The sequence below is a fragment of the Exiguobacterium alkaliphilum 12/1 genome, from assembly GCF_000714435.1.
GTDB classification, from domain to species: domain Bacteria; phylum Bacillota; class Bacilli; order Exiguobacteriales; family Exiguobacteriaceae; genus Exiguobacterium; species Exiguobacterium alkaliphilum.
In genome coordinates, this window is the sequence record NZ_JJMW01000058.1 from 56,424 (window position 1) to 112,978 (window position 56,555).

Sequence of the window (56,555 nt, forward strand, 5' to 3'; positions counted from 1 at the left end):
GCGTCACGGTCATCGACCAAGACGACTATTCGCTCGCGTGGCGTTCGCTCAAGGCGCTCGCGGAGGATTTGGACGGGGAAGGAAAGATTGTCACGATTTGGGTCGGCGGTTTCACGCCGATGGAACGTCGCCATACGATTTACGATGCGTTCTTGAAGCGTTATCCAGGGATCGAGGAAGTGGCCAAGTTCGGTTCGGCGACGAACAACACCGCGCTCGACACACAGAGCCAGATGGAAGCGATCTTGAAGAAGTACCCGGAAGGCGAGATTGACGCCGTGTTCGCGATGTGGGACGAATTCGCCAAAGGTGCGAGCCGTGCCATCAAACAAGCCGGGCGCGATGAGATTGCCGTCTACGGCATCGATTTGAGCGATGAGGACCTTCAGCTCATGCAAGAAGAGGGAAGCCCGTGGAAAGTGACGGCAGCGACCGACCCGGCCGAGATTGGTCGTGTCCAAGTCCGATATGCTTACCAAAAATTAGCTGGTGAAGAGACGCCGTCCATTCATTCGATTGACCCGTACTTAGTCGACCGTGACGTCTTACCGGACGAGAAAGTGACGATGGATGATCTCGGTCAATACGTACCGAATTGGGGCGCGTCGGACGCGGCTTGGTCGGACTGGATGAAATGATGATTCGGCTTGAACGCGTCACCAAACAATACGGGGACGTGACGGTGCTCGATGACGTCACGTTCGGGCTGCGTCGCGGCGAGATTCATGGCCTTCTCGGCTTGAATGGGGCCGGGAAGAGCACGTTAATCAAGCTATTGAACGGCACGACGGCACCGACGTCCGGGTCCATCTCGCTTGACGACGAGACCGTCGTGCTCACGCCGGCCGAAGCGATTCGACGTGGTGTCATCACCGTGTCGCAAGAAGTTGATGATGCGCTTTATCTCGACTTACCGGTCTATGAGAACGTCGTGCCGTGGCAGACGGTCGAACGGATTCAACCGCGTGAATTGAAGCGACGGGCGACGGCGTATTTGAAGCGTGTCGGTCTCGCGATCGATGTGACGAAACCGAGTGGGCATTATCCGCTCAGCGTCAAACAACGCATCTTAATCGCCCGGGCGCTTGCGAGCGAGGCGACGTACCTCTTGCTCGACGAACCGACGGCCGCTTTGTCGACGGACGATGCGGCGGCACTGCTTTCGCTACTGCAGACACTCGCCGAAGACGGCGTCGGCATCCTCCTCATCACACACCGCTCCGAAGAACTGACACGTGTCACGACGACGACGACGTTTCTCCGTGATGGGCGACTCGTCTATGAAGGCCCGTTCCAACCGTTGTCGACCGAAGACGTCCATACGCTATTGAGCGGGACGTCACTTGTAGATGAGTTGGAAAAAGCGACACCGACGAACGAGGTCCAACTGAAGGCGACGCTCACGTTACCCGCGTTTGGGACCGCGTTATCGCTCACCGCCTACAAAGGCGAGGTCGTCGGCATCGGCGGCGTGACGGGGAGCGGCAAGACGGAGCTCGTCGAGGCGTTGTTCGGTTTGTCAGACGCGACGCAACACATCGAGCTCAACGGGAACGTAGCGACGATCCAAACGCCGCGTCAAGCGGTTCAATCAGGATTCGCCTTCGTCCCGGAAGAACGGCGCAAGCAAGGACTCTTTCTCGACGACTCGATTGAACGAAACGCGTTAGTCGTGGAAGGCGAGACGAGCGTGTTACAACGCGTCTTGTCCTCGCTTCGTGTCAAATATGCCGATGTTCGACAGCCGGTGCGTGAGTTGAGCGGTGGCAATCAACAAAAAGTCGTCCTCAGCAAGTGGTTGTTTGAAGATCGGGACGTGTATTTACTCGACGAGCCGACGAAAGGCGTCGATGTGACGGCGAAACGGGACATTTATGAACTCGTGACCCGACTGGCCAAACAAGGCAAGACGGTCATCTTCACGTCGAGTGAAGCGCACGAACTCGAACTCGTCGCCAACCGGACGCTCTGGCTCGACCGCGGCCGTTGGCAACAGAAAGGAGGGGCATGACATGGCCCAACTCGTACTCAAACCGAAAGCGAAGCGATTCACGGGAATCGGTCAATACGGAACGCTGTTCGCGATTCTCGCATTGATTGCGGTCTTCGGCGTGACGAACGACCAGTTCCTCACGTACGCCAACTTCAGCGACATCATCAAATCCGTCTCAATCGTCTCGCTGCTCGCCCTCGGGGTGACGTTCTCGCTCATCGTCGGCGGGTTCGACTTATCGGTCGGTTCGACGGCGAGTCTCGCGACGATCGGGGCGGCGTCAAGCCTCGTGTTACATAGTCAAGAGCTACTCGTCGCCTTGCTCGTCCCAATTATTCTCGGCGTTCTCGTCGGGCTGTTGAACGCGCTCGTGACAATCAAATTCCGGTTGCCGGACTTGCTCGCGACGCTCGCCATCATGTACGTCATCAACGGGGTCCAATTGACGTACACGAAAGGGTTCTCGATTTATGACAACATGCCGATTGATGGAGGAACGGCGCCGGGGCGGTTCATCCCATCGTTCCTCTTCATCGGCCAAGGTTCAATCGGTCCGGTCCCGTTCGTCGCCATCTTGATGATCCTCTTCTTCGCCGGGGCCCATCTGTTCTTGACGTATTCGAAGACGGGGCGCGAGTTCTATTACGTCGGCTCGAACGTCGAGGCGGCCCGTCGTTCGGGTATCGCCGTCAATCGAATCAAGCTGTACGCTTACGTGTTGAGTGGGCTATTCGCAGCCATCGGCGGCATCATCTTGGCGTCACGGATCGGCACGGGCCAAGTGTCGGCCGGCGCACCGCTCCTCATGGACGCGGTCGCGGCCGCCTACATCGGCTACGCCGTCTTCGGTACGGGACGCCCGAACGTCGTCGGCACGTTAATCGGTGCCGTCTTGATTGGCATCTTGTTGAACGGGCTGACGATGTGGGATGTGCCGTACTATGCCCAAGACATCGTCAAAGGGGCCATCTTGATTGCGGCGCTCGGCTTATCGTATATCCAAAAGAAACAGATCACATAGGAAAAGTCCTCAGAATCAAACGTTCTGAGGACTTTCTTTGCGTTCCATGCGGACGAAGTCATACACGCTCCCGTTCGTCGGTTGTTGAAACGAACCGGTCTGTTTGAAACCGCACGTCTCATACAGCCGGATGGCCCGTTTGTTGAAGGCGGCGACGGCGAGCGTAATGCGACGCGGCGCGTACGTCGTCTCGATGAAGTCGAGAATCGACGAAAGGAACGCGCGTCCACTCCCGCGTCCGGTCAAGTCCGGACGCATACCGAGGCCGATATCAAGCGTTTCATCATCCGTTCTCGCGACGCTCACGAAACCGATTAGTTCGGTGTCGGACGTGATGGCGAACACCGACTGTCCACGCTGTTCGGCGTCTAAAAATTCGGTTAAATCGGCTTCGTCAGCCTCCATATTGTAAAAGGCATAATCGCCTTCGTAGTGCCACGTATAGGCAATCGTTTCAGCTTGTGGCTGGGTCAGGGTAGAAAATTGATACGTCATGTGAATTTCCTCGATTCAAGGTCAGAATGGAGTGCTACACTCATTATAGTACCACCAACTTAAAGAATGGGGTGACCACATGGGAATCAAATTAGACATGGTCGGCATCGTCGTCGAAGATATGAAACGGGCGCTCGACTTTTATCGGATGCTCGGTCTGTCAATCCCGAAAGCGATGGATGGGGAAGCGCACGTCGAGGTCGACGACGGCGGTGTCCGGCTCGCCTTCGACACGGTCGAAGTGGCCGAATCGGTGTATGGGGAATGGAAGCAGGCGACGGGACACCGGGTCGAACTCGCTTTCTTATGTGACAGTCGGGATGAGCTAGATGCGCGCTATGAGGCGATCGTCGAGCATGGTTATGCCTCGCATCGGGAACCGTGGGATGCGTTTTGGGGGCAACGCTATGCCATCGTCATCGACCCGGACGGAAACCTCATCAGTCTATTCGCAGCATGACAAGACCCTCGCCGGATTCGGCGAGGGTTTATTCGTCTCGTGTCTCGCCCCACGAGCAGAGCGCCTTCATCGCCGGTTGCAGGCTGAGCGCTTCCTCGGTGAGTGAGTATTCGACATGCAGCTGTTTCTCGGTCGAATAGTCGATGCGGCGGACCATGCCGAGCTGTTCGAGCTCGCGTAGTTGGTCGGTCAACACTTTACGGCTGACGTCAGGGATGGCACGTTGAATCTCGGAGAAACGGCGTGGGCCGTCCTCAAGCGTACAGTACACTTGGGGCCGCCATTTGCCGCCGATGATGTCGAGCGCCTTGTTGACGGGGAACGGGGTCGTCATGTTCACTTTGCCTCGCTTTCGGGTAGTTACTTCAATGTGCGTACTATTTTTCTTGCTTCGATGAAGGTATCGTATCGTTATCGATCAAATTGAGCAAACAAAAAGGAGCGGATGACAGTGACATATCCACGTACATTCTCACATATCGGACTATCGGTGCCGAGTGTGGCGGAGGCAGTGAAATTTTATGAGGACGTGATGGGCTGGTACACGATCATGCAACCTTCAGACGTCGTCGAGGACGACTCGCCGATTGGTGTCATGTGCACGGACGTATTCGGACCGGGCTGGGGTAGCTTCCGAATCGCCCATATGTCGACCGGTGACAAAATCGGGATTGAGTTGTTCGAGTTCCCGAACAATGAGTCGCCGGAGGACAATTTCGAGTTTTGGAAGACAGGCATTTTTCACTACTGCGTCCAAGACCCGGACATCGAGGGACTCGTTGAGAAAATCGTCGCCCACGGCGGAAAACAACGCATGCCGATTCGGGAGTATTACCCGGGCGATAAACCGTACCGGATGGTGTATTGTGAAGACCCGTTCGGCAACCTCGTCGAGATTTACTCGCACTCGTATGAATTGACGTATTCGGAAGGAGCGTATTGAAATGAAGGCATGGTTACTCGATCAACCAGGACTCAATCATCTACATCTCGGGGAGACGGAGCGACCGACACCGAAAGCGGGCGAACTGCTCATCAAAGTCGAGGCGGTCGCGTTAAACCCGGTCGACTATAAAGTTGGCACGAACGGCAACCCGAACTGGTCGTACCCGCACATTCTCGGGGTCGACCTCGTCGGGGAAGTCGTCGAAGTCGGCTCGAGTATCGCCAACATCATCACCGGGTCACGTGTCGCCGTCCATACGAGCCTCGGGAAGAACGGTGGCTTCGCAGAGTATGCGGTCGTCGATGCGCGTGCCTGTGCCGTCGTCCCGCCTGACGTGAGCGATGAGGCCGCTGCGGCCATCCTTTGTGCCGGTATGACGGCGTATGAGGCGGTAATGCAGAAATTGAACACGCGTGACAAAGAGACGATTCTCATCCACGCCGGAGCAGGCGGGGTCGGCGGTTACGCGATCCAACTTGCGAAGAAACTTGGGCTTAAGGTGTTCACGACGGCGTCGCCTGACAACTTTGACTGGGTGAAAGCGCTCGGTGCCGATGTCGCCATCGACTACAACACGGAAGACGTGACGGAACGGATCATGGAAGAGACGGACGGTCGCGGCGTCGACCTCATCTTGAATACGGTCGGTCGTGACGTGGCGACAGCCGACCTCGACCGGCTCGCCTTCAGTGGACAGCTCGCCTATATCGCCGGTCCGCCGGATACGTCGAACGTGAAAGGCTTTACGCTCTCGCCGTCCATCCATGAGGTCGCCCTCGGTGCGGCCCATGCGAGTGAGGATGAGCGCGCCATTCGCAACTTGGCATATATGGCGGAGGAATTGATGAAATTACTCGAGGCCGGCGAATTGAACGACCTCGTCACCGACGTCTTGCCGTTCGATCGGTTGAAAGATGGTTTGGAACAATTGCAAACACGAAAAGTACGCGGGAAATTGATCGTCCGGGTACGCGATTAATGATGGTGCCTCCTATCTATGGATAGGGGGCCATTTTTGGAGGGGATGACATGGATTTACGGACATCGTATCAACAGACGTCGCATCAACTGAGCGGTCATGGTAGACGGAACGTCGGCGTCTTGCAGCAAGTGTTCGCCGAGGTCGACCCGAATCAGGCGAGCGACCATTACGGGACGGGCGAAGTCATCGCGCGGTTCGAGCAGAAACTGGCGCAAGAACTCGGCATGGAAGACGCCATCTTCTTTCCGAGCGGCACGATGGCGCAACAGATCGCGTTACGCATTTGGGCAGACGAGACGAAGAACCGACGCGTCGCCTATCATCCGCTCTGTCACCTGGAGATTCACGAACAGGACGGCTTAAAGGAACTGCATCACCTCGAGCCGATCTTGATTGGGGACGACAAGCGGTTGATGACGCTCGAGGAAGTGCAGGCGTTGCCCGACATCGCCTGCCTGTTGATCGAGTTGCCGCAACGGGAGCTCGGGGGCTATTTGCCACCGTTCGATGAATTGGAGGCGATCAGTCACTTGTGCCGGGAGCGGGGGATTCGTCTGCATCTCGACGGGGCACGATTATTCGAGACGCTCCCGTATTACGAGAAGACGGCAGCAGAAGTATGTGCACTGTTCGACAGCGTCTACGTCTCATTCTACAAAGGCATCGGCGGGATTGCCGGAGCCATCTTGGCCGGACCGAAACCGTTCTGCGCCGAGGCGAGAGTGTGGAAACGGCGGTATGGTGGCGATTTGATTGGGCTGTACCCGTACATCATCCCGGCCGACTATTACTATGGGTTGCGGAAAGACCGGATGGCGAGCTATTATGAACAGGCGAAAGAACTCGCGCGCCGTTTCAATGCGCTCGATGGGGTGTGGACGACACCGGACGTCCCGGTGACGAACATGTTCCACCTTCATGTTGAAGGTGACGTGGAGGAAGTCTCGGCCCGGGTTCAAGCTGTTCAAGATACGACTGGGATTGGCATCGCAGGTTATCTTGTTCCGCATGACGGCTATTGTTCGACCGAGATCAGTGTCGGGGATTCGGTCGAGGCGATTGATGCACCTCAACTCAATCGACTATTCGAACAATTCGAGCGATGAGGAAGTAGAAAAAGCACCGCACCTCAGTCGAGGAGCGGTGCTTGCTGCTATCTGGATACGATGGCGTCGAGGCGTTCGAGCTGCGAGGCGAAGCCTTCGACGGCGCCCGTTTCGACGACCTTTTCAAGCGATTCGACGTCCGAGAACTCGGAGCGGCTGACGAGCAGTGTGCCGTGTGGGATGTCTAAAAACTCGTTCGTGATTGTCATGACAGGAAAGTCTGAATTGATGTTCCCGTCCGCATCCGAGAAGGCGTCCGTATAGACAATTTTTCGATGTGGTGTAATCTCGACGAACGTCGACTTCCCCCATGACTCCATCCCATAATAGTCGCCTTGATTTTTGTCGACACACGTCATTTTGTAATGCCACGTCCCGCCTGGTTCGAACGCGAACGTGCGAACCTCGGTCTTCCATCCGGCCGGTCCCCACCAAGATTCGAGATGGGTCGGGCTCGAGAAGGCTTCGAACACGAGCTCGCGCGATGCCCGAAAGCTACGTTCGACGACGAGTGTGTTGCCTTCTACGTGCGATTTGACAGCCCCCATTGAAACGTCCCCTTTCATGAGAAAGCGCCTTGACCTCAACGTAGTCCTTATTCCCGCTTTTTGGAGAAGTACAACTTGTTCAGTCAAACAACAAATCGAGCACCGTCTCACCGATAGGGCGTTCTTTCCCTTCGTATGGGAACGAGTGGATGTGGATGGCCGGATTGAAGTTCAGCTCGATGATACCGTAGTCACCTTCACGCTCGAGCGACGGAATCATCATGTCGACACCGCAAATCGTCGCACCGACCGCCTTCGCGGCCGCGACGGCGATCTGTTTATACGAATCGGCGATCCGGTCCGTGTAGTCGATGCTGTCGCCGCCGGTGCTGATGTTTGAGTTCTCACGAAGGAAGACGCGCTCACCATCCGCGATCACACTATCCGGCGTCTTGCCTTGAAGGCGCAGGAACGCGACGACGATGTCATCGATCTCGATTTTCTCGAGCGGGGTCTTATATCCTTTTCCGCGGAGTGGGTCTTCGTTTTTTTGGGCGACGAGCTCACGGATTGTCGAGGCCCCGTCTCCCGTCACATTCGCCGGGACGCGGTGCAAGATGCCCGCCACCTCGTCGCCGATGACGAGGAAACGATACTCTTTTCCGGGCAGGAACGTTTCGAGCAAGATGACGTCATCAAACGTACGAGCGTGACGGAACGCCGCGAGCGCCTCGTCGAGCGTCGTCCCGTCCTTGAAAATGTGGATGCCAATCCCGAAGTTCGTCGACTTCGGCTTCAAAACGACCGGCTCGTTTGAGAACGCATGCCAAGCGTCTCGTAAATCGGTTTCACTTCGGAGTTCGACTCCTTCAGGGACGCGGATGCCATGCTCGGCGAGGACGTGTTTCGTCACCGTCTTGTTTTCCATCATGAGCACCGACACGTAGTTGTCTTTTGACGTCTTCGTCGCCTGTTTCACATATTCGGTCCGGTTGCCGTGGCGAATCCGGATGAACTGGTCGTCTCGGTCGATGACATCAATGGTGTAGCCACGTTTCAAGGCCGCCTTCATCAAAATCTGCGTCGACAGCTCCATGTCCGAGTAGCCGTGCATTCGGAACCGGTTGGCGTATGCGTCTCGATAGAACAGTTCGGCTTGCCGGAGCGACCAGGCCGTGTAGCCTTCGGTTGTCATCACTTTCGTCAACCGGGCCGAATACGTCGCGTCCACATGGTCGATTCGTTCGCGGACGGAGCCGAAGACGTCCGCGAACCCGAGGGCGTAGCGAGTGTTGAACGCTTCGATGTCATCTAACAGTTCGTTCGCATACGTGTGTAAGGCGATCGAATCGCCATCCCGGTGCAACGTGAGCGTCGGGGATAGCCCTTCTTTGGCGACAAGCTGTTGGTTATGGAACGCCTCGGCCTGCCAGTTTGCGGAGTCTGTCTCGTCTTTTAACGCCAAGTAGAGTAGGAAGATGTGCAGGAACTTCAAGTCGTCGAGGGCGATGCCCGTCTTCTCGAACGGGTTCAAATCGATGTTTCGAATCTCGATATAGTCGATGCCGTTCGTTTCAAGTCGTTCCAAGTCATTGCCGCCCCGGGACGTCTTCAAACGAATCGGCGAGTATAGCTCGTTCGGACTCTCGATGTCGCCTTTCGCGATGAAGCGGCGGACGCTGTCGGTATATGCGGCGAGCGTCGAATAGTCCGAGTAGAGCGGTTCGACGTTCGTGTAGCCGCAGTCGCTATTTCGGTAAGACAGGGCCGTCGAATTCGAATACACGTCCTCGTTCAATGCCTGCATCTGGCTGACGCAACGTTCTTCATAGCTCGTATGGACGGCAGGTGTCGCACCGAACAGGTAGACGATGAGCCAACGCATCCGCAAATAGTTGCGGACGAGCTTCAAGTAGAGTTCATCTTTGAAGCGATCATATTGTTCGGGCGACCCTTCATATAAAGCCGCAACCAACTCGTCTGCGAACGAGAAGTTGAAATGGATACCCGAGATGAGCTGTTTTTTCGCCCCGTATTTTTGGAGCAGATGCTCCCGGTAGCGGCCGGCCTCAACGCCAGAACTGCCAAAATCGGCGAGCGGGATGATCCCGCCGTCCGGAAGCGCGCACGGCATCGACTGCGGCCAGAGGCGCTCGTCATCGATATGCAGCGCCGTGATATCGTACAGCGTCTGTAGGAAGTCGTGTGCCCCTTCGACGGTCGGGAACGTCGGCGTGATCAGCTCGATTTGACTTTCCGAGAAGTCGGTCGTGATATAGGGGTGCGTCGCCTTGTCACCGAGACTGTCTGGGTGTTTCGTGACGGCGAGCGTCCCTTCAGGTGTCACGCGGAGCATCTCACGCTCGATGGCGAACCGGCCGCTCGTGAGCAATTGTTTTGATAACTGACTAAATCGCTTCTGCAAGGGAAGTCACTTCCTTTTTTGTTAGTCGGACGTACAATGCGGAGACGAGTCCTTTGACGATGCTCGAGATGGCGATGCTCCACCAGATGGCATCGAGACCGAGAACCGGCTCGAGCAGGATGGCGAGCGGGATGCGGGCGACAGTAAAGACGATGGAAATGGTCGCCGGGATTTTCGGTAATCCGAGTCCGGAGAAGTAGCCGTTGCCGATCATCTCGAGCGAGGCGAAGATGAGTGATACACCGATGATGCGTAAATAGCTCGCACCGATGTCAATCGTTGTCGGATCATCGACGAATAATCTGATAAGGACGTCCGGGAAGACGAGGAAGACGAGTGTGATCAGCCCGGTGTAGAGCATACCGATTCGCGTCGTCACCCGGTATCCTTCGTGCACCCGGTCAATTTTCCGGGCGCCAAGGTTTTGGCCTGTGTAACTCGCGATGGCGCCGTTCAGTCCGCCGATCATCATATAGGCGATCGCCTCGATTTGGAGGCCGATGCGCTGGGCCGCGATGGCCTCGGTCCCATATGAACCGATCATACGGGCGAGAAAGATGCTGATGACAGTAAAGAGGACGCGTTGCGTCGCCATCGGAAACCCGAGACGAAAAATCTCGGTGTAGTCGGCGCGGACCGGTCGCACGGTCTCTTCCCAATCGAACAAGGCCCGGGCCCGATGCCAAAAGAAGCCGAACATGACGGCGTTCGCGGCGAGAGTCGCGAGACCGGCCCCGAGTACGCCAAGGCCGAGCGGATAGATGAAGAGCGGTGACAGCATCATGTTGAGGATGACGCCCGTCGCGTTGATCCGCATCGCCGTCGTCGTGTTTCCATAGGCGCTGAACAGACGGGCGAACAGCAAATTGAAGAACGAGAACAGGAGCATCGGTGCACTGACGAGCAAATACTGATAGGCAAGATGCTCGACGGTTGGCGCGTTCATGTTCAAAAAGCCGATCAGCGTCGGTCCGAGTGAGACGAGCAGGAGGGCGGACAAAAGCCCGAGCCCGAAGTTCAGCCGTCTGCCGCTCCGAACATAGCGTTGAATCAATTCATCGTCGCGTTTGCCGACGGCTTGTGACATTTTTATGCCGGCGCCGACGACAATCAAAGACTGGATTGCCTGGGCGAGCATAATATAAAAACTGGCCGCGCCGATACTGGCGACGGCGTCGCTTCCGAGCGCGCCGACCCAAAACATATCGACGAGACTGTACGTAAACTGTAAGAGCGAGCTGCCGACGAGCGGTAGGGCGAGCGCTACGATGACGCGCTGCACGTTGCCGGTCGTCAAATCGACGGTTTTCACATGACAAGACTCCTTTGATACTTTATATAACAATTTAGTTATATATAAGCACGACGAGACGATCTTGGCAATCGTGACGTCCGAGTCGACGAAAAATCGACACAAAAAAAGGAATTCGCTGTGAATTCCTTAACGGGTATACGCACGAATCCACGTCGTCATGTAGACGAGGTTCGCGATGATGAGCGTCGAGACGAGCGCAAAGACCGGATACGTCGGCCACGCTGTCTGAAACAGCGGATAAAAGAAGAACGTCAGCATGGAGAGCGGGACCGAGATGCTGAACGAGACGTACGCCGCTTTCGTCGCTTTCGCCGTGATCAGCGCCTCGCGTTCATCGACTTCACTGAATTCAGTCATACGGACCGACCATTGACCGAAGCTCATCTGTTGATTCGGACGTGTGCGGAACGAATAGATCGTCCAGACGATAAAAAAGATGATCAATAACAGGAACGGTAAAAAGTTGAACTCTAGCACGAACACGCCGGATTGTAGCGCAGCCAATGAATGGGTGACTGTTGACGCGAACGAGGCAATCGTGAACGCCATTAGGATATACAAGATAATGCTTGATACAGATTGGATGATGACACGTTTCATTCTGTTTCCTCCTCGATTGTAAAAATAGATTCAACCGGTTCCTCGAACACGCGGGCGATTTGCATCGCAAGCAGGAGGGACGGGGTATAACTCCCTTTCTCGAGCGAGATGATTGTTTGTCTCGTCACACCGACCTTGGCCGCAAGATCACCTTGGGTCAAGTGATGCCGGGCCCGCAACTCTTTGACGCGATTAATCAACGGCATGGCGCCACCTCATTTCCTGTTTCTAACAACAGTGTAAAACAAACTTTACTTTATGTAAAGTGAGCTTTACTTATTTGGTGGTGGTACAATAGAATCAAACGTGAAAGGGGAGAAGCGAATGAAGGCGATTTTAGGGCAACACCACGTGTCGGCGATGACGGGGGACGCAAAGAAAAACTTACGATTCTATACAGAAGTGCTCGGGATGCGACTCGTCAAAAAGACGGTCAACCAAGATGATCCGTCGATGTATCACTTATTCTATGCAGATGAGACGGGGACGCCGGGAAGCGATTTGACGTTCTTCGAACTGCCGTTTCTCGGACAGACGTATCGTGGGAGTAGTAGCATCTCACGGACGGCGCTTCGAGTGCCGCCAGGAGCATTGACCTATTGGCTGAAGCGGTTTGCCGAATTCGATGTGCTTCATGATCCCGTAGAGGAGGTACGCGGCCGGCCGACGCTTTATTTCGAGGACGGGGAAGGGCAACGGCTCTGCCTCGTCGAAGGTGGCTCGGGGACACCGTGGTCAAACGGTCCGGTCCCCGTCGACGTCGCCATCTTCGGTCTCGGTTTCAGTGAATGGACGGTGCGACGCATCGAGAAGACGGGACGCGTATTGACGGACGTGCTCGGCTATCGTTTCGCCTCTGAATTTGAGCGGAATGAGCAAACAGTTCGTGTGTTCGAGACAGGAGAGGGGGGCGTGGCGACGGAGATTCACCTCGTCGACCGTCCCGATGTCCCGTCGGAGCGGCCGGGCCGGGGAAGCGTCCATCACGTCGCCATTCGTGTCGAGGACGACTTGGAAATGGAGCAATGGGTCGAGCGGTTAAACGAGTTTGGTATCAGCCATTCCGGACTGATTGACCGCTATTATTTCAAGTCGATTTATTTCCGTGAGCCGAGCGGCATTTTAGTCGAACTCGCGACCGATGGACCGGGATTTGCGACCGATGAGTCCGTCGAGACGCTCGGGGAGCGCTTGGCGCTACCGCCATTCCTTGAGCCGCGCCGGGATGAAATCGAAGCGAAGTTAAAACCACTCTAATTCAAAAGCCGACAGACTCGTTTAGTCCGTCGGCTTTTGTGCGCCTAAAAGTAGGGCCAGTTCGTTCGTCCGATTCGCAACGAGATCGGCAATCGTATAGCGGTCGAGCACATGGAGGAACGCAAGCATCGCCTCGTTCAACACGCTCCGGAGGTCGCAGGCAGGGGCGATGACACAGCGGCCTTCCCCAAAACATTCGACGAGTTCGAACGGTTCCATCGTCCGAACGACGTCGCCGACGTTGATGTCTTTCATCGGACGGGCTAATCGGAAACCACCACCGCGCCCGCGCACCGACTCGAGATACCCATGCTTACCGAGTTCGTAGACGACTTTCATGACGTGGTTTTTTGAAATCTGGTACTGGTCCGCCACTTCTTGAATCGTCACGAGACGATGGGAGAACGTGGCACTATACATCAATGTTCGGAGTGCGTAATCGCACGATTGCGTGAGCCGCATGAAATCACCTCTTCGTTCGTTCATTGTACAAGACATCTCGCGAAAGCGCGATGATGAAAGGTGTGAAGAAAGAGTGGCGGATTCAAGTCAGAAATTTGAACTTGATTGAAACTAGTATTTAATATATTGCTTTTAAAGTGATTTCTCTCACATAATGAACGTGTACATTTGAAAAGGGGGAAACATAGATGTTAGACCAACAGACCATCGAAATCGTCAAAGCGACCGCACCTGTCTTGAAAGACCACGGGGTCGCCATCACGAGTCACTTTTATAAGCGGATGTTCGAAAATAACCCAGAAGTCCGTCACTTCTTCAACCATACGAACCAACAACGCGGCCGTCAGCCAGAGGCGCTCGCGAACGCGGTCTATGCGGCCGCCGTCCATATCGATCGGCTCGAAGCAATCCTTCCGGCCATCCAACCGGCGCTTCATAAACATAAGAGTTTGAACATTCGTCCAGAACATTATCCGATCGTCGGTGAGAACTTACTCGGCGCGATTCAAGACGTACTCGGGGAAGCCGCCACGCCGGACATCATCGAGGCATGGGGGAAAGCGTACGGCGTCATCGCCGACGTCTTCATCTCGCTCGAGAAACAGATGTACGACGATGCGCCTTGGCTCGGTTTCAAGCCGTTCACGATCGCCGAAGTGATTGAGGATACGCCGGAAGTGAAACGATTCCGCCTTGTCGCGAACGATGGGGTCATCGGGACGGCCATCCCGGGTCAATACCTCTCAGTCCAAGCCCGCATCCAAGGTGAGGCCATCTTGCATCACCGTCAATACAGCGTCGTCGAGACGACAGAAGACGGCTACTGGATCGCACCGAAAGCGGAAGGACTCGTCTCGAATTGGCTCCACGCACAGACGGTCGGCACCGAGATCCCGGTGAGCGCCCCAGCCGGTGATTTCGTGCTCGAAACATCGGACCGTCCGCTCACCCTCATCGCCGGCGGCATCGGCATCACGCCGCTCTTCAACATGGCGAAGACCGCGCTCGGTGAAGGCCGTTCGGTCACACTATTGCATGCGGTGCGCAGCACGAACCTTCGTCCGCTCGGTGAAGAACTCGACGAACTCGTGAACGACGGACTCCAGCTCATCACACACGTCGACGACGTATCAGGCTGTCTGGGCGCGACACAGCTCGAAGCACTCGATGTCGACGGGCACGACGTCTACACGTGTGGCCCGACGGCGATGATGGAGACGGTCGTCCAGACGATTCCACAAGCCCGTTACGAGTTCTTCGGGCCATCAGTCGTCCTAGCCAACGCATAAGAAAAGACGACCGCGAGAGCAGTCGCCACAACACCGCAGACCGGTCATCGGTTTGCGGTGTTATAATTCTTCAACGTGCATCACATTTCTGTCGCCGTCAAGCGTCTCGAGTGTCTTGAATCTCCCTCGTTGTGATTCATCGAGCGTGATCAAGTAAGACATGACGTACCCTTCGTCTCTAGGGTCGTTCACGGTGTATGTCTCGCTCCAATCCGAACCGCTCAGTCGCACGTAAACCACATCTTTCGGTTTTTCGTTGAAGCGAATCCCGATGTATTCATCAGTCGTATTGCCAAAGTGAATCGAGTCGAACGGTTTTTCTTCAATCGTGTCCCGTGTCGATGTGCTGAATCCTCCATCTGAATTCATGATACCGAGACCGAGAATCGTCTCGGTATCATTCGTAAATAAGACGACGGTGCTGCCTTGTATGTATGTGTACCAGCCTTGAGCGGTCATGTGCTCATGCAGTTTTTGTTGCGCCTGTGCCAAAGGTTGTTTTCGTTGCTCGTCCTGATAATACCCGACGCCGGCCGTGACCGAAATCGCGATGACGATGAGCAGACCCGTCAGCAATAGTAAGAGTCCTCGTTTTGACATCTTGCTCCTCCTCTACAAAAACAGCCCATGCCTCGATTGAGTGCATGGGCTGTTTGTTAGTACGTCAAGCTCGCGGCGACGATGATGCCGACGACGAGCGAGGCCGAGAAGAGGCTGATGCCGACGGCGAGGTTGCCGTTCTCGACTTCTTTTTCTAAGTTCACACCAGGCGTGAGTACGTACTCGAACGTCCAAAACGCAAGCACTTGTGCGAGGATCCCGACGATGCCCCAAATGAAGGCATCGAGCAAGTTGACGCTATTCGCCCATACCGTATAGATGACGATAGCGAGACCGAGTGCCTTGCCCCAAAGTTTCAAGGCGACGGCGACGTTGCCGGCTTTGATGAGTTTTCGTTCCGAATACTTTGTCGTCAACGCGAAGACGACGAGACCAATCAAGATGAGGCCAAACCCTGTACCGAGGTGGGCCAAAAAGCTCAAAATCGAATCGAGCGTGATGAACGTCATGAGTTATTCTCCTTTTGTGTGCCGATGGCTAAGTAGTAGGACTGGTTGTTCGTGATCATGCTGCCGGCCCGCGCACCGAGCGCGGACGGGCGACCGTTCAAACAGAAACAACCAATCATATAGTGTGTGTCGATCGTGCCGTTCACCGTGTTCGTTTTCCGAACCGGTAATTCATCGAATTGTTGATAGACAGCCGTCTCGTCTGCGTACGTTTGCAGCACTTCTTTATGGAACGGCGTGCCATCCTTTTCGTACAAGATGACCGAATCCCCTTCTCGTCCAAACGCGGGCTTTTGCACGTAAGCGCGCTGACCTAAAAACGGGTCGGGCTCGAGATAGGTCGGTAAAAAGTATGTGCGGATGACGGTCCGCTCTGTCTCATTGAAGAATAGCTCGTTTTCATAAAGCTCCCAAATGAACGCTTGTACCGCCTTGGACTGCATCAGGAACGCCGATAACGGATTGAGGAGCGAGACGTGTTTTGCCTCGTTCTGTTCAAGCAGGCGAACACCAATCTGTGTCCCGTCCGGTGCTAGGTCGTCGACCAAATGCTCAATCGGATACGTCTGCCGATACAAGACGTCGATCCGTTCACCCGAAGGCGTATACACCCCATCCTCTTCGACGAGAAGTTCGTGCAGGGCAACGAACTCGGACGGTAGGTCGAGCGTCTCTTGCAGGAAACGCGTCGTCCATTTATCTTCAATGTTGTCGTCGTGAGCCGTGAAAACGATTTTCGGTGTCCCGTCTTTTTGTAGTCGCTGCCACGCAGCGATGACTGCTTTTCGCAATTCACTTCGAAGCAATTCAGTCTCCCCGGCGTTCGGGTCATCCAGCTCAAACTCTGTCGTCACGTATCGGTTCACGTCGAACAGTTCTTTGATGAACGTTGGCGTGTCGGCGTTGAACTCCATCAGCTTGAGCATGCCGTTCTTCACGATCCAGTCATAGCGACCGATAATCGTCTCTTGCGGGATCGCCTTGTCTCGAAGGAACGGCAGGCTCGCCTCCGGGTAGCCGAGCAGACGGAGCGTCTCGTCTGGGAGCGTCCGGAGCAGGCGGTTCGCCTTGCGGAAAATGGTGTCGACGTCACGTGTCGCCGCGCGAATCCGCTCGACCTCGTCTCTTGAGTAGACGAGGCAGTCATAGAGCGCATACTCTTCCTCGTTCAAGTCCGGCCAAAAATAAGGGACTTGCGCGAACAAGGCGTCTCGGTTCATCCGCCGAAACCGCCTTTTGAGCCGCTACCGAGACCGGAGTTTGAGCCCGGATTTGACCGGTTCGGCGTGATGCTACTCGCTCCGCCGTTCGAGCGATAGTTTTGATACGTCGCCGAGTTTTTCAATGCGCTCTTGGAATTGAACAGGCTGCCGAGTAAGAAGAAGCTACCGAAGTGCGGGGAACGACGGTCGTCACAATAGTAGGACTCGGTTTCTGCATCCCATTCCCAATCGTCGCACTCGTAACCGGTCGGCTCGTCCGGAAGCGTCGCTTGTTCCGTCTCGTCCATCCCGCAAGCGGCGAGGGAGGCGGTCAATACAGCGGCGGAGAGGCCGCTCAAGATTTTTTTGCTTGTCTTCATGTTGTTTCCTCCAATGTATAACCGGTCGGGGTGACATAGATCACATACGTGCCACGGTCCTCATCCGTTTCGGCTGAGTCACGTTCGTATTCGTTGCCGCCGACATACACGTACTGGCTACCGAGCATGGCGAGGGCGTCTAAATGACGGTCGACGTAGTACGCCTCAAGGAGCGGGTTGTCGAACCGGTCGTCGAGCGTGCGAATCTCGACTTTGATGTCGTCGGTCTCTTTCTTGTCGACCGGGCCTTCCGTATAGCGATCGACGTAAATCAAAAAGTACTGCTCGCCTTCGAGTGCGGACGAGCGTTGCTTGTACGTCATGCCGTCCTTGACGAAAAACTCACATTCGCGGCGGGCGAGTACTTCATCGAGCCCGAGCGATGTATAATGGTAGAGCGGCTCGAACGACAGCTCATTTTTATAGAGTCGGTATTCTAAAACGATGGAATCCATAAGTCAGTCCTTTCTTTTTTCTTTCTATACGGAACCGAGTCGAGACGGGTTTCGTAAACCAATTGAGTTGTTACTAGTATATCCGAGAAAGCGAGTGATTTCAGTGCATATCTTTTTTCGCGTCTGGCGCGGGTTGTCCAAGCTATCTTTTTTAAACATCGTACTCGCCTCGCTCGTCATCATTTTGACGGGCACGCTCGTCGGACATTGGGTGGAGCCGGAGACGTTCCCGTCCCTGTTCGACTCGTTTTGGTGGACGATGACGACGCTGACCACGGTCGGATATGGGGACTTTTTCCCGTCCTCGGTCGCGGGGCGTTGGCTCGGGATTTTCTTGTTCCTGTTTGGGATCGGGATTATCGGGGCGTTGATTGGTAAACTCGTTGAAGTCGGTGCGACGTTTCAACGGTTAAAACGGGAGGGGAAACTCATGTATCGAGGAGAAGACCATTACGTCTATATCGGGTGGTCACCGAAGACGAAGAAGGCGATTGACGAAGTGCTCGGCTACGAGCCGAACGCGGACATCGTCTTGATTGACCAATTAAAAGAAGAACCGTATGATCATGACCGCGTCCATTACGTGCATGGAGATGCCTCGGACGAGACGGTGCTCCTGCAGGCGAACATTCTCCGTGCGCGCCGCGTCGCCATCTTCGCGGACGCCCGGATCGCCGAGTCGTTGCTCGCCGACGGGAAGTCGCTCCTCATCGCTTCGGCCGTCGAGGCGCTGTCGCAAGCACAAGGCGTCGATTTGCATACGGTCGTCGAGGTGTGTGAAGAGCGGAACATCTCAAAGTTTAAACACGTCCGCATCGACGACTTCATCTTGGCGAACGACTCGGTGTCGCTCCTCATGGCGAAGGCGACGCTCCAACCGGGGACGACGTCGATTTTTCGGCAACTTTTGAGCAAGCAGTCGGGTGGCAACATCCAGGCACTCGCACCGCGCCCGGAATGGACGACGATTCGGGCGGCGGCCGAGGCGTTGCTCGGCCAGGGCGTCACGCTCATGGCCGTCAACGACCGGCTCGATTATGCGACCGTGCTCGACACAAAGCTCGAGGCGAGCGATACACTCTACGTCGTCTGTCACGACGACACGTGGGAACGATTGAATAAACAAGGAGGGGTTTGATGCATAACGGAACGTTCATCCGCAAGATGACACGCATGCAAAACGTCCAACGGTGGGACGAATATGCGCCGCACTATCACGACAATGCGGCGAGCCATAGTTTTCGCGTCGCGGTCTTCAGTTTGATCGCGGCTTATTATGAAGAACAAAAAGGACGTCCCGTCAACTTGCTCGATGTGTTAGGTAAGGCGCTCTTTCACGATATGAATGAGGTCCAGACGGGTCCGATCATGCACCGGACGAAAAAAGAGCCGACGCTAAAAGAACATATCGAGCGGATGGAGCGGACGGCGAGCCTCGGTCTCGTCGACTTATTATCGCAGTCGCTCCGACCTGACTTCTACCGCTTCCTCGTCGAGGCGGAGGACGACTCGTTCGAGGGACGGATCGTCGACGGCATCGACTCGTTCGATGCGATGTTGTTCGTCCGTCGCGAGGTCGCGCACGGGTCGCCGCACTTCGTCGCGAAGCTCGAGGAGATGAAAGCGGCGCTCCGGGAGCACCCGCTCGCTTCCGTCCGCTGGCTATACGATCAAGTCGAACAAGAGACGGAAGTGGCGACGTTCATCGAGAACGTCATGCGCATGGACAGCGTGAGGCGTTGGAAGGGTCGCTTCAACACGATTGACGACAACGACGCGATTCACGGCTTCCGGGCGGCGGCGCTAGGCATGTTCAGCGGGCTGTTGGAGCAGAAGAAGTACGGCGTCGACGTCGATGTGGCGGAACTCGTCGCGCGCTTGCTTTGTCATGACCTCGTTGAAGGGGTGACCGGGGACGTGCTCGGTCCGGTGAAGCACGCGACGACGGAGACCGGACAGGCGTTCGAGGCGTATGAACGAGCCGAGAGCGAGGCGCTCTTATCGCTCCTCCCGGACTATATGCAGCCGGCGTTCCGACGCTACATGGCCGACTCGAAAGATGACACGTATGAAGGGAAGCTCGTCGACATGATGGACAAGCTCGACGCCCTCATCAAGATGAACATGGAGCGGAAGATGAACGGGGCCGAGTATGAGGTCATCTATCGGGAACAACTGCGGAAAGTGCAGATGCGCTATGAGAACCCGAGTATGATTTTCTTCTTGGCGTACATTTTGCACGACCTGGATTATGTAACGAGTTGACAACGTCACGGACGAATTCGTCCGTGGCTTTTTTTTATATCATTCATTGACATATATCATTTAACGATATATAGTAAACGTAAGAAGTATATCGTTGAATGATATAGGAGGTGGTCATATGCCACGGAATGACACGATCGAGCTCGGCGAGTTGACCGACAGCACGTTTTACATCTTGCTCGCCTTGACCGAGCCGCGACATGGCTACTTGATTATGCAGTTCGTCGAGGAGTTGACGGCGGGCCGGATGCAAATCGGACCGGCTTCGATGTATACGATCATCAAGAAGCTCGTCGCTGCAGGACTCATCCACCCGCTTGACGGAGACGGGAAGAAAAAGAGTTACTTGATCACAGATGCGGGGCGCGATTTGCTCTGCGATGATGTGAGACGACGCCAAGCGATTGTCGAGGACGCACGATTCATCTTAGAAGGGGAGGGGCACGTATGAAACGGAAGTACATGTCGAGCTGGGGGCTCGCGTTTGCCGAAGAACGTGAGATGCGAAAGCTCGAACAGATGGCAGCTCAGGGATGGCACTTAGAAAAGTTCGCACCACTCGGTTATTCATTGGTCGAAGGCGAACCGGCAGACGTCCAGTACAGCCTCGATTACCGGAAACGTCCGGACGAAGAGTATTTCGAGATGTTCGCATCGAGCGGGTGGGAGCACGTGACATCGACCGGGGACGAGATTCACATCTTCAAAGGCCGTCCCGGAGCGCGGCCGATCTATTCAGACCGGGAGACGATGATCGCGAAGTACGCGACGGAAGAGCGCCAGATGGGGCGGGCGGCGCTTACGTTTCTCGTCGTGTGGCTCGGCTTGCTCCTGTTGATGCAAGTCGATTGGTCGAGCGTGATGGCGACGGCGCTCTTCGTGGTCCATCTGCTCATCACGATCGGGCTCATCTTCACCGGACTCCCGTACCTCGGTTTCCTAGTGAAGCGAAAACGGATGGAACATGACAGCTGACTAGGCGGATGGCACAAGCCATCCGTTTTTGTTTTGGTCGACTGAACTATTCACGAAAAAAATAGTTAGGCGCGAAGCACCGTTTTAGCGAAACCCTCTATTCAACGAAAGTGAAATCGGGCATGATGATTAATGAAAGCGCTTGCATTAATCTTTTGAGGAGGAAAAGGGATGGGTAAACGACGGAAAGGGGTTGCTTTGACGGCAGGAGTCACAGCGATTGCACTGCTGGCTGGGCAACCGGTCGCGCAAGCGGCGACCCCGCAGAACGGCACGATGATGCAGTACTTCGAATGGTACGTCCCGAACGATGGGCTACATTGGAACCGGTTATCGAACGATTCACAGCATTTGAAAGACATCGGGGTGACGACGGTTTGGATCCCACCGGCGTATAAAGGGACGTCGCAGAACGATGTCGGCTACGGCGCGTACGACTTATATGACCTCGGTGAGTTCAATCAAAAAGGGACGACCCGGACGAAGTACGGGACGAGAGCCCAGCTCCAGTCGGCCATTACGAGCTTGCGCGGCAAAGGCATCGGTGTCTACGGTGACGTCGTCATGAACCATAAAGGTGGTGCCGACTATACGGAGACCGTCCAAGCGATCGAGGTCAACCCGTCGAACCGCAATCAAGAGACGTCGGGCGAGTACGCCATCTCGGCGTGGACCGGCTTCAACTTCGCCGGGCGCAACAATACATACTCGCCGTTCAAATGGCGCTGGTATCACTTTGACGGCACCGATTGGGACCAGTCGCGAAACTTGAGCCGAATCTACAAGTTCAAGAGCACGGGCAAGGCGTGGGACACGGACGTCTCGAACGAGAACGGCAACTACGACTACCTCATGTACGCCGACGTCGACTTCGACCATCCGGAAGTGAGGCAAGAGATGAAGAACTGGGGCAAGTGGTACGCCGACTCGCTCGGACTCGACGGCTTCCGCTTGGATGCGGTCAAGCACATTAGCCATTCGTATTTACGGGAGTGGGTGACGAGCGTAAGGCAGACGACCGGCAAAGAGATGTTCACGGTCGCCGAGTATTGGAAGAACGACCTCGGCGCCATCAACGACTACTTGGCGAAAACCGGGTACACGCATTCCGTCTTCGATGTGCCGCTCCATTATAACTTCCAAGCGGCCGGGAACGGCGGCGGGTTCTATGACATGCGCAACATCTTGAAAGGGACGGTCGTCGAGCAACATCCGACGCTCGCCGTGACAATCGTCGACAACCATGACTCGCAGCCGGGGCAATCGCTCGAATCGACGGTCGCCAACTGGTTCAAACCGCTCGCCTACGCGACGATCATGACGCGCGGCCAAGGCTACCCGACACTCTTCTATGGCGATTACTACGGGACAAAAGGGACGACGAACCGGGAAATCCCGAACATGTCGGCGTCGCTGCAGCCGATCATGAAGGCGCGGAAAGACTTCGCCTACGGCACGCAACACGACTATATCGACCATCACGACGTCATCGGCTGGACGCGCGAAGGCGTGGCGGACCGTGCCAAGTCGGGTCTCGCGACGATTCTATCGGACGGACCGGGCGGCTCGAAATGGATGTACGTCGGTCGTCAAAACGCCGGCGAAGTGTGGAAAGACATGACAGGCAACAACAGCCGCCTCGTCACAATCAACGCCGATGGCTGGGGCCAGTTCTTCGTCAACGGGGGATCGGTGTCCATCTATACACAACAATAAGAAAAACGAGTCGCGAGACTCGTTTTTTAGCGTTTCCATATCCATTCGTCACTCTCGTACTTCAAGACGAGCTGACGGATTTCTTCTTGTTGCGACTCGGTGAAGACGAGCGGTTCGAACGTCAAGTCGAACGCGTCACGGAACCCGTCCGTGAACGCGGCAGCGACCTCATCGAACGACACGTCGCGCCCGAGCGTCTCGTTGAGCGAGACGGCCTTATCTCCGAATCGTGCTTTCGCTTCTACTTTCTCGTCTGCCTCGAGGTTGAAGCAGTCGAACAAGACGTCATCATCCATCGACAAGGGAATCGACCCGTGCTGCAAGACGGCGCCTTGATGGCGCACTTGGGCGCTGCCGGCGATCTTCTTCCCGTCGACGGCAAGCTCATAATACGAGGCGGCGTCGAAGCAGACGGCCGACTTCGGTTTCCGAAGTGCTTCGCGGTCGGCTTCTGTCAGCGGGACAGAAAATTCGGCCGGGACATCGAGTGCACGGTATCCGCGACGTACCCCTTCGGTCAACAAGCGATAACTCTCGATGACGTTCGTCGGGAGGGACGGCATCGTCTCCGGCAAGATGACGCTATACGTCAGCTCATCCGCATGGAGCACGGCGCGCCCGCCGGTCAGGCGCCGGACGACCGGGATTTGGTTCTTCCGTAACGCGTCCCGGTCAAGGTCGCGCGTGGCCCGTTGGAAGCGACCGACGCTGATGGCGTGCGGGGCCCATGAGTAGAAGCGGAGCGTCGGTTTTAATTCGCCTCGCGCGACGAACGTCGCGACGGCTTCATCGATGGCCATGTTCTCGGCCGGCGAGCGACCTTCTGTCGTGATTAAGTGCCACGTCGTTCCATTCATACACTTCTCTTCTTTCTGTTAATCGATTGGGAGCATCGTGTGGCGACGCGCCTTGTGGACTTGTTCGTCGGCATGATACGACGAGCGGACGAGCGGGCCGGCCTCACAGTGTGAGAAGCCTTTCATCAACGCGATCTCTTTCAACTCGGCGAACTCGTCCGGATGGTAGTAACGCTCGACGTCTAAGTGTTTCTTCGTCGGTTGCAAGTATTGGCCGAGCGTTAAAATATCGACGTGGTGAGCCCGGAGGTCATCCATCGCTTGAATCAACTCATCTTTCGTTTCACCGAGCCCGACCATGATCGACGACTTCGTCGGGATGTCCGGATTCAGCTCTTTTGAACGCTTCAAAAACTCGAGCGTGCGGTCGTACGTCGCTTTCGCCCGGACTCTCGGCGTCAGACGGCGCACCGTCTCCAAGTTGTGGTTCATGATATCGGGACCGGCATCGATCAACGTCTGGAGCGCCGAGAAGTCGCCCATCATATCGGACGGCAGTACTTCAATCGACGTCTCCGGATTCATCGCACGGACGGCCCGGACCGTCTCGGCGAACACCGTCGCCCCGTAATCGCTCAAATCGTCGCGCGCGACAGCGGTGATGACAACGTGCTTCAAGTTCATAAGGCGGACCGATTCGGCGACGCGTTTCGGTTCTTCCCAGTCGAGCTCGTTCGGTTTGCCGGTCGTGACCGCACAGAAGCGGCAGGCGCGCGTACAGATGCTACCGAGAATCATGAACGTCGCCGTGCGGCGGACGGCCCAACACTCATGGATGTTCGGACATTTCGCTTCCTCACAAACCGTATGTAAGTTTTTCTCGCGCATCATGTTTTTCAGGCCGGTGTATGTCTCGTTCGTGTTCAGTTTGATTTTCAACCATTCCGGCTTTCGTTTCAGTTCCCCTCGTGCCAAGATGATTTCCCCCTTTTTTAAGTTAACCCCTAACGGAATGAGTTTACCAAAAAATACGGAAGATTCGAACCACCGAAATTATTGGTTTTGCCAATACAGAGGAAGGTTGTTACAAAACAGGTTGTTTATTTCAAATTGGTTACGCTTTCATGTGAAGTGTTGTTTCCCTTTTTTGAAGTTGCTATACTGACGGTGACCACCTGAATAAGGACCATATGTAACTGATACGATCAGGCATGGGGTGAACGAGCGTTGATGAGGCAACGCTTCTTCCTCCATGCCTTTTCGTTTGGGGGTCGGGGATAAACTTTCAAAAAGGAGTGAGGAACATGAACAAAGCATTGAACTGGACGGCGACACTCGGGCTGACGACGGCACTCTTCGTCTCATCGGTCCCGATGGCGAACGCGGTCGTGGCGGAGGAGGCACCACCGCTCTCGGTCGAGCAGCGGGTGACGAGCAAACTTGACGCCATGACGCTCGAACAGAAACTCGGTCAAATGATCATGCCAGACTTCCGATTATGGAACGGAGCGAACCATACGGCACTCGCACCGGACGTGGCCCGGGTCATCGACCGGTTCGACCTTGGGGGCGTCATCTTGTTCGCGGAGAACGTGACCGAGACCGAACAGACGACGAAACTCGTCCACGACCTGCAAGAAGTCGTCAAACAAGATGAGAGCAACGACATCCCGCTCTTCATCACGATCGATCAAGAAGGCGGCATCGTGACGCGGCTCGGGACCGGCACGAACCTGCCGGGCAACATGGCGCTCGGCGCGACGCGAAACAGCCAGTACGCGTATGATGCGGGGAACATCATCGGTTCAGAGTTGAACGCGCTCGGGGTGAACGTCAACTTCGGACCGGTCCTAGACGTCAACAATAACCCGGCCAACCCGGTCATCGGCGTCCGTTCGTTCTCGAGCGACCCGGAACTCGTCGGTGAGCTCGGTTCGGCGATGACGCAAGGCATCCAAGACCAAGGGGTCGCCGCGACGGCGAAACACTTCCCGGGACATGGGGATACGGCCGTCGATTCACACTATGGCCTCCCGATTGTCGACAAGTCGCTCGAGGACTTGCGCGGTCTCGAGTTGCTCCCGTTCAAGCGGGCGATCACCGAAGGCATCGACATGATCATGACGGCACACATCGGGATGCCGCAGATCGAGGATGAGGTCGTCGAATCGGCGCGCGGCACGTTCCCGCTCCCGGCGACGCTCTCGGACGATGTCATCACAGGCGTCTTACGTGAAGAGATGGGCTATGACGGCATCGTCATCACGGACGCCTTGAACATGCAGGCCATTTCGGACAACTTCACAGAGGCCGAAGCCGTCATCAAGACGTTCGAGGCGGGCGTCGATATCGCGCTCATGCCGACAATCTTACGGACGAACGCGGACGTCGTGAAATTGGAACGTATCTTTGATGAAGTGAAAGCCGCGGTCGAGAGCGGACGGCTCGATGAAGCGAAAATCGATGCGGCCGTCGAGCGGATTTTGACGCTCAAGGCTGAACGCGGTATTTGGGAAGAGTCGGTCGATACGACGACGCTCGAGGCGAAGCTCGCCGAGGCGAACGCGGTCGTCGGAAGTGCCGAACATAAAGCGAAAGAACGTGAGATCGCCGAAGCGGCTGTCACGCTCGTGAAAAATGATGACAAGACGCTCCCGTTCAAGCCGAAAAAAGGGGACACGGTCCTCGTGATCTCACCGGCGAAAGACCAGACGGACAGCATGGTGAAGGCGATCAAGTCGCTTGAGAAAAATGGGGGCAACATGAAAGACGTGGTCGTCACGACGGCGAACTATACGGCATCGACACCGCGCCTAGCGAACAATCCGAGCCTGAAACAAAAAGTCGAGGCGGCGGACTATATCATCGTCGGCTCGAACGTGAACAACAGCGCGAAGCTCGGACCGAATGCGGCGGACAACTACGTGCCGGCGGAAGTGTTCCGTTACGCGAACGAGACCGGGAAGAAGTCGGTGCTCCTCAGCCTCCGGAACCCGTATGACGTCGCCGTTCAACCGGACGCACCGGCCCAGCTCCTCATTTACGGTTTCAAAGGGGACCCGAACGGACCGGACTCAGAGGCAGGGAACTTGAAGTCGGCTGGGCCGAACCTCCCGGCTGGCATCCGTGCCATCTTCGGTGAAGTGAAACCAGGCGGTAAGCTTCCGGTCGACGTACCGAAGTTCGAGAACGGGACGTTCCAAAACGAGCTCCACCTCGAATTCGGTGATGGTTTTACGAACTGGAATAAATAAAAAGACAGCGAGCGCCCAGATGGGTGCTCGCTGTTTTCGGTCGTCCATCGATTACGCCTCGAAATACGCGACGACGAGGAGGCCGGGACCGGTGTGCGCTCCGATGGCCGAGCCGACAATCGTCTTCGTCACGTGACGCGGCGTGACGTGTTCACGAAGCATCGATTCGAACTGGTCCGCCTTTTCAGGGTCGTCCCCGTGGCCGATAAAGACGTCCCCGCCTTCGATAATCAGTTTCGATTCGGTCATCCATTCCGTGATGCGACGCAACACTTTCTTATGGCCGCGAATCTTCTCGATCGGGACGAGTTTCCCGTCCTCGACCGTGAGGAGCGGGAGGATGGTGAGCAAGTCACCGATGAATGCGCTCGCTTTCGAGACGCGCCCGCCGCGCATCAAATATTCGAGCGATTCGACCGTGAACAAATGGCGAATCTTGCCGACGAGCGTCGACGCGTAGGCGACGGTCTCTTCGTATGTATGCTCTTGGCCGTACTCGGCGACCGTCTTGACGAACAGACCTTGCCCGACCGAGGCGGTACGCGTATCGAGAATATGGAACGGGCTGTCCGGGTATTCTTCTTTTAACGCGTTGCCGACCATGACGGCCGTCTGGTACGTGCCTGACAGTTCGCCGGAGAAGGCGAGATACAGGAACGGGATTTCCGACTCGAGATGTTGCCGGAAGCAATGCTCGAGGCGCGCGGCCTCGATTTGAAACGTCTTCGGCGTCTTGCCGGCACGCATCGCGGCGTACACGTCTTTCGGCTGAATCGTCTCGCCGTCTAAAAATTCTTCATTGTCGATGATGACACCGAGCGGTAGTAGTTCCAAGCCGTATTCGACGATTTGGTCTTGAGTCAAATCGGCGCCGGTGTCCGTGATGATTTTAAACATGCGTTCACTCCTCTGTTAATTGGTGTTCGATGTCGCGAATCGGTTCATTTCGTTTCCACATCCGGTCGAGTTGCGCGGCGAGCATCTCTTGTTCGGCTGCGTCGAGCGTCCCTGACTTTAGCTCGCTGACGCTTCCGAGCACGTCGTACGCCCGTTTTAACACGTCTTGGACGGTGAGTGGAATCCCGAGCAACTCCTCGAGCGAGGCCATCGTCTCAGGAATGATGGCCGGATACGTGTGTCGCGTCGGTTCACCTTGAATCGCGGCGTCATAAAAGTCGCGGATGAGGGCGGCGCGTTCGCTCCCGCTTTTACGGACGCTCAAATAAATTTGAACGGCGACGCCACCGCGGACGCGGCGCTGCGAGATGCCGGCGAACTTCTTGCCTTCAATCGACAAATCGAAGCTACCGGGACAGTACGACCCGACGATCTCGCCGGCGACGATGGCGTCGGTCACGTCACGGAACATCTGTTGGATGAGTGACGTCATCGCCTCGTAGCCGCTGTCGATTTGAATTCCGTCATTCTCGGGTAAAATAAGAGATAAGTTCAATACATCTTCGTCAAGCACGACGGCAAGTCCTCCTGAATTTCGGACGACGGGGCGATACCCGCGCTCATGGAGCAGACGGATTCCGTCTTTCAAGTGGGGAAGGCGCGCGTCTTGAATCCCGAGCACGACCGTGTTCAAATGGACCCAGGCGCGGAGCACCGCACCTTGGACTTTCGTCGAGGCACATAGCGTGTCGTCGGTCGCGAACGACTGCTCGGCTTGGAACATCGGACCGAGCGACGATTGGTCGATGAGGCGATAGGCCGGTTGGCGTAAAAGTGGATGGATCATATACATTAATTCCTTTTCAAAAGATAGTTTCCTGTTCATTATAGCATGGAGGGAACGACGCGCTGAAAGGCGAAATACATATTATTGAAACGTAGGGGGCAACGTCATGTACACGTCACGAGGTCAATTGTCCGGGTCGAAAGTGTTCAAAGACCCGGTTCATCGCTATATTTACGTCTACGATCATCTCATCTGGGAGTTGATTAACACGAAAGAGTTTCAACGGTTGCGTCGCATCAAACAGCTTGGGACGTCATTTTTGACGTTCCACGGGGCCGAACATACGCGCTTCCACCATTCGCTCGGCGTCTATGAGATCGCACGCCAACTCATCGACCAGTTCCATGAGTATCCAGAGTGGGACGACCGCAATCGGGAGCTGTTGCTCGCGGCTGCGCTCCTGCACGACGTCGGTCACGGGCCGTTCTCGCATGCGTTCGAACACGTCTTCTCGGTGCGCCACGAAGTGTGGACCGAGCGCATCATCTTAGGCGATACGGAAGTGAACAAAGTGCTTTCGGAGATGGGAATCGGCTTCCCGGAAGAAGTCGCGGCCATCATCAACAAGACGCATCCGAACCGGCTGCTCGTCAACATGCTCAGTTCACAGCTCGACGTCGACCGGATGGACTATCTTCTCCGCGACGCCCATTTCGCCGGCGTCAGTTACGGCAAGTTCGACTTGGAACGGATGCTTCGCGTCCTTCGTCCGGATGAAGATCAAGTCGTCGTCAAACAGTCGGGCATGCATACGATTGAAGACTATATCATGCGCCGCTATCAGATGTATTGGCAGGTCTATTTGCACCCGGCGACGCGCTCGAGCGACTTGCTCTTGAAAGCTGTCCTCGAGCGGGCGCAAGAACTGTACGAGTCAGGCTACACGTTCAACATGGAGCCGCGCCACTTCCTTCCCATCTTCAACCGCGAAGACATGACGCTCGCCCATTACTTGAAGCTCGACGAGACGGTCGTCTACTTCTATTTCCAAGAGTGGATGGAAGAGGCGGACCCGATTTTGGCGGATCTCGCGAGCCGATTCGTCAACCGTCGCCTATTGAAGTATAAGAACTTCCCGGAAGCGAGCCGGGTCCGCTATATGGACCGTCTTAGACAGACGATGGAGACGATTGGCCTGCCGACGCGTTATTACTTGCTCGAAGACCAATTGAGCCAATTGCCCTACGATTTATATAAAGGCCACGGCAACTACGAAGGGATTCTTCTACAGATGAACGATGGGGAGCGCCGCGAAATCTCGGAAGTGTCGATGCTCGTCCAATCGATTTTGAATTCACGCCAGTCGGACGAGAAGATTTACTACCCGGAGGACGTGCTCCTCAATTTGAAAGACCATGCTTCAGAAAAATCGTGGATGCTGTCAACGTTACGGGGGGACTGACACCTGAAAAGGAAGTGACACGATGGGGATCGCGACATTAATCGGAGGGATTGGGATTTTCCTGCTCGGCATGATGCTCTTGACGGATACGCTGAAAAGCCTCGCTGGGGAGCGGCTCCGGCGCCGGCTCAATCAGTTCGCGGAAGGGCCGGTCGCGGGTGCCGTGCTCGGGGCGACGCTGACGACGTTGTTTCAATCCTCGACCGTGACGACGCTCATGACGATCGGTTTTGTCAGCGCCGGCTTGTTGACGTTCGTGCAGGCACTGACACTCGTCATTGGGGCGAACGCGGGCAGTGCGACGACCGGGTGGATCGTGGCGCTCCTCGGTTACAACCTGGATATCCGCCAACTGTTCTTACCGCTCATCGGGGTCGGCATGGCGTTACGTTTTATCAATCGCCGGTTACGGCGAATCGGGATGTTGTTTGTCGGCATCGGGCTCATCTTTGTCGGGATCGGCACGCTCCAAGAGTCGATGCGCGACGTCGTCACGTTCTCGCTAAACGAGTGGAACGCGGACACGCCTCTGCACCAGTTGGCCTTACTCGGAACCGGGCTCTTGATGACAGCAGTTTTGCAATCGTCGACGATTGGCCTCGTCTTGACGATGACGGCGCTCGCGACCGATACGGTATCACTGACGCAAGCTTGTCTGCTCGTCCTCGGGCAAAGCGCCGGGACGAGCCTTGTCGTCGCCATCGGCTCGATCGGGGGTTGGAAGTCGGCGAGACGGATCGTGCTCGCCCACGTCCTCATTCATGGGTCGATTTTAGTCATCGGTTGGCTGACGTTTCCGCTCTTGTTCGGAGTCGTCAACGAGGTGGCCGACCGGCTGAATTGGAATGAACTATTGCGGCTCGCCTTGTTCCATACGTCGTTTCACTTGCTCGGGGTGTTGACGTTTTTGCCGTTCCACGAGCCGTTCAGCCGGCGCTTGTTGACGTGGATTCCAAGTCGGGCTGAAAAGCTGACCCGGTTCCTCGACCCGAACATGTCGCGTATCCCGGCCGTCGCCCTCGAGGCGGCGAGACGGTCCTTGATTGAGATTGAACGGTATCTTGGCAACGAGACGCGCTTGTTGCTCGAGGAAGGACGAAAACGCGAAGATGAACTGCAACTCGTCGAAAAGACGCTCGGAGACGTCCGCGTATTCTTGAGCACGATTCAACTTGATGAATCGAAAGGACGAAACGATTACGGGCAGCATCTGTCGCTCCTTCATACGATTGACCACCTCGAACGTTGGCTTTTCGTCATGCGGGAAGTCGAGCCGAATGATGTGTTACGGGACACCGATTTCTTGGTCGCCCGTCAGCTCGTCTTGCATGAACTCGAACTCGTCGACGGGCTGAATCATCACACGCCGCCTGAGGAGTCGAGCCGATGGAAGCGCGCTTCGAAACAACTCGCCGAGTACCGGAAAGCGCATCGAGCGGAGTTGCTCGAAGAAGCTGCGACAAATCAACTCGAGATGGAGTCGTCGATTCGAAAAGTGCAGGCGCTTCTTTGGCTCGACCGGATCGGCTATCACGTCTGGCGGGCGACACGGCATTTGATTAAACCGACCGTGTCGAGTGAGCGGTTCGAAGTGAACTTGGAAGACTGAAAAACATCAAGTCGTCGCGCGTGTACAATGCCGGACAGGGCAGGGCGGCTGAAGCAAGGAAAACAGAGGAGCGTCGTCCCGGTAGGGATGACGCTCCTCGATTCAAAAGCATTTGAAGTTTTTCAGTGCCAATCGGGTGCGCGTATTACTTCTTGTCCGCGTGCATGACACCGGCTTGGCCGTAATGCGTCGCATCCATCTCTTCGATGAAGACAGTGATGTTCTCTTTCGGTGCGTTCGTCGTCTCGGAGACGGCGTCCGTCACTTTCTCGATCAAGGCGCGTTTTTGCTCGAGCGAGCGTCCCGGTAACATTTTCACGGTCACGTATGGCATATCGATTCCTCCTTTTTCTCGTACGCTTTTATTTTAGAGAATCGAGGCGCGCGAGGAAAGTAAAAATCAATGGAATGCCGCTTCGACGATGTGCGATTCACTCGACTTCGACAAATTCTTATGCACGACACGTTCGGGTTTCGTCCGGAGCTCGTCTCGGAACGAGTTGGCCAGTTCGGCCTCGCCGATGACGACGAGCCCTTCCCAGTCGTGCGCGCCTTTCATCTGTTCGACCGTTTGGGCAAGGTCCCGGTAAAAGCGGTTCAAGTTCTCGGCGAGACGACGATCGAACTTATCGACTTGCGAGCTACTCGAAGCCATCCGGTCACCTGACGCCGTTCCCTCGAAGCGGACCCATTCTTCCGTCTCGGGATCGAATGCGAACGAGAAGGCGGCATCGACATGGCCAAGCGACGTGTCGAGGACAGTCACGTGATCGAGGTTCGTCAAGATGACGCCCGTCGACGGATACTTAGTATGCAACGCCTCGAGCGGTTCGAGCACCGGTTTCGTCTCCCAATGGAACGCCGTCTCGACGTCATGCTGTAAGTAGTATGACTCGAATAGGTTATTTTGTTCTGAGGCGAAGATGACGAGGCTGCGGGTGAGATCGTTCCGGTGTTTGCCAAGCTCGTCTTCGACTTGTTTGCGCAACTTTTTGAAGCTCTTCAGCTGCGTCGCATCCCCGGACGCCTCTAAGTATTCGCCGATGCGTTTCAAGCCGTTCTTCAAATGGATATTCCAGTCGCCTTGTTGGTTCGGTCCTGTATTCAAATAAACGGACAAAACGCACTTGTCCTTGCATTCGACATCACGTAAACGTTTCAAATCACTCGCTAATCCCATAATCATTCCTCCTTAAAATTTGTGTCTCTTAGTCTGTATCCTACTTGCCCTCCACATAAACGCTAGAGACGGTGGGAAATCGTGAAAAATCAGGTGCGAAACGTATAGAAACGGGGTAAGGAACAAGACAGACTTGACGTAGGAGGAAACGATATATGAAATGGAAGGGCAGACAGGCGAGCCGGAACGTGGAGGACCGACGCGGACAACGGGTCGGAGGGAAAGGCATTGCCGGCATCGGTGGTGGTTTCGGTCTCATCTTGGTCATCGTGTTCACGCTCTTGAACGGCGGCAACCCGGCCGACATCGTCAACAACATCGGATTGAATGAACCACAATCAGCTGAAACGTATCAAGGATCGGCCCGGGAAGAAGAAATGGCCGATTTTGTCTCGGTCGTGTTACGAGACACGGAGGAAGTATGGACCGACATCTTCGCCGAGAACGGACTCACGTATCGAGAACCGACGCTCGTCCTCTTCACCGGACAAGTCGAATCCGCATGCGGCATCGCCGGTTCCGCCGTCGGACCGTTTTACTGTCCGGGCGACCAGAAACTGTACATCGATTTGAGTTTCTATGACGAGCTGAGCCAGCGCTTCAACGCGCCAGGCGACTTCGCGATGGCCTACGTCGTCGCCCACGAGGTCGGCCATCACGTCCAGACGCTTCTCGGGACGACGAACGAGATTATGCCGCTCCGAAATGAGATGAGTGAGGCCGAATTCAACAAATACTTGGTCCGGTTCGAGCTTCAAGCCGACTATTACGCCGGGGTGTGGGCGCACCACGCCCAAGGGATGGGCTATCTCGAGGCCGGTGACTTTGAAGAGGCGATGAACGCGGCCCATCAAATCGGGGACGACACGCTTCAAAAGCAAGCACAAGGATATGTCACGCCGGACTCGTTCACGCACGGGACGTCGGAGCAGCGGAAACGTTGGTTCGAAAAAGGGTTCCAAAACGGGACGATTCAAGGCGGGGACACGTTCAACACGAACAATCTATGAGTCGAGGGTCGGGCGGATGCTCGGCCTTTTTTGATTGCGGTTGGCTTGTATTGAAAGAATCCGCTATCATTAGAACAAGACACCAGTAGCAGGAAGGGGATGACCGGATGGAATCCTTACTTAAGAAAATCGAACTCGCCTTGAGCGAGATGACGTCCGTCGAGAAGAAAATCGCGGACTATATTTTGACGCACTCGACACTCGTCCCGAACATGACGACGAAAGAGCTCGCGCAAAAGACCGACGTGTCGGAGGCGAGCATCGTCCGCTTCGCGCGTGTCGTCGGCATCGACAGCTTCAAAGCATTCAAGCTCGCGCTCGTGAAAGACTTGGCGATTACCGAGACGACGTTGACTGACTTCAATGTGCTCCAACAAAAGGACACCCCGTACGACTCGTTCCAAAAAGTCATCCATGTCAACAAGATGGCCATCGAGGCGTGTGCCGAGGCGATGGACAAGCGCGAGCTCGAGCACGCAATCGATACGTTCGCCCGTGCCAACCGGGTCGTCTTCTACGGCGTCGGTGGTTCGTCAACGGCAGCCTATGACGCGCAGTATAAGTTCACGAAGCTCGGCTACGCCGCCCAGACGTCGCAAGACTTTCATTACATGTTATCGCTCATCCCGCACCTCGGACCGACCGACGTCTTCGTCGCCATCAGCACGTCAGGACGGACGAAAGACGTGCTCGAACTCGTGCGCTTCGCGAAAAAACAAAACGTCCCTGTCGTCGCCATCACCGATCTCGACAAGTCACCGCTCTACCGCGAAGCCGATGTCCGGCTCTGCACGCCGAACGTCGAGCGCGACTTTAGAATCGCGAGCATCGCCTCACGGATGACGCAACTGACGATCGTCGACACGCTCTACATGGGTCTGCTCCACCGAAAAGGAGAAGGGCTCATCGACAAGTACGCCGAGGCACGCGACGAGATGGTGAAATTGCGGCGATGAAGCTCGCGTCGTATAAAGCGGCGGACCGTGCGCGTCTCGAGGCGTTCCTTCGCCGGCAACAAACGTTCGCTGCCTTGAGCGGCCAGACAATCGATGCGTTTAGCGAAGAGAACGTTGCGGACTTCGAGGCGGACGGGACGATCAGCTTGCTCGTGGAAGCAGACGCTGAAGTGATCGCCGTCGTCGACTTGTTGAGACGGCATCCGGTCGACGGCTCGCTCTGGATCGGTCTGTTCGTCGTCGACGAACGATACCACGGCAACGGAATCGCACAATCGCTTTATGAACAACTTGAGCAAGAGCAGATGCTTCCTTTTCACTCGGTATTCCGGCTCGGCGTCTTGCCACATAATGAACGGGCGTATCGTTTTTGGCAACGCCAAGGCTATGTGTACGAGAAAGAGTCCGTGACGGCACGAGGCGACCACGTCCACGTACTCATCAAGACAATCTGTCCGTAAACTCGACTGGTGAACAGTCGGGTTTTTATTTAGAAAAAAATGTAATGAAACTTTATTTCCTTATTTTTTTTAAATAAGTTTGACTTTAAATTTCAAATTAGTAAAATGGACGTATAGAGAAGAAAGGATGGTGGCGATGCTACATAAACTTGCTACAGAACGACGGAATGAACGGACGATGCACTTAGACGAGCTGTCTGTCGAGACGTTATTGACCGTGATGAACGAGGAAGACGAGCGTGTGCCACACGTCATCAAGGAAGAGGTACCTGTCATCGCCCGAGTGGCAGAACGGGCCATCGCTTCGTTCAAACAAGGCGGACGTTTGATTTATCTCGGCGCCGGCACGAGTGGACGACTCGGGATTTTGGATGCGGCCGAATGTGTGCCGACGTTCGGGGTATCACCGGATATGGTCGTCGGACTTATCGCTGGGGGCGAACGCGCACTCATCAAGGCGGTCGAAGGGGCAGAGGACAGCAAAGATTTGGCGGTTAACGATTTGAAAGCGCTTCACTTGACGGAGCGCGACACGGTCGTCGGCATCGCGGCGAGCGGACGGACACCGTACGTCATCGGCGGACTCGATTACGCCCGTGAAGTCGGGGCGACGACGGCGGCATTATCTTGCAACAAAGGTTCAAAAATCAGTGAACACGCCGAGTTCAAAATCGAGGTCGAGACGGGTCCGGAAGTGTTGACCGGATCGACGCGACTGAAGGCCGGGACGGCGCAAAAGCTCGTCCTGAACATGATCTCGACGGCGTCGATGATTGGCATCGGCAAAGTGTATCAAAACTTGATGGTCGACGTGCAACCGACGAATGAGAAGTTAGAGATTCGGGCGAAACGGATGATTGCGGAAGCGACAGGGGTCGACGAACAGACGGCCGCGCGTTATTTCGATTCATCGAACGGTCACGTCAAGACGGCTATCGTCATGATTTTAGCCGACGTCCCGTATGCGGAGGCAGTCGAGCGACTAGAGCGTGCGAACGGATTCGTCCGCGACGCGTTATAAGGGGGAACACGAGATGAAGAAAGAAGAGGTGTTGGCACACGCCATACTCGAGCATGTCGGGGGGAAAGACAACATCCGTCAGCTCGCACATTGCATGACGCGCGTGCGTTTGGCGTTAAAAGATCCGACAAAAGCGAATATCGAAGGTTTGAAAAAAATCGACGGTGTCATGGGGGTCATCGATGACGAGACGCTCCAAATCGTCGTCGGGCCGGGGACGGTCAACCGCGTCGCCGATCATTTGAGCCGCGAGACGGGACTTGCGATCGGGGAAGAAGCGGTCGATGCGAACTTGACGCCGGACGAACGGGCCGCCATCGAGCGTCAAAAAGTGAAAGAGAAGCAGAAGTCACCGTTCAAGCGTTTCTTGCGTCGCTTAGGAAATATCTTCATCCCGCTCATCCCGGGACTTGTCGCCTCGGGAATCATTAACGGGACGGCGAACTTCGCGAAAAACGCCGGCGTTGACCCGACCGAGACGTGGATGCAAATCCTCTTATTGCTTGGTAGCACGGTCTTTGCGTATCTCGCCATCCTCGTCGGCTGGAACACGGCGAAAGAGTTCGGTGGGACACCGGTACTCGGAGCCATCGCCGGGGGGATTCTCTTCAACCCGATGCTCGCCGACATTACGATTTACGGGGAGCCGCTCGTCGTCGGACGTGGTGGATTGTTCGGGGTCATCTTTGCCGCATGGCTCATGACGTACATCGAGAAAAACGTCCGTCGCTTCATGCCGACGGCGGTCGATATCATCTTCACACCGCTCCTCACCGTCCTCGTCGTCGGTTTCACGGCGCTTTATGCGATCATGCCGGTCGCGGGCGTATTGTCAGACGGCATCATGCGTGGGTTGAACGCCGTGCTTGAGATTGGTGGGCCGCTCGCCGGCGCCGTCCTCGCCGGTTTCTTCCTCCCGCTCGTCATGGTCGGGTTGCACCACGGGTTGACGCCGATTCACTTGGAGCTCCTGAACACGGTCGGGAACACGGCGCTCTTGCCGATCCTCGCGATGGCCGGTGCCGGACAAGTCGGGGCCGCGCTTGCGATTTTCGTGAAGACGCGCAACCAACGTCTCCGTAACATCATCAAAGGTGCGATTCCGGTCGGATTCCTCGGAATCGGCGAGCCACTCCTCTACGGGGTCACGCTCCCGCTCGGGCGTCCGTTCTTGACGGCGTGTATGGGCGCCGCGGTCGGTGGTGCGTTCCAGGCGACGATGAAGACAGCCGCGCTCGGGATTGGCGTCTCAGGGCTCTCGCTCACGCCGCTCATCGACAACGGCATGTACTTGACGTATATTGGAGGTCTCGTCATCTCGTATACGGCAGGCTTCATCTTCACGTACCTCTTCGGCTTCAAAGAAGAGATGGCAGACGGGATTTGACAATCGAGGTGGCTCTTTGGAGTCACCTTTTTGCATAGGAGGAAGGCAGATGAGAGGACTATCGGTTTATTTGAGTCAGCCTGTGACGGCTGCATACGAGACGTGGCTCGCCGAGATGCGTCAGAGCGGGTTCACGTCGCTATTCACGTCGCTCCATATCCCCGAGGATGACGCGTCCGTCTACACGGAACGGCTCGAACACCTCGGGCGAATCGCCAAGGCGCTCGAGATGGAACTGTTCGCGGACATCGCCCCGACGTCGCTCGAAGCACTCGGGAAGACGTGGGACGACGCGCATACGCTCCTCGACTGGGGCGTGACCGGACTTCGCGTCGATTATGGCGTGACGCCGAAGCAAGTGGCCGACTTGTCGCAGCGGATGACGGTCGCGCTGAACGCGAGCACGTTGTCCGAAACGGAACTGGCCGAGATGGTGCGCCACGGTCTCGATTTGAGGCGGGTCGAAGCGTGGCACAATTTCTATCCGCGACCAGAGACAGGGCTTGAGCGGACATGGTTCGATGAAAAGAATGCGTGGCTGAAAGGCCAAGGCATCCGCGTCCAAGCGTTCATCCCGGGAGACGGGACGCTTCGTGGGCCGCTGTTTGAACGGCTCCCGACGCTTGAAGACCATCGCACGTTGTCACCGTTCGCCTGTTTCCTTGACCTCGAACGACACGTCGACCGGATTCTACTCGGTGACCCGGCCGTGACCGACGAGACGCGTGAGCAGTTCAAGGCGTATGACGACGGAATCGTCTTGCTTCGAGCCGAAGCGGTATGCCCGCTCGAACCGATGCTCCGTGATGTGCAGACGAACCGGATGGACCCGGCCCGTGATATCGTCCGTTCGGTCGAGTCGCGCGCCTACGGTCGGCCTGGTCACCGCCTCGTCGAACCGCTCGCCGCGGCGCCGCGTCCGCTCGGGACGATTACGATTGACAACACGAACTACGGTCGGTATGCTGGCGAGATGCAAGTGACGAAGCGCGATTTGGACATGGACGACCGTGTGAACGTCATCGGCCGCGTCATTGCCGAAGACCGTCCGCTCATCCGTTTCATCGGACCGGGCGTCATGTTCCGCGTCTGTTGGGATTGAGTTCAGCATTGCCACATTCCCGCTTCTTTGTGTAAAGTAGAGAGGGAGGGACGCAACTTATGAAAGACATCAACTTCAATATCATCGCTGATGATTCGACGGACGGCCACGGTGGTTACGGCGTCGGCTCGCTCAGTTTGAACAATATGTCCCCGGTCATCATCGACGTCGAGGCGGGCACTGCCGTCATCGACATGGGTGCGATGCATGCCAAGTCGGCGATTGAAAAACGTATCAAGTTTTTGACCGATCGGGACGCCGTGCCGAACGGAAAACCGTATTGGATTGTCTGGGTGACGGTCGGTCGGAAGCCGGACGGGTTCTACTACGGCGGCGTCGCGGCGTGCGATATGACGGTCGACCTTGAAGCGCGACGAGGCTATAAACTATTGCCGTACCATGTCAACCAGATGGACAAGTCACTGAAAGGCCGCATCTTGATTGACATGATGGACGCCCCGTCTCGGGACGTGTTGGCGCGCTTTTTGCAACAGTACCGTCCTGAAATTTGGGAACAGTCGACTGAGCTGCAAGATGAATTGACTCGCTTAACTGCCGAGTAAAAAGATTGGACCGTCCGCGGTCTCCAATCTTTTTTGTTTGGCATGAAGCGAAGGCGGGAACATACGCCTGTTATGACATTGTGATACAGCCGCAATTGTATGAAAATTCAGTATTATGGTATACTATACGCACTGTGTAAAAAAGAAAGGGTGACACGATGAGTGAAACGAAGAAAATTCTAATTGGTCTTGTACTGGGGGTCGTCGTCGGGCTCGGGCTCGCTGGCCTGTCTGGCAACGTATATGACATCGTCAATACGTACATACTCTCCCCGGTCGGGACAGTGTTTTTAAACTTGATTAAAATGTTGGTCGTGCCGATTGTCTTCTTCTCAATCATTCTCGGCGTCATGGGTCTTGGGGACCCGAAAGAGCTCGGGCGTGTCGGGTCGAAAGCGCTCCTCTTCTTCTTGACGACGACGGCGCTCGCCATCATGCTCGCGATGGGCGTCGCATCGGTCATCCAGCCGGGTGAGCGTGGCGACTTCGCGACGGCGAACCTAGAGTTCGAGACGGCGGCGACGGATGAGTCGTCGAATATCGTCCAGACGTTCGTCAACATGATTCCGACGAACCCGATTCAATCGCTCGCAGAAGGCAACATGCTTCAGATTATCGTCTTTGCGGCCTTGATCGGTTTCGCGATGATCGCCCTCGGGGACCGTGCCAAATCGTGGCGCCGGTTCGTCAAACAAGGGGATCGCATCATGATGCATCTCATCCATTTGGTTATGAAGCTCGCGCCGTATGGTGCGTTCGCCTTGATTGCCTCGGCGATTGGTGGCATCGGTCTTGATGCCGTTCGTGCGATGGCGTGGTACATGTTCGCTGTCGTCTTGACGCTCTTCTTACATGCGACCATCGTCTATGGCGGGGCGCTCCTCTTCCTCGGGAAGATGAGCCCGGTGTTCTTCTTCAAGAACTTTAATGAAGCGATCACGCTCGCCTTCTCGACGTCGTCGTCGAACGCGACGCTCCCGGTATCGATGGAGCTCGCTCAGACGAAACTTGGCGTGCCACGTTCCATCTCGTCATTCGTCCAGCCGCTCGGTGCGACGGTGAACATGGACGGGACGGCCATCATGCAAGGGGTCGCGACGATTTTCATCGCGCAAGTGTTTGCGGCTGACTTGACGATTGCACAGCTAGCGACTGTCGTCATCACGGCAGTGCTCGCCTCAGTTGGAACGGCCGGGGTTCCGGGTGTCGGGCTCATCATGCTCGCGCTCGTCTTACAATCGGTCAACTTGCCAGTCGAAGGGATCGCCCTCATCATCGGGGTCGACCGGATTCTTGATATGCTGCGGACATCGGTCAACATCACTGGTGATGCGACGTGTGCGGTCGTCGTATCGAAACTTGAAGAGAAACACCTCCCGCCTGTCGACGAAGACGCGTGGGACGAAGTCGAAGCGAAGTAACAGAAAAAGGCTGCCCCGCGAGGACGGGACAGCCTTTTCGTTTGAAAGGAAGTGTGTGCGATGGAATGGGCACTTCTCCCACTCCCGCTGTTTGTCATCATCAGCATCGTATTGAATATACTGATTGCCGTCGCCGGCGTCTTGCCGAGCGCGTTTTTGACGGCGCTGAACGTTCAACTGCTCGGTTTCGGGCCGGGCGTCGCGGTCTCGATCATCGGCGAGGCCGTCGGGGCCATCATTAGTTTCATCGTCTATCGAAAAGCGCTCCAGCCGTATACGTCGCCGACCGGGACACGGTTCAAACGGCTGAGGGAAGCGGAAGGGATAGAGGCGTGGTTCCTCGTCCTCAGCATGCGGCTCATGCCGTTCGTGCCGTCGGGTCTCGTCACGTTATCAGCGGCGTTTAGCCGGATGACGCTACCCTCGTTCGCCGTGGCAAGCACGCTCGGCAAAGTCCCGGCCCTCTTGATTGAAGCGCTCGCCGTGACGGCGATCCTATACGTCGCGACCGGGTGGCAAATCGCGCTAATCGCCATGGTCGGCATCATCTATGTCGTCTGGCGTCGTCATAAGAGTGGCGAGAAGATGTGACAGAACGCTTCGACGAACCGTTTGCCGTTCGTCTTCTTCCGCAGGATCGACCAGTCGATGAGGATGGATTCGTCAAAGTCTTTTAAGAAGGCGTCATGCAGTTCTTGGACCGAGGACGTCTCGAATTGGGCGATTGTCATCTCGTGATTCAAATACATGCTCCGAAAGTCTAAATTAGCCGTCCCGACGAGTGCGATTTTGCCATCGATGAGGACGGTTTTCGCATGGATGAAATGGCGATTGTATTTATAAATGCGGACGTTTCGTTTCAGCAATTGTTCGAAATAATATTCCGTCGCGTGGAAGCTGAACCATTCGTCGCCTTTCCCGGGGACGACGATGCGGACGTCGATGCCGCTCTTGCCGGCCACTTCGAGCAGGGCGAGCAGTTCCGGTGGCGGAATCAAGTACGGGGTCGTGATCCAAATCGATTCTTTCGCCTCCATCATGAGCTGCATCAGACCATCACGGATCGTAACGTCTTTACCGGGCGAGGTGACGAGCAGTTGTGTCGCTCCGTTCGAATCCTTTGGTTCATCGATGAAATATTCAGGGAGATGCTCTTCGTTCGCGAACAAGTCCCACGTCTCTTTGTCGTCCTCGATGCCGGCATAGAGCCAGTTCTCGATAAAGAGGCGCTGCAGTTCACGGACGAGCGGACCTTCGACGCGAAGGTGCGTGTCACGCCAAAAGCCGAGTTTTTCTTCTTTCCCCAAATACTCGTCGCCGACGTTCAATCCGCCCGTATAGGCGATCTTCCCATCGATGACGATTAGCTTTTGATGGTTCCGGAAGTTGGCGTTGAAGACGAGGAGCGGATGGACGACCGGGTCGAACGCTTCGACGTGGACGCGCGATTCGCGGAGCGGCTCGATGAAGTCTTCCCCGATCTCTTGACTACCGAGCCCGTCGTATAGGAAGCGGACGGTGACGTTCTCGTTCGATTTTTTGATGAGGGCGTCGCGGATTTTCGAAGAGATGTCATCGGTTCGGAATAGATAGTATTGGACGTGGATATGGTGCGTCGCTTGCTCGATGTCGCGCAGGACGGCCTCGAACTTCGCCTCACCGTTGACGAGCAGTTTCGTCGACGTATGCCCGTCGGCCCCGGTCGCCCCGAGCTTTTGGAGTGTGCGGGTGAGCGGGAAGCGATCCGAGACGGCGTTCGCGGTCTCGATGCGCTCCATCTCAATCGCTTGGCGGAACATGCGAATCTCGGACGACGTCCGTTTGACGCGGCGGTGGCGTCGCGGCGTCCGACCGAACATGACCCAGGCGAGGGCGCCGAGGAACGGGATGAACAGTACCGCGAGCAGCCAAGCGAGTTTTGCCTGCGGTTGGACTTGGTCAAACAGGATTTGCCAGCCGACGATGAGCGGGGCGGCGATGGCGATAACGATCAAGAAAGGAATCAATCCATCAATCGAGTACAGGAGGACAAGAAGGAGCATACCGAGCAGGATCATCGTGAAAAATTGTAAGACGCGTCGTTTCAACAGGTACACCTTCTTTCAGTTCAGTTGTCATCACTGAATTCATTCCACCGTTTACACATTGTTAATCTAAATACACGTTTTGGGATGTGGTCGACGGGAATGAACCATACTGTACGACGAAAACAATAAAGGGGTGTTTTTATGATGAAACGTAAAGGAACGTTAGCGGCATCATTGCTCGCGACAGGTATCATTCTCGGGGCTTGTGGGGGAGCCGACGAGGAGCCGATGGATAACAACGATACAGAGATGCAAAACGATATGGAAGATACGGAAGAAAACGACGACTAAAAAAATGGCCCCGAGCACATGCTCGGGGCCATTCGTCTTAAAGGGCGTATGGGGCCGGTTTACCGAAGTAGTAGCCTTGCGCCAAATCGAAGCCGAGTTCGCGACAGACGTCGACTTCTTCGGCACGTTCGATACCTTCGGCGAGGAGCGTGATGCCCATCGTCCGGGTCAATTGACGAACGTTTTTCAAAAATGCCCGTTTCTCGGTATCCTGATCGCAAAATGAGATGTACGACCGATCGATTTTGACATAATCGGGCTCGAGCCGCTTCAACATATCGAGCGTCGAAAAGCCGGCGCCGACGTCATCGAGGGCGACTTTCATTCCGCGTTTCTTGTATGTAGAGAACACGTGCTGCAAATGGGCCACGTCTTGCACTTTTTCCGTCTCGACGACTTCGAAGATGAAACGGTCGGGGCTGAGGTCGTAGCGGTCAATCACTTCGAACGTGTGCTGCAGGCAATAGTCCGGGTTGTAAATCGTCGACGGCAAGAAGTTGATGAACGTCTTCTCGTGAGGCAAGACGGCGTGATACGTCGCTTTAATCGCCTCGGCACGGGCCCGTTGATCGAGCTTTGAGTGCAAGCCGAACCGGTTAGCGGCTTGGAATAGCTGGCCAGGCGAAATGTCGTTACGACTGCGCAGGAGCGCCTCATAGCCGAAACGTTCCCCGGTATCGAGGTGGACGATCGGTTGCAAGTGACTCTCGAATTCACCGTGTTGAATGAGCTCGATCATATCGCGGTTGGCGATTTGATCTAATAAACTTCCGGCGGTGACGAGCGCTGTTTGACGATTCGTCACGGGATCGATGCAATAAACATCGGTTTGGACGTCCGCGAGCTGACTCGTCAACTCATCGAGTGAGCCATACGGACGCGGCTGTTCATTGACAACAACGAGTCCGCGTTCAAAAAATGGGATGGTCGTGGCGCATGCCACGCAAGGTGACCACCTAACGATTCCTCCTTCCGGTTGTAAAAATTCCTATATATAATGTATCGGTCATAACTCACGGAAAACTCACACATCGCGAGTCATTTATAAAAAAATCGTGCAAAATGGGTACAGGTTTTGTATACTTCCTATCGTATGAATAAGAAGCGCCTCAAAACGCCACTCGCATACGAACAACTTTTTAATCAGAAAGGGGTTCTATCGATGGACCAAAAATTAAAATTATGGTTTACGGAGCACCAAACAGAAGATTACGGAATCACGTTCCGTGTAAACCACGTTTATGAGAGCGAACAAACGGAGTTTCAACGACTAGAGATGGTCGAAACGGACGAGTTCGGAACAATGTTGTTGCTTGACGGTATGGTCATGACGACGGATAAGGACGAATTCGTCTATCACGAGATGGTGGCCCACGTCCCACTCTTCACACACCCGAATCCGAAGCACGTGCTCGTGGTCGGCGGCGGAGACGGCGGCGTAATCCGTGAGATTATGAAACACCCATCAGTCGAAAAAGCAGTTCTCGTCGACATCGACGGGAAAGTCATCGAATATTCGAAGAAATACTTGCCAAACATCGCCGGTGAACTCGATAACCCGCGTGTCGAAGTCATCGTCGGCGACGGTTTCATGCATATCGCCAAGTCGGAGAACGAGTATGACGTCATCATGGTCGACTCGACAGAACCAGTCGGCCCAGCGGCGAACTTGTTCACGAAAGGGTTCTACGCCGGCATCTCGAAAGCGCTCAAAGAAGACGGTATCTTCGTCGCGCAGACAGACAACCCGTGGTTCACACCAGAACTCATCCAGACGGTCCAACGCGACGTGAAAGAGATCTTCCCAATCACGAAGCTGTACACGGCGAACGTACCGACGTACCCGAGCGGCATGTGGACGTTCACGATCGGTTCGAAGCAATACGACCCAGAAGCCGTATCGGCGGATCGTTTCCACGACATCGAGACGAAGTACTACACGCCGAAGCTTCACAACGCGGCGTTCGTCTTGCCTAAATTCGTGGAGGACTTGACGAAATGATTAAACGTTTCGATGAAGCCTACTCAGGCAAAGTGTTCATCGCGAGCCTCCCGGAAGTCGCTGACGCGAAGACGGTATTGTACGGCATGCCGATGGACTGGACGGTCAGTTTCCGCCCGGGTTCACGTTTCGGCCCGAACCGCATCCGCGAAGTCTCCATCGGGCTTGAAGAGTACAGCCCGTACCTCGACGGCGATTTGACAGAAGCGGCGGTCTATGACGCCGGTGACATCCCGCTTCCGTTCGGGAACGCACAAAAGTCACTCGATATGATCGAGTCGTTCGTCAAAAACGTCATCGACGCCGGCAAGTTCCCGCTCGGAATGGGCGGCGAGCACCTCGTCACTTGGCCGGTCATCAAAGCGATGCACGATAAGTATGGGGACGATTTCGTCATCTTGCACTTCGATGCGCATACGGACCTCCGTGACGAATACGAAGGCGAGCCACTCTCGCACTCGACACCGCTCAAAAAAGCAGCCAACTTGATTGGCCCATCGAACTGCTACTCGTTCGGGATTCGTTCTGGGATGAAAGAAGAGTTCGACTGGGTGAAGGAAGTCGGCTACAACATGTTCATGTATGAAGTCATCGAGCCGCTCAAACGCGTCTTGCCGACGCTCGCCGGGAAGAAAGTGTACGTCACAATCGACATCGACGTCCTCGACCCGTCGGCAGCACCGGGTACAGGCACGCAAGAAATCGGCGGCATCACGACGAAAGAGTTGCTCGAAGCCGTTCACGCGATTGCGAACGCTGACCTCGACATCATCGGCGCCGACCTCGTCGAAGTGTCACCGGCGTACGACCAGTCGGATATGACGGCGATTGCCGCCGCGAAGATTCTTCGCGAGATGATGATCGGGTTCGTGAAGTAATCATGCCGAAAAAAGGTCAGCTGGAGATGGAACTGAGCGCCCGCATCACCCAATGGGAGAAAGAGTATCTCGGACGCGGTTCATTGACGTGTAAGGCAGACCTGCTCCGTGACTTGGCCATCGTGACGTTACAAGGCGTCTTGACCCCGGCCGAGTACGATCTCGCCACGAAATCGGCGGGGCGCGAGCAATTGAAGAAGTATCGCAACAATCTCGTCGAGTCGGGTCGTCCGCAACTCGAGACGATTGTGGCAGACGTCCTCGGACGGCGCATCATCTCGCTCCATACGGATATTAGCACGAAGACGGGGGAACGCCTCATCGTCTTTCGGCTCGATGCCGCGTGGGACAGTGGGATTGACAAGCCGTGACGACGTTTATAAACTAAAAGACAGATACGTGTCAGGATTGGCGGAGCGAGCCTCGGAGCGCTTCGTCACCGTCTTGACCCGGAGCTGAACGAATCATAACCCGACAGTTGTCGGCTAGACGGAGCGAACGCGTTCGAGCCGTCGGCATGCAGCGCACACCGTTTTTTCGGTGTGCGCTTTTTGTCGCCTAGGAGGAGAAACATGGAACTATTGACGTTTTTATTGACGAGTGCCCCGGTATTAATGTTTGTGACCGGTGTCGTGGCCGCGCTCGGCAAATCGAACTTAAAAATCCCGGAGTCGCTCGGCATCACGCTCAACTTATACTTATTGCTCGCCATCGGAATCAAAGGCGGGATGGGGCTCGCCTCGGTCTCGTTTGACGACTTGGCGCTCCCGCTCGCGGTGACGCTCGTCCTCGGGATGGTGCTGCCGCTCGTCGCGTTCGGGCTCGGCGGCTTATTCAAGTTCAGTTTTCATGAACGGATTGCCATGGCGGCGACGTTTGGTTCGGTCTCGCTCGTGACGTACGTCGCGGCCGCGGCCCAGCTCGAACGGCTCGGCATTGCGTACGAACCGTTCATGACGACGCTCGTCGTCGTCCTCGAGATCCCTGGTCTCGTCGTCGCGCTGTTGTTATACAATCAGACGCGCGTTCTCGGCATCACGGCCGCCCCGAGCCAGTCGTTCACCGTCATTCGGGATAGCCTGCTTTCGAAGAGCATCTTGCTCCTCATCGCCGGTCTCGTCGTCGGACTCGTGACGCCAGACACGTCGGCGCTCACACCGTTCTTTATCGATTTATTCCCGGGGGTGCTTCTCTTATTCTTGCTCAGCCTTGGCGTCAAGGTCGGGCAACAGTTGAAGACCGTGCCGTCCTATGGAATGAAGTTTTTGGTCATCGGGATGACGTTCCCGCTCATCGGTGCGGCGATCGGCTACGCCGGTGCGCAATTCGCCGGGTTATCGGACGGCGGGACGATTCTACTCATGACGCTCGCGGCGAGCGGGTCGTATATCGCGGCCCCGGCGATGCTGCAGGCGTCGGTACCGGAAGCCGAACCGTCGTTTTATTTGACGCTCGCCCTCGCCGTCACGTTCCCGTTCAACTTGCTCGTCGGGATCCCGCTCTTCATCTCAATCGTCACATGACAAAACGCCGTCTCGGCTCCCGAGACGGCGTTTTCTTATTGCATCACTTTCTGTTCTTCCATGCATCGTAACGCGGCGGTCCAACTGCCGAACAAGGCGTTGATCGTCGACGTGCTCGGCACGTTTCGACCTTCCGCCCATTTGCGATAATGGAGGATGCTGAAATGGTTCAATTCGTCCTTGGCGAGTCGGAGTGCGTCGATGACGTCATCTTCATCCCATTTCCGTTTCGGCGGGGCGATGTCGAGGACGAACAAGGCATAACTCCAAGAACCATACTTGCGGGCGATTGTCGCCACGGTCGGATAGCCTTTCTCTTGCGCCCAGACGGCGTAATGTTGCGACGTGAGCCGTTCGAGTTCGGCCGACGCTTCGATGAGGGCTTGGATGATTCGCTCTTCATTGTTTCGAGCCGTCGTCGTTTGGAGTTTTGCTTCACGGAGCGCATTCGACCAAGAACCGAAACGGCTGCTAATCAAGGTGAGCGACGGCGCTTGGGCGATTTTGGCCCATTCACGATACGTCTGGCTCGTGAAGATATCGAGTTCTTCGGCGGCCTCGTTGAGCGCGGTCAAGATGTCTTCATCGGAATAATACCGGTACATCATTTTAATATCGGCGGCCTGGACGGCTTCGCGCCATGAGCCAAACTTGTAAATCACGGTCGATAGGGAAGGGACGTCTTTGCTGCGGGCCCATAGAGTGTAATGTTTTGTATCGAATTCGTCGAGTTCGTTCGCTGCTTGTTGTAGGCATGAGAGGATCTGTTGCTCTGTCCATCGTTTCATCTTGATGTCTCTCCTTTTTGGAAGCGAAGGTCGCTTCAAAGGTCGTGGTGTGGTTGAACAATGATGGTCCTTTAAGGAAAGCCCAAGCGGTCAAGGGCACGTATACAATTGGCAACGTTCAAGAAAGGGAGCCGAAGTCGGCACGGAAGAAAGGCAAACGGTTCGTGTTCAGGTCATTGGACGGTGCAGTGACACATTTCGATGAATCATGTAACCTCCTTTGTTATTTACAATTTACACCTAATTTACAACCATGTACTTTCCATATTACCCATTTAATCCGGAAATATTCACAAACCAAAAGAAATAGTCAACACACATTCATAAAACCGTTTAATGGCTAAATTTCGTTGCTATGAAAAAGCTATGGTTTTCTTTCGGATTGTGAATCGTGAACGGGTACTAATGTAGCATCCACCCATACATCGACTCATTTTCGTACTCTGCAAAGGCGGTGACAGAATGACTACACGATTCACGTATTATCCGATGGACCGGAAAAACGCGATGCTCATGATGCTTGACGTCATGATTGCGGCGGCGGCCATCTTCCTTACCTTCAAGTTGCTTTTCGCCCACGACACGACGGTCTCGGGTGACACGACGAAACTGATGACGATTTTAGCGCTGAAAACGGTGGCGCTACTCGCGCTCGGGTGGGCGACACGAGTGTATCGCATCGATTGGCGTTACGGCTCGATGCGGGAGTTGCAGTTGCTCGCGCTCGTCTTGCTCACGAGCGACCTGCTCGTACTTGGCGCTGCGCTTGTCGTTTTAAAGAGCATCTCGTATCAGGCGTTGTTCGTCCAAAGCTTGCTCGCCTTCAACGGGATGTTGTTCATCCGGCTCGTGGCTCGAACCCGTTCGTTCTTCCGGTTCCGTCACGCCCAACCGAGCGGGAAAGCGACGCTCATCATCGGCGGCGGCGACTCCGGACAAAAAATCACGAAAGAGTTGAAAGAGTATCGGACGAACGTGTTGAACGTTGTCGGGATTTTGGACGACAACCCACTCTTACAACGACTCTACATCCACGGAACACCGGTCATCGGCTCAATCGATGCGCTCGAACGGAAAATCGAGGAATACGGAATCGAGGTCGTCGTCCTCGCCATCCCGTCGCTTCCTTATAGCAAGCGGATCCAATTATTGAAACGAATCGAGAAGACGGGCGTCGAGTCGCATGCCTTGCCGATGCTGTCGGAGCTCGCGTCGGGGAAAGTATCGATGAACGAGATGCGCGAAGTCGCAATCGAGGATTTGCTCGGACGCGAACCGGTCCAGCTCGATGTGTCTGAGATTTCGCAAAAACTAAAAGGTGCCACCATCTTCATCTCTGGCGCCGGTGGGTCGATCGGTTCGGAGTTGTGCCGGCAGTTGATCAAGTTCGAACCGGGACGCCTCGTCTTGTTCGGGCACGGGGAGAATAGCATCTACTCGATTGACCGCGAGCTACGCGGACTCGACACCGAGACGGACATTTATCCGGTCATCGGTGACGTCCAAGACCGGAACCGGTTAATCGAAGTGTTCGAGCATTACGAACCTGACATCGTCTACCATGCCGCGGCCCACAAGCACGTCCCGCTCATGGAAGGAAATCCGAAAGAAGCCGTCAAGAACAACGTCTATGGGACAAAAAACATGGTGGAAGTGGCCCACTTGTTCAATGTCGAGCGGTTCGTCATGATTTCGACCGACAAGGCGGTCAATCCGACAAACGTCATGGGCGCGACGAAACGAGTCGCCGAGATGGTCGTCCAGCAGCAGGCCCGTCACAGCGAGACGACGTTCTCGGTCGTCCGCTTCGGCAACGTCCTCGGCAGCCGCGGCTCGGTCGTCCCGTTATTCAAAGAACAAATTGAACGGGGCGGACCGGTCACGGTGACCCATCCGGAGATGACACGCTACTTCATGACGATCCCCGAGGCGAGCCGGCTCGTCATCCAAGCGAGCGTCCGGGCGAGCGGGGGCGAAGTGTTCGTCCTCGATATGGGACAACCGGTCAAAATCGTCGACTTGGCGCGGCGCATGATCACACTCAGCGGCTTCACGCTCGACCAAATCCCAATCGAATACAGTGGCATCCGCCCTGGGGAAAAATTGTACGAAGAACTGCTTGCGACGAGTGAAAAAACGGACAGCCAAGTATACGACAAAATCTTTGTCGGTTGTACACGGCCGTTCAAGTCGGTCGATCCGATCCTGTTGACAATCGACCATCTCCTCGACCAACCGAATGCGCTCACCTCCTTCCTCTTGTTCGTTGCTAATAGCGAGATTCCGGAAGAAGTGATGGAAAACATGTTCACCCCTCAAATCGAACCTGTCCGGATGCGGACGAACGATTCAACTCAAAGGAGGAAGACGTTATGACAAAGACCGTACTCGTCACGGGCGTGGCAGGATTTATCGGGTTTCACTTGGCCCGCCGACTATTACGAGAGGGGCATCGGGTCGTCGGGATTGATGAAGTGAACGATTATTACGACCCGAGTTTGAAAGAGTCCCGACTCCACGTGCTCACGCATCCGAACTTCAAGCTATATCGTGATTCACTCGAGAATAAAATGGCGGTCACGCGGGTGTTTGAGAAGCGGCGGCCCGACATCGTCGTCAACTTGGCGGCCCAAGCAGGTGTGCGCTACAGTCTTGAAAATCCGGACGCCTACATCCAATCGAATATCGTCGGATTTTTGAACGTGCTCGAGGCGTGCCGGCATTATCCGGTCGAACAACTCCTGTACGCATCGTCTAGCTCGGTGTACGGATCGAATCGGAAGATGCCGTTCTCCGAACAGGACCCGGTCGATCATCCGCTCTCGCTATACGCCGCTTCGAAGAAGGCGAACGAGCTGATGGCGCATACGTACAGTCATTTGTTCGAGATCAAGACGACCGGACTTCGTTTCTTCAGTGTCTATGGACCGTGGGGGCGCCCAGATATGGCGCTCTATAAGTTCACGGAAGCGATTATGAAAGGTGAACCGATTGACGTCTACAACTACGGGCAGATGGCGCGCGACTTCACGTACGTCGACGATGTCATCGAATCGATCGTCCGCTTGATGGACATCCAGCCGCTCGCTGATGAAGAGTTCGACTACGTCGCGCCGCTCCCGGACCGAAGCGACGTCCCGTTCCGTGTCTATAACGTCGGCAATCATAGTCCGGTCCAACTGATGGACTTCATTCGCATCATCGAGCAAAAACTTGGCAAGCGGGCGATTTTAAACGAACTGCCGCTGCAACCGGGCGACGTACCGGAAAGTTTTGCCGATGCCTCGGCGCTGTATGAGTCGGTCGACTTTCGACCGCAGACACCGATCGAGCGCGGTGTCCATGAATTTATTGATTGGTATCTCGCCTATCACCATGCGTTAAAGGAGGGGATTGAGTGATGCCGTCCCTACATGACAAAATTTACGCTCGTTCACCGCTCCCGGTCCAAAACTGGCTCATCTCCCTTTACGGATTGAAGTTATACCGGGAACGCTATGGTCCGCATTATGATAAAGAGTTAAAGAAACTGCGAAGGCAACGGCTCGTCGACCCGGATGCGGCCCAGCTGAACCGACTCAACCGCTTCCTCCACTTCTGTCAGAGACACAATCGTTATTATCGAAACTTGTTCAAGCGCCATGACATCGAGTTGCCGCTCAAGCACCTCGAGGAGCTCCAGCAAATCCCGGTGCTCGAGAAAGAGACGCTCCGAACGAATCCCGACATCTTTTCAGATGTTAACGCACCGATTATCGGAAGTACGGGTGGGACAACGGGAACGGCGCTCCAAGTCCGTTTCACCGTCGAAGACTATCAAGCGCGGATGGCCCACCTCGACTATTTCAAAGAACAGCATGGCTTTACGAAAGGGATGAAGCGGGCGAGCTTCACGGACCGGATGATTTGTCCCCGTGACCAAGAGGAGCCGATCTATTGGCGCTACAACGCCCCGATGAAACAAATGCTCTACTCGGTCGTCCATTTCCATGAACGGACCATCCCGGATTATGTAGACTCGTTGAACACGTATCGACCGGACGCCCTCGACGGTTCACCGTCCGCGATGATTGAAGTCGCCAAGTACTTAAAAGAGACGGACACCCGGTTGACGTTCAAACCGATCGCCATCTTCCCGACGTCTGAGACGTTGTCGCCGTGGGGACGGGCGTTATTGAGCGAAATCTTTCAAGCCCCGGTTTACGATCAATACGCTTCCTCGGAAGGGGCGCCGCTCGTGACGGAGTGCAAACATGGACGGATGCACCTGCATCCGGAGACCGGCATCATCGAGCCCGGCGAGAACGGTGAGATTTTAGTGACGAGCTTCACGACGCACGGGACGCCGCTCGTTCGTTATCGTATCGGCGATCGCATGACGCTCAGCGATGAGACGTGCCCGTGTGGTCACTCGGGGACAGTCATCTCTTCCATCGACGGTCGGCAGATGAATTACGTCGAAACACCGGAAGGTTACAAAGTATTCGAAGGTGATTTGACGGCGACGGTCGCCGTCTTGCCGAACTCTGTCCTCCAAGTCCAAGTGTTGCAACACGAGGTCGATCAAATCGAGATGCTCTACGTCAAAGACGAAGAACGATTTGAAGACGAGCATGAGACGATCCTCAAACGAGAGGTCGAGCGACTGTTCACCCCGAACATGCGGATTCGCCTAAAGAACGTGCCAGCCATCAAAAAAGAGCCAAACGGAAAAATCCGGGTCGTGAAGCGACTTCACGTCTGACCTATACAAAAAGGGGAGTTCAAGAATGACCACTTTCGCGTTGCGGGACATGTATTTCAAAACGCCGATTCGGTTTCAAAACTGGATGACGTCACTATATGGATTGAAGTTATGGCAAGAACGGTATGGTGAGGCGTATCGACGGGAGCTCATCCGTTTGAAGGACCGTCCGACCGACGCGGAAGCCGTCTATCAGGATCAGCTTGATCGGTTGAACGTCTTCCTACAGTTTTGTGCAGCGAACAACGACTATTATGCACGCTTGTTCAAGGAGGCGAACGTGACGCTCCCGCTCCGTTCGTTCGAGGAGATGCGCCATATTCCAATCCTCGAGAAAGAGACGGTCCGGGCGACCCCTTCGATTTACTCCAACATCAAGACGGACATCGTCGGAAAGACGGGTGGGACGACCGGGGCGTCGCTCCAGGTGAAGTTCACGAAAGACGATTATCAAATCCGGATGGCCCATCTCGACTACTTCAAAGAGCAACATGGCTTCAAGAAAGGGATGAAGCGGGCGAGTTTCACCGGTCGCGTCATCTGTGATCCCAACCAGGCGGCCCCAGTGTTCTGGCGTTACAACCGTCCGATGAACCAATTGCTCTTATCGCTCTTCCATTTGACACCGGACAACATCCCACACTATATCGAGGCGCTCAACCGGTTCAAACCGGCCGTCCTCGATAGCGCGCCGTCCGCCATGGTCGACATCGCCTCGTATATGAAAGAGCACGGCATCACGCTCGACTTTCAAATGATCGCCATCTTTCCGACGTCCGAGACGTTGACGGCGGGTGGGCGCAAACTGCTCGAAGAGGCGTTCAACGCCCCGGTGTACGATCAATACGCCTCCTCAGAAGGGGCACCGATTTTGACCGAATGCAGCCACGGTCACATGCATCTGCATCACGAGACGGGCTATATCGAGCCGTACGGCGACGATGGTGAAATTCTCATCACGAGCTTCACGACACACGGGACGCCGCTCGTCCGCTATCGAATCGGTGACCGTATGAAATTCGGAGAAGGGACGTGCCCGTGCGGCCAAGGTGGCACGTACGTCACCTCGATTGAAGGACGGCAGTCGAACTACGTCGTCACCCCGAAAGGATTGAAAGTGTATGAAGGCGATTTGACAACAATCGTCCGCGTCTTACCGAACTCGGTCATCCAGACGCAATTCCGGCAGTTCGATTTGCATCATATCGAGATGCGCTATATCAAAGATCCGGAACGATTTCTTCCGTCCCATGAACGGGTACTCGAGCGAGAGCTGAAAGAGTTGTTCGGGGAAGGCGTCGAAATCACCCTCACCCCAGTCAAACAAATCCCTCGCGGGAAAAACGGGAAAATCGTCGTCGTCGAGAAGTTGATGGATCAAATTTCATAATAACTGGAGGCAGATGGACATGGACAAACTCATCTCAGAATCACGGACAACACGACGAACCATTGCCAATCGCCATATCGCCGTCGTCGGACTCGGCTACGTTGGACTTCCGGTCGCGGTCGCGCTCGGGGAAGTCGGAGACGTCATCGGCCTTGACATCAACGAGGCGCGCATTCACGAGTTGAACGAACACGTCGACAGCACAAGGGAAGTCGAACGGGAAGCACTCGAGACGGCGTCGGTCACGTATACAACGGATGCAAAGAAACTGGAGGAATCGGACTTCATCATCATCGCCGTGCCGACCCCGATCAATGAACAGAATCAACCGGATCTCGGCCCGATTTGCGGCGCCACGCGCGCGGTCGGGAAACATTTGCAGCCGGGAACGATTGTCGTGTACGAATCGACGGTATACCCGGGGTTGACCGAAGAAGAATGTATCCCGCTCCTCGAGCAAGAGTCTGGTCTTCGGGCCGGAATCGACTTCAAAGTCGGCTATTCGCCTGAACGAATCAATCCGGGTGATCGGGTGAACACGTTCCGGACAATCAAAAAGGTCGTCGCCGCCGAAGACGAAGCGACGCTCGACGTCGTGGCCGCCGTCTATGAGACGGTCGTCGACGCAGGGGTGCACCGGGCTTCCTCGATCAAGGTCGCCGAAGCGGCGAAAGTCATCGAGAACACGCAACGCGACTTGAATATCGCCCTCATGAACGAACTCGCCATCATCTTTGAGCGGATGGACATCGACACGCTCGAGGTGCTCGAGGCGGCAGGCACGAAGTGGAACTTCCTTAACTTCCGCCCGGGACTCGTCGGCGGACACTGTATCGGCGTCGACCCGTTCTATTTGACGATGAAGTCCGAGATGCTTGGCTATCATCCGGAAGTCATTTTAGCCGGCCGGCGGATCAACGAGACGATGGGCAGTTTCATCGCCACATCGCTCATCAAGACGATGATTCGCCAAAACATGCCGGTACTCGGCTCCCGCGTCACCGTGCTCGGCATGTCGTTCAAAGAGAACGTGAGCGACATCCGCAACTCGAAGGTCGCCTCGCTCATCCGTGAGATTGAAGAGTTCGGACTCGAGGTGCAAGTGTACGATCCGCTCGTCGACCATGAAGAAGTGAAGCACGAGTACGGCATCGAGGTGAAAGCGTATCATGAGCTGAAACCGGCCGAGGTCGTCATCTATGCCGTCTCGCACGACGAGTTCGTCGATGCCGGCTGGAAGCTTGCCGCCCGCCAGTTGAAGATGGGTCGCGGCGTCGTCATGGATTTGAAAGGCATCCTCGACCGTACGACGAAGCCGGAGGAGGTGCACTTATGGCGCCTTTGAAGATTCTCCAGTTCTGCGCGGTCGACGCGACGGCTGACGTCTTGTTGCGTCCCCTCATCGAGTCTTTGAAAACCGAAGGCCATCAAGTCGATATCGCCTGTGCCTACGGTGACCGGACCGATCAGTTACGAGAGGAAGGCTGGGTCATCCACACGTTGCCGATCGACCGGAAGTTCCATCCGAAACGAAATTTACAGACGATTCAAGAACTCGTCACGCTGTTGCGGCGGGAAAAATACGATGCGATTCACGTGCATACCCCGGTCGCCGCTGCGCTCGGCCGCGTCGCTGCCCGCATTGCGCGAACCCCGCACATTCTCTACACGGCGCACGGCTTCTACTTCCACGAACGGATGAGCCGTGTCGCCTATGAACTCGTGTTCTGGCTCGAAAAATCGCTCGCCGCCCTCGCCACGGACTGGCTACTTCTTCAAAGTGAAGAAGACTATTCCCTCGCGAAGACGCGTCAGTTCAAGCGGGACGACCGTCTGCTTCATCTCGGTAACGGCATCGACTTGAACCGCTTCAAACCGATTGCGAAGACGCATAATCCGGAACAGCTGAAATTTTTGTTCGTCGGCCGCCTCGTCCGAGAGAAAGGAATCTTGGATTTGCTCCAGGCGTTCACGCAACTTTCGAAAACGCACCCTGGCGCGACGCTGACGATCGCCGGCGAGCTGATGGTGAATGAACGGGAC

The 56,555-nt window shown here is 55.5% G+C and carries 59 protein-coding genes (2 of these 59 cut by a window edge); 37 read left to right on the forward strand and 22 right to left on the reverse strand.

Annotated features, from left to right (window positions below):
• The 3 genes in view from RT52_RS11745 to RT52_RS11755 are tightly spaced (at most 1 nt apart) and all read left to right on the forward strand, a layout consistent with a single transcriptional unit that may run on beyond the window.
• On the forward strand, positions 1-638 hold the 3' portion of the coding sequence (locus tag RT52_RS11745; protein ID WP_034806981.1) for a sugar ABC transporter substrate-binding protein. Its footprint begins 430 nt before the window's first position; 638 of the gene's 1,068 nt are visible here — the last part of the coding sequence; its start codon lies off the left edge, out of view; the stop codon is at positions 636-638.
• Entirely contained in the window at positions 638-2,011 is a 1,374-nt protein-coding gene (locus RT52_RS11750; protein WP_051690352.1) for a sugar ABC transporter ATP-binding protein, read from the forward strand. Before RT52_RS11745 ends, RT52_RS11750 begins: the two co-directional genes overlap by 1 nt.
• Before the next feature lies 1 nt (position 2,012).
• On the forward strand, positions 2,013-3,014 hold the full coding sequence (locus tag RT52_RS11755) for an ABC transporter permease (RefSeq protein ID WP_051690353.1): 1,002 nt from the start codon (positions 2,013-2,015) through the stop codon (positions 3,012-3,014).
• 15 nt (positions 3,015-3,029) lie between these two features.
• Here the strand turns inward: RT52_RS11755 and RT52_RS11760 are convergent, their stop codons facing one another.
• Positions 3,030-3,509 (reverse strand): GNAT family N-acetyltransferase, encoded by a 480-nt coding sequence (locus tag RT52_RS11760; protein ID WP_034817569.1) that lies wholly within the window; start codon positions 3,507-3,509, stop codon positions 3,030-3,032.
• A 79-nt stretch (positions 3,510-3,588) separates the two neighbouring features.
• Between RT52_RS11760 and RT52_RS11765 the strand changes: the two genes are divergently transcribed.
• Positions 3,589-3,969, forward strand: a complete 381-nt coding sequence (locus RT52_RS11765; protein ID WP_034817571.1) for a VOC family protein — start codon at positions 3,589-3,591, stop codon at positions 3,967-3,969.
• A gap of 28 nt (positions 3,970-3,997) precedes the next feature.
• Here the strand turns inward: RT52_RS11765 and RT52_RS11770 are convergent, their stop codons facing one another.
• Positions 3,998-4,303 carry a winged helix-turn-helix transcriptional regulator gene (locus RT52_RS11770; protein WP_034817572.1) on the reverse strand — a complete coding sequence of 102 codons (306 nt, stop codon included), beginning with the start codon at positions 4,301-4,303 and terminating at the stop codon, positions 3,998-4,000.
• A gap of 117 nt (positions 4,304-4,420) precedes the next feature.
• On the opposite strand from RT52_RS11770, the gene RT52_RS11775 reads away from it, so the two are divergent.
• From RT52_RS11775 to RT52_RS11785, 3 genes are read left to right on the forward strand one after another with little or no spacing between them, the layout of a single operon-like run.
• Entirely contained in the window at positions 4,421-4,912 is a 492-nt protein-coding gene (locus RT52_RS11775) for a lactoylglutathione lyase family protein (RefSeq protein ID WP_034806986.1), read from the forward strand.
• A 1-nt stretch (position 4,913) separates the two neighbouring features.
• Entirely contained in the window at positions 4,914-5,894 is a 981-nt protein-coding gene (locus RT52_RS11780; protein ID WP_034817573.1) for a zinc-binding dehydrogenase, read from the forward strand.
• Between the two features lie 50 nt (positions 5,895-5,944).
• Positions 5,945-7,003, forward strand: coding sequence for a threonine aldolase family protein (locus tag RT52_RS11785; protein ID WP_034817575.1), 1,059 nt, complete (start codon positions 5,945-5,947; stop codon positions 7,001-7,003).
• Between the two features lie 47 nt (positions 7,004-7,050).
• Here the strand turns inward: RT52_RS11785 and RT52_RS11790 are convergent, their stop codons facing one another.
• From RT52_RS11790 to RT52_RS11810, 5 genes are all read right to left on the reverse strand, one after another.
• Positions 7,051-7,551, reverse strand: coding sequence for an SRPBCC family protein (locus RT52_RS11790; protein ID WP_034817577.1), 501 nt, complete (start codon positions 7,549-7,551; stop codon positions 7,051-7,053).
• Between the two features lie 79 nt (positions 7,552-7,630).
• Positions 7,631-9,916, reverse strand: a complete 2,286-nt coding sequence (gene gshAB, locus RT52_RS11795) for a bifunctional glutamate--cysteine ligase GshA/glutathione synthetase GshB (protein ID WP_034817579.1) — start codon at positions 9,914-9,916, stop codon at positions 7,631-7,633.
• Positions 9,900-11,333, reverse strand: coding sequence for an MATE family efflux transporter (locus RT52_RS11800; protein WP_260577623.1), 1,434 nt, complete (start codon positions 11,331-11,333; stop codon positions 9,900-9,902). The genes gshAB and RT52_RS11800 overlap by 17 nt, the downstream gene beginning before the upstream one ends.
• 24 nt (positions 11,334-11,357) lie before the next feature.
• A complete protein-coding gene (locus RT52_RS11805) occupies positions 11,358-11,831 on the reverse strand; it encodes a hypothetical protein (RefSeq protein WP_034817583.1) in 474 nt (157 codons plus the stop codon).
• Positions 11,828-12,037 (reverse strand): helix-turn-helix transcriptional regulator, encoded by a 210-nt coding sequence (locus RT52_RS11810; protein WP_034817584.1) that lies wholly within the window; start codon positions 12,035-12,037, stop codon positions 11,828-11,830. The genes RT52_RS11805 and RT52_RS11810 overlap by 4 nt, the downstream gene beginning before the upstream one ends.
• A gap of 118 nt (positions 12,038-12,155) precedes the next feature.
• On the opposite strand from RT52_RS11810, the gene RT52_RS11815 reads away from it, so the two are divergent.
• Entirely contained in the window at positions 12,156-13,088 is a 933-nt protein-coding gene (locus RT52_RS11815; protein ID WP_034817585.1) for a ring-cleaving dioxygenase, read from the forward strand.
• A 21-nt stretch (positions 13,089-13,109) separates the two neighbouring features.
• On the opposite strand, the gene RT52_RS11820 is transcribed toward RT52_RS11815, so the two are convergent.
• A complete protein-coding gene (locus RT52_RS11820; RefSeq protein WP_034817586.1) occupies positions 13,110-13,550 on the reverse strand; it encodes an RrF2 family transcriptional regulator in 441 nt (146 codons plus the stop codon).
• 188 nt (positions 13,551-13,738) lie between these two features.
• On the opposite strand from RT52_RS11820, the gene RT52_RS11825 reads away from it, so the two are divergent.
• Entirely contained in the window at positions 13,739-14,839 is a 1,101-nt protein-coding gene (locus RT52_RS11825) for a globin domain-containing protein (RefSeq protein WP_034817587.1), read from the forward strand.
• Between the two features lie 60 nt (positions 14,840-14,899).
• Here the strand turns inward: RT52_RS11825 and RT52_RS11830 are convergent, their stop codons facing one another.
• From RT52_RS11830 to RT52_RS11850, 5 genes are read right to left on the reverse strand one after another with little or no spacing between them, the layout of a single operon-like run.
• Positions 14,900-15,439 (reverse strand): hypothetical protein, encoded by a 540-nt coding sequence (locus tag RT52_RS11830; RefSeq protein ID WP_034817588.1) that lies wholly within the window; start codon positions 15,437-15,439, stop codon positions 14,900-14,902.
• Positions 15,440-15,495: 56 nt separating this feature from the next.
• The gene (locus RT52_RS11835) at positions 15,496-15,909 is read right to left on the reverse strand and encodes a DUF350 domain-containing protein (RefSeq protein WP_034807010.1); all 414 of its coding nucleotides are present in this window, start codon (positions 15,907-15,909) and stop codon (positions 15,496-15,498) included.
• A complete protein-coding gene (locus RT52_RS11840; protein WP_034817589.1) occupies positions 15,906-17,129 on the reverse strand; it encodes a glutathionylspermidine synthase family protein in 1,224 nt (407 codons plus the stop codon). Before RT52_RS11840 ends, RT52_RS11835 begins: the two co-directional genes overlap by 4 nt.
• Positions 17,126-17,491 carry a hypothetical protein gene (locus RT52_RS11845; protein WP_034808668.1) on the reverse strand — a complete coding sequence of 122 codons (366 nt, stop codon included), beginning with the start codon at positions 17,489-17,491 and terminating at the stop codon, positions 17,126-17,128. Before RT52_RS11845 ends, RT52_RS11840 begins: the two co-directional genes overlap by 4 nt.
• Positions 17,488-17,946: a hypothetical protein gene (locus tag RT52_RS11850; protein ID WP_034808671.1), complete on the reverse strand. Its 459-nt coding sequence runs from the start codon at positions 17,944-17,946 to the stop codon at positions 17,488-17,490. The genes RT52_RS11845 and RT52_RS11850 overlap by 4 nt, the downstream gene beginning before the upstream one ends.
• A gap of 103 nt (positions 17,947-18,049) precedes the next feature.
• Here RT52_RS11850 and RT52_RS11855 point away from each other — a divergent pair, with 103 nt between their 5' ends.
• The 5 genes from RT52_RS11855 to amyS all read left to right on the forward strand — a co-directional run bounded on the left by RT52_RS11855 (position 18,050) and on the right by amyS (position 22,902).
• Positions 18,050-19,084 carry an ion channel gene (locus tag RT52_RS11855; RefSeq protein ID WP_034817590.1) on the forward strand — a complete coding sequence of 345 codons (1,035 nt, stop codon included), beginning with the start codon at positions 18,050-18,052 and terminating at the stop codon, positions 19,082-19,084.
• Positions 19,084-20,211 (forward strand): YfbR-like 5'-deoxynucleotidase, encoded by a 1,128-nt coding sequence (locus RT52_RS11860; RefSeq protein WP_034817592.1) that lies wholly within the window; start codon positions 19,084-19,086, stop codon positions 20,209-20,211. Before RT52_RS11855 ends, RT52_RS11860 begins: the two co-directional genes overlap by 1 nt.
• Before the next feature lie 118 nt (positions 20,212-20,329).
• Positions 20,330-20,662 carry a PadR family transcriptional regulator gene (locus RT52_RS11865; protein ID WP_034817594.1) on the forward strand — a complete coding sequence of 111 codons (333 nt, stop codon included), beginning with the start codon at positions 20,330-20,332 and terminating at the stop codon, positions 20,660-20,662.
• Positions 20,659-21,186 (forward strand): DUF2812 domain-containing protein, encoded by a 528-nt coding sequence (locus tag RT52_RS11870; protein ID WP_034817596.1) that lies wholly within the window; start codon positions 20,659-20,661, stop codon positions 21,184-21,186. Before RT52_RS11865 ends, RT52_RS11870 begins: the two co-directional genes overlap by 4 nt.
• Before the next feature lie 171 nt (positions 21,187-21,357).
• On the forward strand, positions 21,358-22,902 hold the full coding sequence (gene amyS / locus RT52_RS11875) for an alpha-amylase (protein WP_034817598.1): 1,545 nt from the start codon (positions 21,358-21,360) through the stop codon (positions 22,900-22,902).
• Positions 22,903-22,928: 26 nt separating this feature from the next.
• On the opposite strand, the gene RT52_RS11880 is transcribed toward amyS, so the two are convergent.
• Together RT52_RS11880 and lipA are read right to left on the reverse strand one after the other, a co-directional pair.
• Entirely contained in the window at positions 22,929-23,759 is an 831-nt protein-coding gene (locus RT52_RS11880; protein ID WP_034804275.1) for a lipoate--protein ligase family protein, read from the reverse strand.
• A gap of 18 nt (positions 23,760-23,777) precedes the next feature.
• On the reverse strand, positions 23,778-24,677 hold the full coding sequence (lipA, locus tag RT52_RS11885) for a lipoyl synthase (protein WP_260577607.1): 900 nt from the start codon (positions 24,675-24,677) through the stop codon (positions 23,778-23,780).
• A 326-nt stretch (positions 24,678-25,003) separates the two neighbouring features.
• Between lipA and RT52_RS11890 the strand changes: the two genes are divergently transcribed.
• Positions 25,004-26,953, forward strand: coding sequence for a glycoside hydrolase family 3 protein (locus RT52_RS11890; RefSeq protein ID WP_034817602.1), 1,950 nt, complete (start codon positions 25,004-25,006; stop codon positions 26,951-26,953).
• A 51-nt stretch (positions 26,954-27,004) separates the two neighbouring features.
• Here the strand turns inward: RT52_RS11890 and RT52_RS11895 are convergent, their stop codons facing one another.
• Positions 27,005-27,850, reverse strand: a complete 846-nt coding sequence (locus RT52_RS11895) for a DegV family protein (protein WP_034817605.1) — start codon at positions 27,848-27,850, stop codon at positions 27,005-27,007.
• Between the two features lie 4 nt (positions 27,851-27,854).
• Positions 27,855-28,697: a lipoate--protein ligase family protein gene (locus RT52_RS11900; protein ID WP_156028814.1), complete on the reverse strand. Its 843-nt coding sequence runs from the start codon at positions 28,695-28,697 to the stop codon at positions 27,855-27,857.
• A gap of 106 nt (positions 28,698-28,803) precedes the next feature.
• Between RT52_RS11900 and RT52_RS11905 the strand changes: the two genes are divergently transcribed.
• Positions 28,804-30,099, forward strand: coding sequence for an HD domain-containing protein (locus RT52_RS11905; RefSeq protein ID WP_034817610.1), 1,296 nt, complete (start codon positions 28,804-28,806; stop codon positions 30,097-30,099).
• Between the two features lie 22 nt (positions 30,100-30,121).
• The gene (locus RT52_RS11910) at positions 30,122-31,708 is read left to right on the forward strand and encodes a Na/Pi cotransporter family protein (protein WP_034817613.1); all 1,587 of its coding nucleotides are present in this window, start codon (positions 30,122-30,124) and stop codon (positions 31,706-31,708) included.
• A 145-nt stretch (positions 31,709-31,853) separates the two neighbouring features.
• Here RT52_RS11910 and RT52_RS11915 read toward each other — a convergent pair whose 3' ends face one another.
• Positions 31,854-32,042: a 2-hydroxymuconate tautomerase gene (locus RT52_RS11915; protein WP_034804254.1), complete on the reverse strand. Its 189-nt coding sequence runs from the start codon at positions 32,040-32,042 to the stop codon at positions 31,854-31,856.
• A gap of 66 nt (positions 32,043-32,108) precedes the next feature.
• Positions 32,109-32,888 carry a VLRF1 family aeRF1-type release factor gene (locus RT52_RS11920; RefSeq protein ID WP_034817615.1) on the reverse strand — a complete coding sequence of 260 codons (780 nt, stop codon included), beginning with the start codon at positions 32,886-32,888 and terminating at the stop codon, positions 32,109-32,111.
• A gap of 155 nt (positions 32,889-33,043) precedes the next feature.
• On the opposite strand from RT52_RS11920, the gene ypfJ reads away from it, so the two are divergent.
• The 9 genes from ypfJ to RT52_RS11965 all read left to right on the forward strand — a co-directional run bounded on the left by ypfJ (position 33,044) and on the right by RT52_RS11965 (position 41,400).
• A complete protein-coding gene (ypfJ, locus tag RT52_RS11925; protein WP_034804248.1) occupies positions 33,044-33,898 on the forward strand; it encodes a KPN_02809 family neutral zinc metallopeptidase in 855 nt (284 codons plus the stop codon).
• 107 nt (positions 33,899-34,005) lie between these two features.
• Complete coding sequence (locus RT52_RS11930; RefSeq protein ID WP_034804245.1) at positions 34,006-34,854, forward strand: MurR/RpiR family transcriptional regulator; 849 nt, start codon at positions 34,006-34,008, stop codon at positions 34,852-34,854.
• The gene (locus RT52_RS11935) at positions 34,851-35,315 is read left to right on the forward strand and encodes a GNAT family N-acetyltransferase (RefSeq protein WP_034817617.1); all 465 of its coding nucleotides are present in this window, start codon (positions 34,851-34,853) and stop codon (positions 35,313-35,315) included. Before RT52_RS11930 ends, RT52_RS11935 begins: the two co-directional genes overlap by 4 nt.
• A gap of 127 nt (positions 35,316-35,442) precedes the next feature.
• Positions 35,443-36,336 carry an N-acetylmuramic acid 6-phosphate etherase gene (gene murQ, locus RT52_RS11940; protein WP_081825794.1) on the forward strand — a complete coding sequence of 298 codons (894 nt, stop codon included), beginning with the start codon at positions 35,443-35,445 and terminating at the stop codon, positions 36,334-36,336.
• A gap of 13 nt (positions 36,337-36,349) precedes the next feature.
• Positions 36,350-37,723 carry a PTS transporter subunit EIIC gene (locus tag RT52_RS11945; protein ID WP_034804239.1) on the forward strand — a complete coding sequence of 458 codons (1,374 nt, stop codon included), beginning with the start codon at positions 36,350-36,352 and terminating at the stop codon, positions 37,721-37,723.
• A gap of 49 nt (positions 37,724-37,772) precedes the next feature.
• Positions 37,773-38,825: a DUF871 domain-containing protein gene (locus RT52_RS11950; RefSeq protein ID WP_034817618.1), complete on the forward strand. Its 1,053-nt coding sequence runs from the start codon at positions 37,773-37,775 to the stop codon at positions 38,823-38,825.
• Positions 38,826-38,884: 59 nt separating this feature from the next.
• On the forward strand, positions 38,885-39,388 hold the full coding sequence (locus RT52_RS11955) for a YwhD family protein (protein ID WP_034817620.1): 504 nt from the start codon (positions 38,885-38,887) through the stop codon (positions 39,386-39,388).
• Positions 39,389-39,546: 158 nt separating this feature from the next.
• On the forward strand, positions 39,547-40,809 hold the full coding sequence (locus RT52_RS11960; protein ID WP_034817623.1) for a dicarboxylate/amino acid:cation symporter: 1,263 nt from the start codon (positions 39,547-39,549) through the stop codon (positions 40,807-40,809).
• A 60-nt stretch (positions 40,810-40,869) separates the two neighbouring features.
• Entirely contained in the window at positions 40,870-41,400 is a 531-nt protein-coding gene (locus tag RT52_RS11965) for a TVP38/TMEM64 family protein (RefSeq protein WP_034817625.1), read from the forward strand.
• Here RT52_RS11965 and cls read toward each other — a convergent pair.
• A complete protein-coding gene (gene cls, locus RT52_RS11970) occupies positions 41,376-42,905 on the reverse strand; it encodes a cardiolipin synthase (RefSeq protein ID WP_051690354.1) in 1,530 nt (509 codons plus the stop codon). The genes RT52_RS11965 and cls overlap by 25 nt on opposite strands.
• Before the next feature lie 132 nt (positions 42,906-43,037).
• On the opposite strand from cls, the gene RT52_RS16400 reads away from it, so the two are divergent.
• Positions 43,038-43,187 carry a hypothetical protein gene (locus tag RT52_RS16400; protein WP_156028815.1) on the forward strand — a complete coding sequence of 50 codons (150 nt, stop codon included), beginning with the start codon at positions 43,038-43,040 and terminating at the stop codon, positions 43,185-43,187.
• Positions 43,188-43,224: 37 nt separating this feature from the next.
• Here RT52_RS16400 and RT52_RS11975 read toward each other — a convergent pair whose 3' ends face one another.
• Entirely contained in the window at positions 43,225-44,130 is a 906-nt protein-coding gene (locus tag RT52_RS11975; RefSeq protein ID WP_245175534.1) for an EAL domain-containing protein, read from the reverse strand.
• Between the two features lie 219 nt (positions 44,131-44,349).
• Between RT52_RS11975 and speE the strand changes: the two genes are divergently transcribed.
• The 4 genes from speE (at position 44,350) to RT52_RS11995 (ending at position 47,590) form a co-directional block, all read left to right on the forward strand.
• Positions 44,350-45,189 carry a polyamine aminopropyltransferase gene (gene speE / locus RT52_RS11980; RefSeq protein WP_034817630.1) on the forward strand — a complete coding sequence of 280 codons (840 nt, stop codon included), beginning with the start codon at positions 44,350-44,352 and terminating at the stop codon, positions 45,187-45,189.
• Positions 45,186-46,067, forward strand: a complete 882-nt coding sequence (speB, locus tag RT52_RS11985) for an agmatinase (protein WP_034804217.1) — start codon at positions 45,186-45,188, stop codon at positions 46,065-46,067. Before speE ends, speB begins: the two co-directional genes overlap by 4 nt.
• A gap of 2 nt (positions 46,068-46,069) precedes the next feature.
• Positions 46,070-46,438, forward strand: a complete 369-nt coding sequence (locus tag RT52_RS11990; RefSeq protein WP_034817632.1) for a Na-translocating system protein MpsC family protein — start codon at positions 46,070-46,072, stop codon at positions 46,436-46,438.
• Between the two features lie 201 nt (positions 46,439-46,639).
• Complete coding sequence (locus RT52_RS11995) at positions 46,640-47,590, forward strand: sodium-dependent bicarbonate transport family permease (protein WP_034817635.1); 951 nt, start codon at positions 46,640-46,642, stop codon at positions 47,588-47,590.
• A 35-nt stretch (positions 47,591-47,625) separates the two neighbouring features.
• Here the strand turns inward: RT52_RS11995 and RT52_RS12000 are convergent, their stop codons facing one another.
• A complete protein-coding gene (locus RT52_RS12000; RefSeq protein ID WP_034817637.1) occupies positions 47,626-48,378 on the reverse strand; it encodes a homing endonuclease associated repeat-containing protein in 753 nt (250 codons plus the stop codon).
• A 462-nt stretch (positions 48,379-48,840) separates the two neighbouring features.
• Between RT52_RS12000 and RT52_RS12005 the strand changes: the two genes are divergently transcribed.
• The 6 genes in view from RT52_RS12005 to RT52_RS12030 are tightly spaced (at most 25 nt apart) and all read left to right on the forward strand, a layout consistent with a single transcriptional unit that may run on beyond the window.
• Positions 48,841-50,754: a polysaccharide biosynthesis protein gene (locus tag RT52_RS12005; RefSeq protein WP_034804207.1), complete on the forward strand. Its 1,914-nt coding sequence runs from the start codon at positions 48,841-48,843 to the stop codon at positions 50,752-50,754.
• The gene (locus RT52_RS12010; RefSeq protein WP_034817640.1) at positions 50,751-51,779 is read left to right on the forward strand and encodes an NAD-dependent epimerase; all 1,029 of its coding nucleotides are present in this window, start codon (positions 50,751-50,753) and stop codon (positions 51,777-51,779) included. The genes RT52_RS12005 and RT52_RS12010 overlap by 4 nt, the downstream gene beginning before the upstream one ends.
• The gene (locus tag RT52_RS12015; RefSeq protein WP_034817642.1) at positions 51,779-53,122 is read left to right on the forward strand and encodes a phenylacetate--CoA ligase family protein; all 1,344 of its coding nucleotides are present in this window, start codon (positions 51,779-51,781) and stop codon (positions 53,120-53,122) included. Before RT52_RS12010 ends, RT52_RS12015 begins: the two co-directional genes overlap by 1 nt.
• 25 nt (positions 53,123-53,147) lie before the next feature.
• Positions 53,148-54,512, forward strand: a complete 1,365-nt coding sequence (locus RT52_RS12020) for a phenylacetate--CoA ligase family protein (RefSeq protein WP_034817645.1) — start codon at positions 53,148-53,150, stop codon at positions 54,510-54,512.
• Positions 54,513-54,525: 13 nt separating this feature from the next.
• A complete protein-coding gene (locus tag RT52_RS12025) occupies positions 54,526-55,857 on the forward strand; it encodes a nucleotide sugar dehydrogenase (protein ID WP_156028816.1) in 1,332 nt (443 codons plus the stop codon).
• Positions 55,845-56,555: the 5' portion of a glycosyltransferase family 4 protein gene (locus RT52_RS12030; protein ID WP_034817649.1), read on the forward strand. The gene runs 420 nt beyond the window's last position; 711 of the gene's 1,131 nt are visible here — the first part of the coding sequence; it begins with the start codon at positions 55,845-55,847; its stop codon lies beyond the right edge, outside the window. Before RT52_RS12025 ends, RT52_RS12030 begins: the two co-directional genes overlap by 13 nt.

Bases quoted from the DNA above. Each gene is read 5' to 3' on its own strand.
- RT52_RS16400 (WP_156028815.1), top strand. From the start codon at position 43,038: ATGATGAAACGTAAAGGAACGTTAGCGGCATCATTGCTCGCGACAGGT.
- RT52_RS11995 (WP_034817635.1), top strand. From the start codon at position 46,640: ATGGAACTATTGACGTTTTTATTGACGAGTGCCCCGGTATTAATGTTT.
- RT52_RS11750 (WP_051690352.1), top strand. From the start codon at position 638: ATGATTCGGCTTGAACGCGTCACCAAACAATACGGGGACGTGACGGTG.
- RT52_RS11815 (WP_034817585.1), top strand. From the start codon at position 12,156: ATGAAGGCGATTTTAGGGCAACACCACGTGTCGGCGATGACGGGGGAC.
- RT52_RS11945 (WP_034804239.1), top strand. From the start codon at position 36,350: ATGAAGAAAGAAGAGGTGTTGGCACACGCCATACTCGAGCATGTCGGG.
- RT52_RS11905 (WP_034817610.1), top strand. From the start codon at position 28,804: ATGTACACGTCACGAGGTCAATTGTCCGGGTCGAAAGTGTTCAAAGAC.
- RT52_RS11960 (WP_034817623.1), top strand. From the start codon at position 39,547: ATGAGTGAAACGAAGAAAATTCTAATTGGTCTTGTACTGGGGGTCGTC.
- RT52_RS11835 (WP_034807010.1), bottom strand. From the start codon at position 15,909: ATGACGTTCATCACGCTCGATTCGATTTTGAGCTTTTTGGCCCACCTC.
- RT52_RS11990 (WP_034817632.1), top strand. From the start codon at position 46,070: ATGCCGAAAAAAGGTCAGCTGGAGATGGAACTGAGCGCCCGCATCACC.
- murQ (WP_081825794.1), top strand. From the start codon at position 35,443: ATGGTGGCGATGCTACATAAACTTGCTACAGAACGACGGAATGAACGG.
- RT52_RS11780 (WP_034817573.1), top strand. From the start codon at position 4,914: ATGAAGGCATGGTTACTCGATCAACCAGGACTCAATCATCTACATCTC.
- RT52_RS11845 (WP_034808668.1), bottom strand. From the start codon at position 17,491: ATGAAGACAAGCAAAAAAATCTTGAGCGGCCTCTCCGCCGCTGTATTG.
- RT52_RS11920 (WP_034817615.1), bottom strand. From the start codon at position 32,888: ATGGGATTAGCGAGTGATTTGAAACGTTTACGTGATGTCGAATGCAAG.
- RT52_RS12025 (WP_156028816.1), top strand. From the start codon at position 54,526: ATGGACATGGACAAACTCATCTCAGAATCACGGACAACACGACGAACC.
- speE (WP_034817630.1), top strand. From the start codon at position 44,350: ATGGACCAAAAATTAAAATTATGGTTTACGGAGCACCAAACAGAAGAT.
- RT52_RS11820 (WP_034817586.1), bottom strand. From the start codon at position 13,550: ATGCGGCTCACGCAATCGTGCGATTACGCACTCCGAACATTGATGTAT.
- RT52_RS11785 (WP_034817575.1), top strand. From the start codon at position 5,945: ATGGATTTACGGACATCGTATCAACAGACGTCGCATCAACTGAGCGGT.
- RT52_RS11830 (WP_034817588.1), bottom strand. From the start codon at position 15,439: ATGTCAAAACGAGGACTCTTACTATTGCTGACGGGTCTGCTCATCGTC.
- RT52_RS11770 (WP_034817572.1), bottom strand. From the start codon at position 4,303: ATGACGACCCCGTTCCCCGTCAACAAGGCGCTCGACATCATCGGCGGC.
- RT52_RS12000 (WP_034817637.1), bottom strand. From the start codon at position 48,378: ATGAAACGATGGACAGAGCAACAGATCCTCTCATGCCTACAACAAGCA.
- RT52_RS11805 (WP_034817583.1), bottom strand. From the start codon at position 11,831: ATGAAACGTGTCATCATCCAATCTGTATCAAGCATTATCTTGTATATC.
- amyS (WP_034817598.1), top strand. From the start codon at position 21,358: ATGGGTAAACGACGGAAAGGGGTTGCTTTGACGGCAGGAGTCACAGCG.
- RT52_RS11900 (WP_156028814.1), bottom strand. From the start codon at position 28,697: ATGATCCATCCACTTTTACGCCAACCGGCCTATCGCCTCATCGACCAA.
- RT52_RS11865 (WP_034817594.1), top strand. From the start codon at position 20,330: ATGCCACGGAATGACACGATCGAGCTCGGCGAGTTGACCGACAGCACG.
- RT52_RS11840 (WP_034817589.1), bottom strand. From the start codon at position 17,129: ATGAACCGAGACGCCTTGTTCGCGCAAGTCCCTTATTTTTGGCCGGAC.
- RT52_RS11950 (WP_034817618.1), top strand. From the start codon at position 37,773: ATGAGAGGACTATCGGTTTATTTGAGTCAGCCTGTGACGGCTGCATAC.
- RT52_RS11850 (WP_034808671.1), bottom strand. From the start codon at position 17,946: ATGGATTCCATCGTTTTAGAATACCGACTCTATAAAAATGAGCTGTCG.
- ypfJ (WP_034804248.1), top strand. From the start codon at position 33,044: ATGAAATGGAAGGGCAGACAGGCGAGCCGGAACGTGGAGGACCGACGC.
- RT52_RS12015 (WP_034817642.1), top strand. From the start codon at position 51,779: ATGCCGTCCCTACATGACAAAATTTACGCTCGTTCACCGCTCCCGGTC.
- RT52_RS12010 (WP_034817640.1), top strand. From the start codon at position 50,751: ATGACAAAGACCGTACTCGTCACGGGCGTGGCAGGATTTATCGGGTTT.
- RT52_RS11955 (WP_034817620.1), top strand. From the start codon at position 38,885: ATGAAAGACATCAACTTCAATATCATCGCTGATGATTCGACGGACGGC.
- RT52_RS11915 (WP_034804254.1), bottom strand. From the start codon at position 32,042: ATGCCATACGTGACCGTGAAAATGTTACCGGGACGCTCGCTCGAGCAA.
- RT52_RS11755 (WP_051690353.1), top strand. From the start codon at position 2,013: ATGGCCCAACTCGTACTCAAACCGAAAGCGAAGCGATTCACGGGAATC.
- RT52_RS12005 (WP_034804207.1), top strand. From the start codon at position 48,841: ATGACTACACGATTCACGTATTATCCGATGGACCGGAAAAACGCGATG.
- RT52_RS11930 (WP_034804245.1), top strand. From the start codon at position 34,006: ATGGAATCCTTACTTAAGAAAATCGAACTCGCCTTGAGCGAGATGACG.
- RT52_RS11765 (WP_034817571.1), top strand. From the start codon at position 3,589: ATGGGAATCAAATTAGACATGGTCGGCATCGTCGTCGAAGATATGAAA.
- RT52_RS11760 (WP_034817569.1), bottom strand. From the start codon at position 3,509: ATGACGTATCAATTTTCTACCCTGACCCAGCCACAAGCTGAAACGATT.
- RT52_RS11790 (WP_034817577.1), bottom strand. From the start codon at position 7,551: ATGGGGGCTGTCAAATCGCACGTAGAAGGCAACACACTCGTCGTCGAA.
- RT52_RS11910 (WP_034817613.1), top strand. From the start codon at position 30,122: ATGGGGATCGCGACATTAATCGGAGGGATTGGGATTTTCCTGCTCGGC.
- RT52_RS11810 (WP_034817584.1), bottom strand. From the start codon at position 12,037: ATGCCGTTGATTAATCGCGTCAAAGAGTTGCGGGCCCGGCATCACTTG.
- RT52_RS11965 (WP_034817625.1), top strand. From the start codon at position 40,870: ATGGAATGGGCACTTCTCCCACTCCCGCTGTTTGTCATCATCAGCATC.
- speB (WP_034804217.1), top strand. From the start codon at position 45,186: ATGATTAAACGTTTCGATGAAGCCTACTCAGGCAAAGTGTTCATCGCG.
- RT52_RS11860 (WP_034817592.1), top strand. From the start codon at position 19,084: ATGCATAACGGAACGTTCATCCGCAAGATGACACGCATGCAAAACGTC.
- RT52_RS11890 (WP_034817602.1), top strand. From the start codon at position 25,004: ATGAACAAAGCATTGAACTGGACGGCGACACTCGGGCTGACGACGGCA.
- RT52_RS11935 (WP_034817617.1), top strand. From the start codon at position 34,851: ATGAAGCTCGCGTCGTATAAAGCGGCGGACCGTGCGCGTCTCGAGGCG.
- RT52_RS11870 (WP_034817596.1), top strand. From the start codon at position 20,659: ATGAAACGGAAGTACATGTCGAGCTGGGGGCTCGCGTTTGCCGAAGAA.
- RT52_RS12020 (WP_034817645.1), top strand. From the start codon at position 53,148: ATGACCACTTTCGCGTTGCGGGACATGTATTTCAAAACGCCGATTCGG.
- RT52_RS11895 (WP_034817605.1), bottom strand. From the start codon at position 27,850: ATGTTTAAAATCATCACGGACACCGGCGCCGATTTGACTCAAGACCAA.
- RT52_RS11825 (WP_034817587.1), top strand. From the start codon at position 13,739: ATGTTAGACCAACAGACCATCGAAATCGTCAAAGCGACCGCACCTGTC.
- RT52_RS11880 (WP_034804275.1), bottom strand. From the start codon at position 23,759: ATGAATGGAACGACGTGGCACTTAATCACGACAGAAGGTCGCTCGCCG.